Annotated in this window: 51 protein-coding genes, 2 pseudogenes and 1 riboswitch (1 of these 54 running past the window's edge); of the genes and pseudogenes, 30 read left to right on the top strand and 23 right to left on the bottom strand. The window is 60.4% G+C overall.

What is annotated here, in order from left to right; genetic code table 11:
* Positions 1–463: the 5' portion of an energy-coupling factor ABC transporter permease gene (locus tag OA90_RS24815; protein WP_068419280.1), read on the bottom strand. The gene continues 218 nt to the left of window position 1, outside the view; only the first 463 of its 681 coding nucleotides appear in the window; it begins with the start codon at positions 461–463; the stop codon falls past the left edge of the window.
* A 54-nt stretch (positions 464–517) separates the two neighbouring features.
* Positions 518–730: riboswitch (cobalamin riboswitch) on the bottom strand.
* 67 nt (positions 731–797) lie between these two features.
* Positions 798–2,225 (bottom strand): MFS transporter, encoded by a 1,428-nt coding sequence (locus OA90_RS24810; RefSeq protein WP_068419315.1) that lies wholly within the window; start codon positions 2,223–2,225, stop codon positions 798–800.
* A gap of 141 nt (positions 2,226–2,366) precedes the next feature.
* Between OA90_RS24810 and OA90_RS24805 the strand changes: the two genes are divergently transcribed.
* From OA90_RS24805 to OA90_RS24780, 6 genes are all read left to right on the top strand, one after another.
* Complete coding sequence (locus tag OA90_RS24805; RefSeq protein ID WP_068419277.1) at positions 2,367–2,837, top strand: Rrf2 family transcriptional regulator; 471 nt, start codon at positions 2,367–2,369, stop codon at positions 2,835–2,837.
* Between the two features lie 336 nt (positions 2,838–3,173).
* Positions 3,174–4,391 carry an NADP-dependent isocitrate dehydrogenase gene (locus OA90_RS24800; RefSeq protein ID WP_068419274.1) on the top strand — a complete coding sequence of 406 codons (1,218 nt, stop codon included), beginning with the start codon at positions 3,174–3,176 and terminating at the stop codon, positions 4,389–4,391.
* Positions 4,392–4,830: 439 nt separating this feature from the next.
* Entirely contained in the window at positions 4,831–5,109 is a 279-nt protein-coding gene (locus OA90_RS24795; RefSeq protein ID WP_068419312.1) for a GIY-YIG nuclease family protein, read from the top strand.
* A 617-nt stretch (positions 5,110–5,726) separates the two neighbouring features.
* The gene (locus OA90_RS24790) at positions 5,727–6,335 is read left to right on the top strand and encodes an ATP-binding cassette domain-containing protein (protein ID WP_082837264.1); all 609 of its coding nucleotides are present in this window, start codon (positions 5,727–5,729) and stop codon (positions 6,333–6,335) included.
* The gene (gene fetB / locus OA90_RS24785) at positions 6,332–7,132 is read left to right on the top strand and encodes an iron export ABC transporter permease subunit FetB (RefSeq protein ID WP_068419266.1); all 801 of its coding nucleotides are present in this window, start codon (positions 6,332–6,334) and stop codon (positions 7,130–7,132) included. Before OA90_RS24790 ends, fetB begins: the two co-directional genes overlap by 4 nt.
* On the top strand, positions 7,129–7,755 hold the full coding sequence (locus tag OA90_RS24780) for a glutathione S-transferase family protein (RefSeq protein WP_068419255.1): 627 nt from the start codon (positions 7,129–7,131) through the stop codon (positions 7,753–7,755). The genes fetB and OA90_RS24780 overlap by 4 nt, the downstream gene beginning before the upstream one ends.
* A gap of 10 nt (positions 7,756–7,765) precedes the next feature.
* Here OA90_RS24780 and OA90_RS24775 read toward each other — a convergent pair whose 3' ends face one another.
* A complete protein-coding gene (locus OA90_RS24775) occupies positions 7,766–8,461 on the bottom strand; it encodes an aspartate/glutamate racemase family protein (protein ID WP_068419250.1) in 696 nt (231 codons plus the stop codon).
* 48 nt (positions 8,462–8,509) lie between these two features.
* Here OA90_RS24775 and OA90_RS24770 point away from each other — a divergent pair, with 48 nt between their 5' ends.
* A complete protein-coding gene (locus OA90_RS24770; protein WP_068419246.1) occupies positions 8,510–8,983 on the top strand; it encodes a hypothetical protein in 474 nt (157 codons plus the stop codon).
* On the opposite strand, the gene OA90_RS24765 is transcribed toward OA90_RS24770, so the two are convergent.
* The 3 genes from OA90_RS24765 to recA all read right to left on the bottom strand — a co-directional run bounded on the left by OA90_RS24765 (position 8,977) and on the right by recA (position 14,524).
* Entirely contained in the window at positions 8,977–10,290 is a 1,314-nt protein-coding gene (locus OA90_RS24765) for a cyclic nucleotide-gated ion channel (RefSeq protein WP_068419245.1), read from the bottom strand. The two genes, OA90_RS24770 and OA90_RS24765, sit on opposite strands and share 7 nt — an antisense overlap.
* A gap of 192 nt (positions 10,291–10,482) precedes the next feature.
* Positions 10,483–13,140 (bottom strand): alanine--tRNA ligase, encoded by a 2,658-nt coding sequence (gene alaS / locus OA90_RS24760; RefSeq protein WP_068419242.1) that lies wholly within the window; start codon positions 13,138–13,140, stop codon positions 10,483–10,485.
* A 301-nt stretch (positions 13,141–13,441) separates the two neighbouring features.
* Entirely contained in the window at positions 13,442–14,524 is a 1,083-nt protein-coding gene (gene recA / locus OA90_RS24755) for a recombinase RecA (protein ID WP_068419239.1), read from the bottom strand.
* Between the two features lie 388 nt (positions 14,525–14,912).
* Between recA and OA90_RS24750 the strand changes: the two genes are divergently transcribed.
* Positions 14,913–15,848 carry a PfkB family carbohydrate kinase gene (locus tag OA90_RS24750; protein WP_208986300.1) on the top strand — a complete coding sequence of 312 codons (936 nt, stop codon included), beginning with the start codon at positions 14,913–14,915 and terminating at the stop codon, positions 15,846–15,848.
* 101 nt (positions 15,849–15,949) lie between these two features.
* Positions 15,950–16,879: a pseudouridine-5'-phosphate glycosidase gene (locus tag OA90_RS24745; protein ID WP_068419237.1), complete on the top strand. Its 930-nt coding sequence runs from the start codon at positions 15,950–15,952 to the stop codon at positions 16,877–16,879.
* Between the two features lie 24 nt (positions 16,880–16,903).
* Here OA90_RS24745 and OA90_RS24740 read toward each other — a convergent pair whose 3' ends face one another.
* A complete protein-coding gene (locus tag OA90_RS24740; RefSeq protein ID WP_208986299.1) occupies positions 16,904–19,270 on the bottom strand; it encodes a mechanosensitive ion channel domain-containing protein in 2,367 nt (788 codons plus the stop codon).
* Between the two features lie 417 nt (positions 19,271–19,687).
* Here OA90_RS24740 and OA90_RS24735 point away from each other — a divergent pair, with 417 nt between their 5' ends.
* The 4 genes from OA90_RS24735 to OA90_RS24720 all read left to right on the top strand — a co-directional run bounded on the left by OA90_RS24735 (position 19,688) and on the right by OA90_RS24720 (position 24,154).
* Positions 19,688–20,872: a cell surface protein gene (locus tag OA90_RS24735; protein ID WP_068419305.1), complete on the top strand. Its 1,185-nt coding sequence runs from the start codon at positions 19,688–19,690 to the stop codon at positions 20,870–20,872.
* A 96-nt stretch (positions 20,873–20,968) separates the two neighbouring features.
* Positions 20,969–21,895, top strand: coding sequence for a DUF6384 family protein (locus tag OA90_RS24730; RefSeq protein ID WP_068419234.1), 927 nt, complete (start codon positions 20,969–20,971; stop codon positions 21,893–21,895).
* Between the two features lie 40 nt (positions 21,896–21,935).
* Positions 21,936–23,396, top strand: a complete 1,461-nt coding sequence (locus tag OA90_RS24725) for a hypothetical protein (protein WP_068419231.1) — start codon at positions 21,936–21,938, stop codon at positions 23,394–23,396.
* 263 nt (positions 23,397–23,659) lie between these two features.
* Positions 23,660–24,154, top strand: a complete 495-nt coding sequence (locus OA90_RS24720; protein WP_068419302.1) for a hypothetical protein — start codon at positions 23,660–23,662, stop codon at positions 24,152–24,154.
* Positions 24,155–24,199: 45 nt separating this feature from the next.
* On the opposite strand, the gene OA90_RS24715 is transcribed toward OA90_RS24720, so the two are convergent.
* Both OA90_RS24715 and OA90_RS24710 read right to left on the bottom strand, forming a co-directional pair.
* Positions 24,200–24,931, bottom strand: coding sequence for a serine protease (locus OA90_RS24715; RefSeq protein ID WP_068419227.1), 732 nt, complete (start codon positions 24,929–24,931; stop codon positions 24,200–24,202).
* A gap of 255 nt (positions 24,932–25,186) precedes the next feature.
* Positions 25,187–26,029, bottom strand: a complete 843-nt coding sequence (locus OA90_RS24710; protein WP_156510630.1) for a hypothetical protein — start codon at positions 26,027–26,029, stop codon at positions 25,187–25,189.
* A gap of 274 nt (positions 26,030–26,303) precedes the next feature.
* Between OA90_RS24710 and OA90_RS24700 the strand changes: the two genes are divergently transcribed.
* The 4 genes from OA90_RS24700 to OA90_RS24685 all read left to right on the top strand — a co-directional run bounded on the left by OA90_RS24700 (position 26,304) and on the right by OA90_RS24685 (position 29,206).
* Positions 26,304–26,915 carry a CDP-alcohol phosphatidyltransferase family protein gene (locus OA90_RS24700; RefSeq protein WP_068419214.1) on the top strand — a complete coding sequence of 204 codons (612 nt, stop codon included), beginning with the start codon at positions 26,304–26,306 and terminating at the stop codon, positions 26,913–26,915.
* Positions 26,912–27,844, top strand: coding sequence for a phosphatidate cytidylyltransferase (locus tag OA90_RS24695; RefSeq protein WP_068419212.1), 933 nt, complete (start codon positions 26,912–26,914; stop codon positions 27,842–27,844). The genes OA90_RS24700 and OA90_RS24695 overlap by 4 nt, the downstream gene beginning before the upstream one ends.
* A 206-nt stretch (positions 27,845–28,050) precedes the next feature.
* Positions 28,051–28,689, top strand: a complete 639-nt coding sequence (locus tag OA90_RS24690) for a lysophospholipid acyltransferase family protein (RefSeq protein ID WP_068419299.1) — start codon at positions 28,051–28,053, stop codon at positions 28,687–28,689.
* Positions 28,673–29,206, top strand: coding sequence for a hypothetical protein (locus OA90_RS24685; protein ID WP_068419209.1), 534 nt, complete (start codon positions 28,673–28,675; stop codon positions 29,204–29,206). The genes OA90_RS24690 and OA90_RS24685 overlap by 17 nt, the downstream gene beginning before the upstream one ends.
* A 70-nt stretch (positions 29,207–29,276) precedes the next feature.
* Here the strand turns inward: OA90_RS24685 and OA90_RS24680 are convergent, their stop codons facing one another.
* From OA90_RS24680 to flgB, 7 genes are all read right to left on the bottom strand, one after another.
* Positions 29,277–31,829 (bottom strand): ATP-binding protein, encoded by a 2,553-nt coding sequence (locus tag OA90_RS24680; RefSeq protein ID WP_068419206.1) that lies wholly within the window; start codon positions 31,827–31,829, stop codon positions 29,277–29,279.
* A gap of 150 nt (positions 31,830–31,979) precedes the next feature.
* The gene (gene flhB, locus OA90_RS24675; protein ID WP_068419203.1) at positions 31,980–33,059 is read right to left on the bottom strand and encodes a flagellar biosynthesis protein FlhB; all 1,080 of its coding nucleotides are present in this window, start codon (positions 33,057–33,059) and stop codon (positions 31,980–31,982) included.
* Positions 33,060–33,068: 9 nt separating this feature from the next.
* Positions 33,069–33,842 carry a flagellar biosynthetic protein FliR gene (gene fliR / locus OA90_RS24670; protein ID WP_068419200.1) on the bottom strand — a complete coding sequence of 258 codons (774 nt, stop codon included), beginning with the start codon at positions 33,840–33,842 and terminating at the stop codon, positions 33,069–33,071.
* A 54-nt stretch (positions 33,843–33,896) separates the two neighbouring features.
* Positions 33,897–34,163: a flagellar biosynthesis protein FliQ gene (fliQ, locus tag OA90_RS24665; RefSeq protein WP_068419192.1), complete on the bottom strand. Its 267-nt coding sequence runs from the start codon at positions 34,161–34,163 to the stop codon at positions 33,897–33,899.
* Positions 34,164–34,248: 85 nt separating this feature from the next.
* A complete protein-coding gene (locus OA90_RS24660; protein WP_068419189.1) occupies positions 34,249–34,563 on the bottom strand; it encodes a flagellar hook-basal body complex protein FliE in 315 nt (104 codons plus the stop codon).
* Positions 34,564–34,589: 26 nt separating this feature from the next.
* Positions 34,590–35,000 (bottom strand): flagellar basal body rod protein FlgC, encoded by a 411-nt coding sequence (flgC, locus tag OA90_RS24655; RefSeq protein ID WP_068419185.1) that lies wholly within the window; start codon positions 34,998–35,000, stop codon positions 34,590–34,592.
* A gap of 78 nt (positions 35,001–35,078) precedes the next feature.
* A complete protein-coding gene (gene flgB, locus OA90_RS24650) occupies positions 35,079–35,483 on the bottom strand; it encodes a flagellar basal body rod protein FlgB (RefSeq protein WP_068419182.1) in 405 nt (134 codons plus the stop codon).
* A 421-nt stretch (positions 35,484–35,904) separates the two neighbouring features.
* On the opposite strand from flgB, the gene OA90_RS24645 reads away from it, so the two are divergent.
* From OA90_RS24645 to OA90_RS24635, 3 genes are all read left to right on the top strand, one after another.
* On the top strand, positions 35,905–37,536 hold the full coding sequence (locus tag OA90_RS24645; RefSeq protein WP_068419179.1) for a flagellar biosynthetic protein FliO: 1,632 nt from the start codon (positions 35,905–35,907) through the stop codon (positions 37,534–37,536).
* Positions 37,536–38,303, top strand: a complete 768-nt coding sequence (gene fliP, locus OA90_RS24640) for a flagellar type III secretion system pore protein FliP (RefSeq protein WP_156510629.1) — start codon at positions 37,536–37,538, stop codon at positions 38,301–38,303. Before OA90_RS24645 ends, fliP begins: the two co-directional genes overlap by 1 nt.
* Before the next feature lie 106 nt (positions 38,304–38,409).
* Positions 38,410–39,468, top strand: a complete 1,059-nt coding sequence (locus OA90_RS24635) for a DUF2336 domain-containing protein (protein WP_068419175.1) — start codon at positions 38,410–38,412, stop codon at positions 39,466–39,468.
* A gap of 154 nt (positions 39,469–39,622) precedes the next feature.
* Here OA90_RS24635 and OA90_RS24630 read toward each other — a convergent pair whose 3' ends face one another.
* From OA90_RS24630 to OA90_RS24610, 5 genes and pseudogenes are all read right to left on the bottom strand, one after another.
* Positions 39,623–43,885, bottom strand: a complete 4,263-nt coding sequence (locus tag OA90_RS24630) for a hypothetical protein (RefSeq protein WP_208986298.1) — start codon at positions 43,883–43,885, stop codon at positions 39,623–39,625.
* Between the two features lie 93 nt (positions 43,886–43,978).
* Positions 43,979–44,701 carry a hypothetical protein gene (locus tag OA90_RS24625; RefSeq protein ID WP_068419171.1) on the bottom strand — a complete coding sequence of 241 codons (723 nt, stop codon included), beginning with the start codon at positions 44,699–44,701 and terminating at the stop codon, positions 43,979–43,981.
* Entirely contained in the window at positions 44,698–45,273 is a 576-nt protein-coding gene (locus OA90_RS24620) for a DUF6468 domain-containing protein (RefSeq protein ID WP_199823830.1), read from the bottom strand. Before OA90_RS24620 ends, OA90_RS24625 begins: the two co-directional genes overlap by 4 nt.
* Positions 45,273–46,506, bottom strand: a pseudogene (fliM, locus tag OA90_RS24615) (flagellar motor switch protein FliM). Before fliM ends, OA90_RS24620 begins: the two are co-directional and overlap by 1 nt.
* Positions 46,507–46,512: 6 nt before the next feature.
* Positions 46,513–47,022 (bottom strand): flagellar basal body-associated FliL family protein, encoded by a 510-nt coding sequence (locus tag OA90_RS24610; RefSeq protein ID WP_068419166.1) that lies wholly within the window; start codon positions 47,020–47,022, stop codon positions 46,513–46,515.
* A gap of 292 nt (positions 47,023–47,314) precedes the next feature.
* Here OA90_RS24610 and flgF point away from each other — a divergent pair, with 292 nt between their 5' ends.
* The 5 genes from flgF to OA90_RS24585 all read left to right on the top strand — a co-directional run bounded on the left by flgF (position 47,315) and on the right by OA90_RS24585 (position 51,788).
* Positions 47,315–48,055, top strand: coding sequence for a flagellar basal-body rod protein FlgF (flgF, locus tag OA90_RS24605; protein ID WP_068419161.1), 741 nt, complete (start codon positions 47,315–47,317; stop codon positions 48,053–48,055).
* 21 nt (positions 48,056–48,076) lie between these two features.
* Entirely contained in the window at positions 48,077–48,859 is a 783-nt protein-coding gene (gene flgG, locus OA90_RS24600) for a flagellar basal-body rod protein FlgG (protein WP_068419158.1), read from the top strand.
* A 15-nt stretch (positions 48,860–48,874) separates the two neighbouring features.
* Entirely contained in the window at positions 48,875–49,858 is a 984-nt protein-coding gene (gene flgA, locus OA90_RS24595; RefSeq protein WP_068419151.1) for a flagellar basal body P-ring formation chaperone FlgA, read from the top strand.
* Positions 49,858–50,607: a flagellar basal body L-ring protein FlgH gene (gene flgH / locus OA90_RS24590; protein ID WP_068419149.1), complete on the top strand. Its 750-nt coding sequence runs from the start codon at positions 49,858–49,860 to the stop codon at positions 50,605–50,607. Before flgA ends, flgH begins: the two co-directional genes overlap by 1 nt.
* A gap of 374 nt (positions 50,608–50,981) precedes the next feature.
* A complete protein-coding gene (locus tag OA90_RS24585) occupies positions 50,982–51,788 on the top strand; it encodes a lytic murein transglycosylase (RefSeq protein ID WP_156510628.1) in 807 nt (268 codons plus the stop codon).
* A 127-nt stretch (positions 51,789–51,915) separates the two neighbouring features.
* On the opposite strand, the gene dksA is transcribed toward OA90_RS24585, so the two are convergent.
* Complete coding sequence (gene dksA, locus OA90_RS24580; RefSeq protein ID WP_068419137.1) at positions 51,916–52,332, bottom strand: RNA polymerase-binding protein DksA; 417 nt, start codon at positions 52,330–52,332, stop codon at positions 51,916–51,918.
* Between the two features lie 165 nt (positions 52,333–52,497).
* Positions 52,498–52,917, bottom strand: a complete 420-nt coding sequence (locus OA90_RS24575) for a flagellar assembly protein FliX (RefSeq protein ID WP_068419130.1) — start codon at positions 52,915–52,917, stop codon at positions 52,498–52,500.
* Positions 52,918–53,366: 449 nt separating this feature from the next.
* On the opposite strand from OA90_RS24575, the gene OA90_RS24570 reads away from it, so the two are divergent.
* From OA90_RS24570 to OA90_RS24550, 5 genes and pseudogenes are all read left to right on the top strand, one after another.
* Complete coding sequence (locus OA90_RS24570; protein WP_068419284.1) at positions 53,367–54,425, top strand: flagellar basal body P-ring protein FlgI; 1,059 nt, start codon at positions 53,367–53,369, stop codon at positions 54,423–54,425.
* Positions 54,425–54,736, top strand: coding sequence for a rod-binding protein (locus OA90_RS24565; RefSeq protein WP_068419127.1), 312 nt, complete (start codon positions 54,425–54,427; stop codon positions 54,734–54,736). Before OA90_RS24570 ends, OA90_RS24565 begins: the two co-directional genes overlap by 1 nt.
* Positions 54,733–55,227, top strand: coding sequence for a flagellar protein FlgN (locus tag OA90_RS24560; protein ID WP_082837261.1), 495 nt, complete (start codon positions 54,733–54,735; stop codon positions 55,225–55,227). The genes OA90_RS24565 and OA90_RS24560 overlap by 4 nt, the downstream gene beginning before the upstream one ends.
* A 380-nt stretch (positions 55,228–55,607) precedes the next feature.
* Positions 55,608–56,003 (top strand): flagellar protein FlaG, encoded by a 396-nt coding sequence (locus tag OA90_RS24555; RefSeq protein WP_068419122.1) that lies wholly within the window; start codon positions 55,608–55,610, stop codon positions 56,001–56,003.
* A gap of 457 nt (positions 56,004–56,460) precedes the next feature.
* A pseudogene (locus tag OA90_RS24550) lies at positions 56,461–57,260 on the top strand (ABC transporter substrate-binding protein); the annotation flags it as partial.

Here is a 57,260-nt window from a genome sequence, read left to right as displayed (position 1 = left end):
GATAGGTGGTGGAAAAGGCCAGTGCCTGGGCGTAGGTCACGTCCACATAGGCCGTCTTCTGCGCGATGAGCTTTTTCGCAACGACGCCCACGGCCCAGAGCGGCACGATCAGCGTGGTGACGTTCATGCCGTATTGCGGCAGGTCGAACGGTGCGAACAGCAGCCCCTGCAGCAGCAGACCCAAGGCAAGACCGATAGCTGCCGGTCCGGCTCCGAACATCAGGAACAGCGTCGAGCCGAGAACGAAGTGCACTTCCGAAACGCCGACCGGATAATGCGGCAGCAGTTCGAAGAAGGAGAACACCAGAAGTGTGGTGATGAGCGAGCGTACGGCAAGACTTGCCACACCGCTCTTGCGGATGGTGTCTAGCGCCAGTTTGCCCAGAAGGCCGAAGGACGCGGCAGCCGTGCCGTAGCTGAGAACGATTTTGGCGCCGTCAACGATGCCGGGTTCGATATGCATGTCTGTCTCCTTTGCGCACCCTCCGTGCGCGAACAGGGTTTCTGATTGGCTTTTCGCAAAAAACCGTCGGATGGCAGGTCTCCTGGCTCACGGGTCTCAGCTCCGCCCGCCTTCCCGGCCAAAAGGCCAGTGGCTGAAGGGCATCGCTCACCGCTTACAGTTGCGGGGGCAGCCACGGTATTGGTCCCTGTTGGGTACGCCGCACCGTGTTCCCATTTCATCCGCCGTCACGCTTGTTCAGGCAGAACCATCTCACAAGGTAGATTTGCAGCGATTGCCAAAGGACTGCAAGCGAATTCTCGTCGTTTGCTGTCGTGGGGTGACCGTCGTCCGATTATGTCAACCGGCCGGTCTGCGATTTCATCACAAGGACGGCGGTGAGCGTCAGAAGAAGGAAGATACCGGCCGGATAGAGCAACGCCGCCCGCGCCGCCGCTAGATAGGCGGACGGGGACGAGGACGCCCCGAGAACGTGAAAGAAAATCTGCCCCTGCAAGGCGATCCCGAGGGCAATGCCAATCTGCTGGAAGGCCTGCAGCACGCCCGACCCTGCCCCGGCATCCGGACCGGAAACGCGCGCGAGAATACTCTGGAACAGGGCAGCGATGGCCACTCCTGTGCCAAGTCCGACAGTCAACAGCGGCAGGAGAAAGTCCACCCCGGTCAGCAGCGTGCCAACGGTCGCAAGCCTTACGGACACCATGCCCAGGAACAGGATGAAAATGCCGATGGCGACCCGCTGACCGGTCGTGCGGCCGCCGAGCCGGGCGCTCAGGTAAGAGCCGATCATCACACCCACCGGATGCGGTGCAAGAGCTATCCCGGCCGCGAGAGGCGACAGGCCGAGGCCCGATTGCAGGAAGATCGCAAGAATGAAAAACACACCGGCCAGTCCCGAGAAGAAGGCGCAGACGGTCGCCAGCCCGTAAAGGAACTTCCGGTCCGACAGGAGAACGGTCGGCAAAAGCTGCGCCAGGCCGTTCGCTGATCGACATACCTGCAGCTTCAGGAACAGGCCTCCCAGACCCGCCGAAAGGGCCATCAGCGCAAAGCACCACAGTGGCCAGCCGAGCTGGCGTCCCTCGACCAGAGGGAAAACAAAACCGGTGATCGCCATAGCGAACAGGATCGTGCCGGCCCAGTCGGCCGTCACGCGCTCAGTTGCCCGGATTTTCGGGACGAAGCGCCAGGCGCCGTAAAGCGAGAATATGCCGACCGGTATATTCACCAGGAAAATCGGCCGCCAGCCGAGCCCGGCGATATCGGCCGAAACGATCACGCCGCCGACCAGCGGCCCCGCCACCGCTCCGAGCGCACTTATCGTTCCGAAAAGGCCGATGGCTTTGCCTCGCTCCTCTTCGGGAAAGATCACACGCACGATGGCAAGCACCTGCGGCACCATCATCGCGGCAGCCACTCCTTGGACGGCACGGCTGACGACGAGGCTACCGATATCCGGAGCAAGTCCGCAGGCAAGCGAACTCAGGCTGAAACCGGCAACGCCCCACATGAAAACCCGATCGCGGCCGATCACATCGCCGAACCGGCCAAAGGGCAGAAGCCCCGCAGCAAATGTCAGGACGTAGATAACGAGCACCCATTCCAGTTCGGTGGCTGATGCATGAAGCCCTTCCCGGATTGCGGGAAGCGCGAGATTGACGGCACTCACATCCAGAATGTTCATGAACATGGCAAGATAGAGCGCGGCCAGGGCCGCCCGGCGCCTCGGCATCCCCTCACCTTTTTTCACAACCGCTGGCATCGTTCCGGCGACTCCTTTATCGAAAATCAAAGCATTTCGTTACTTATAAAGTTACAAATTTTTATCTGTCAATCTTTTGTATCGCTGTTTGTAACGTGAGCGGACATACCTTATCCTCGCAGCAACAGCGGAGACCACAAAATGCGCACCGACAGCCGTCTGCCGCGCGTGCTTCACGTGCTTTTGCACCTGGAGCAAGCGGAAGAGCCGTTGACGTCAGAGCAGATCGGAAAGATGCTCAACACCAACCCGTCTCTGGTTCGCCGGACAATGGCAGGCCTGCGTGAGGCGGGTTTCGTCGGCTCCACCAGGGGGCATGGCGGCGGCTGGGTTCTGGAAAGGTCGCTGAACGAAATTGCCCTTGCCGATGTCTACGCCGCCCTCGGCTCCCCTGAGCTTTTCTCCCTCGGCCGCTCCGCTGACGCCCCCGCCTGCCTGCTGGAACGCGCAGCCAACCTGGCCACCGGCAAGGCCCTGGAGGCCGCGCGGGAAACCTTCCAGGCCGAGCTCGAACGGGTGACGGTCGCCGATCTGGTGAGGCCGCATGCGCAGAAGATCAGGGAGCATCAGGAGAAGAGAACCGGCAAGGTTCTCCAAAGGGGTGATCAATGAGAAATCCCATTCGCTCCTCTTCGTAAAACCGGACAAACCCAGCCCTTGCTGCACACAGGTCCGGAAGGATGTCGCAAAAGTTCGATGCTTCCGTGTTCAAATGCCGTTCAAGCAAATGCAGCAACCGGAGAAACTGCATGGTGGATAGAATTTCAAGCCTACGGAAGAATTCAGGCTTGATGCTCTCTGTTCACCGGGAAATCCGGCAGATCCACCCCTTGTCTACACAACCATAATTGTATACAAGCGCACACAATTATAATCTGCTAAAGCACCTCTTCAGAGACATGCGTCTGCACCTCCCCATCTTCTAGAAAAACGCGAGGCCGAGTTTCCATGGCAAAGATCAAAGTCGATAATCCGGTTGTCGAACTTGACGGCGACGAGATGACCCGGATCATCTGGCAGTTCATCAAGGACAAACTGATCCATCCCTATCTCGATATCGATCTGGAATATTACGATCTCTCGATCGAAAAGCGCGACGAGACCGACGACCAGATTACCGTCGATGCGGCCAACGCCATCAAGAAACACGGTGTCGGCATCAAGTGCGCCACCATCACGCCTGATGAGGCCCGGGTCGAGGAATTCGGCCTGAAACGCATGTACCGTTCGCCCAACGGCACGATCCGCAACATCCTCGGCGGGGTGATCTTCCGCGAGCCGATCATCATGCAGAACGTCCCCCGGCTGGTACCGGGCTGGACCCAGCCGATCATCGTCGGCCGGCACGCCTTCGGCGACCAGTACCGCGCCACCGACTTCCGTTTTCCGGGCAAGGGCAAACTGACCATGACCTTCACCGGCGAGGACGGTGAGGTCATCGAGCACGAGGTCTATGACGCGCCCTCCGCCGGCGTTGCCATGGCCATGTACAATCTTGACGACTCGATCCGCGACTTCGCCCGCGCTTCGCTGAACTACGCCCTGCTGCGCAAGGTGCCCTGCTATCTCTCCACCAAGAACACCATCCTGAAAGCCTATGACGGCCGCTTCAAGGATATCTTCGAGGAAGTCTACGAGGCCGACTTCAAGGACAAATACGCTGAAGCCGGCATCTGGTACGAGCATCGCCTGATCGACGACATGGTCGCCTCCGCGCTGAAGTGGTCCGGCGGCTACGTCTGGGCCTGCAAGAACTACGACGGCGACGTCCAGTCCGACACGGTCGCCCAGGGCTTCGGCTCGCTCGGCCTGATGACCTCGGTGCTGATGACCCCGGACGGCAAGACGGTGGAAGCGGAAGCCGCCCACGGCACGGTCACCCGCCACTACCGCCAGCACCAGCAGGGCGAAAGCACCTCCACAAACTCCATCGCCTCTATCTTCGCCTGGACCCGCGGCCTCGCCCACCGGGCCAAGCTCGACGGCAACGACAAGCTCGCCCGCTTCGCCAAGACCCTGGAAAGGGTCTGCATCAAGACGGTGGAAGCCGGCTACATGACCAAGGACCTCGCCCTTCTGGTCGGCCCGGACCAGTCCTGGATGACCACGACAGGCTTCCTCGACAAGATCGACGAAAACCTGGCAAAGGCAATGAGCGAGCTTTAAGGACGGCAGTTGCTGGCACCGGGAATCGAAGGACGGTTCCCGGTCCCAGCCGACCTGTAGCAGCCATCCCCCTCGGCTGTCATCATCTCTGTTGAGTGAACCAGGAAGCCAAGTTCCACCCTCGGCCGTCACCCCGGCCAAGCGCAGCGCCGAGCCGGGGCCCACTCATTCGCAGAGACTCTGTTGGGTGTCTCGAAAGCCGCTTCACACACCACCCCCAGGACAAACAATAAGGCGCGCAGGGCCCGGATGCGGGTCGCAACCGCCGACGGACAATCGCCTTTGCTTCGGCAACCGGCACCGCGAGTGGGCCCCGGGTCTTCGCTTCGCTGCGCCCGGGGTGACACCCGGAGGGGAGCCGCAGTGCCGCCGGAACTTGTGCTCTGCGTGCGTGAGCAGCTACAAATCCGGAATTGGTAAAAGCAACGCGATCAGCCGAGTGCCTTACTTCGTTTACATTCTCGCAAGCCGAAAGCACGGCACCCTCTACGTCGGCGTCACCAATGATCTCGCACGGCGGACAGAACAGCACCGTTCAGGAACGGCCACAGGCTTCACGCGCCAACATGCCGTCCACAGACTTGTCTACGCCGAGGAATTCGATCTGATCGACGAAGCCATCGCGGTGGAAAAGCGGCTGAAGAAATGGCGGCGCTCCTGGAAAATTCAACTCATCGAAAAAGCAAACCCGGACTGGCACGACCTCCTTGCGCCATGACCGAGGCTTTCATTCCACACAAGCCGCACGGAGAATTGTACCGGAGAGCGTTGCTGCCGCCGATGTAAAATCACCCTTGCTTCGACAAGCGGCACCGCGAGTAGACCCCGGAGCAAAGGAGCGTTGCCAAGGCAAAACCTGTCCGCCTGGATTTCCCCAAAGGGACGAAGAGCCTCCATCCGGATACCTCTGACCCGATTACAGAAGCCGCCCCAGCCACGTCATCAACTCTGATGGCTTAGCCAAGAGGCCAAATGCCCCCTCGGCTGTCACCCCGGCCAAGCGTAGCGCTGAGCCGGGGCCCACTCGTTCGAAGAGCCTCTGTTGGGTGTCTCCAAGTCCGCTTCGCACACCGCCCTACGACAGGAAAGATGGCACGCAGGCCCGGATGCGGATAGCAACCGCCGATGTAAAATCACCCTTGCTTCGGCAAGCGGCACCGCGAGTGGGCCCCGGGTCTCCGCTGGGCTGCGCCTGGCGTGACACCCGGTAAAGCTCCTTGGACGGCGCTTCATCTCGCCCGCTTGAGCAATGATCGCCTTTTCCGCATTCAAATAATTCCAACCGACTGCAGGTTGTTCTAGGCTCTTCACCAACCGCGACTGAGGAGACGCTTGGTGCTGACAATCGAGAAGCTGAGGACGTCGCTGGTCGGGCCCGTCGATCTTGCCCTGGCAAAAGGCAGTTTCACGGCGATCTCCGGTCCCTCCGGAGCTGGAAAGTCACTGCTCTTGCGCGCTATTGCGGATCTCGACCTGAGCCACGGCAGCCTGATGCTCGAAGGGACGGAGCGGGAGAAAATGCCGGCGCCCGTCTGGCGCAGGCAGGTTTCTTTTGTTCCAGCCGAAAGCGGCTGGTGGGCGGAGGATGTGCGCGATCATTTCACCGACGCGCCCGATCTCGAATCGCTGTTGGAGGCCGTCGGCCTGAAGGACGCCCTCTGCTGGCAGGTCTCGCGGCTTTCCACCGGAGAGCGCCAACGGCTCGCCCTGATCCGCGCGCTGCAGCTTGGCCCGAAGGTCCTGCTTCTGGACGAACCGACTTCGGCGCTCGATCCACCGTCGGTCGCCAGGGTCGAGATCCTGATGAAGGACTTTACGGCAAGCGGCTGCGCCATCCTGTTCGTCACCCACGATCCGGATCAGCCGGACCGTCTCGGCGCCCGTCACCTGTATATGGAAAAAGGCAGGTTATCTGCTTTCCCTTCCCGGGAACACACGCAATGAACGGATATCTGGCCCTCACCTATTGGGATCTGGCCGCCGCCTCGGTTTTCCTGATCCTGAACGCGATCTTCTCCATCGCCCTCAACCTTGGCCTCGCACGCACGCTCATCGTTTCCGCCCTGCGCATGACTGTGCAACTCGTTCTGGTCGGACTGATCCTGAAGGCAATCTTCTTTGCGGGCTCCCTTTGGTGGACCCTGCTTGCCGCCGCCGTGATGGCCGCCTTCGCGGCCCGCGAAATCCGGGCGCGTCAGAAGCGGCGTCTGGATGGGTTTTGGGGCGTTGGCCTTGGCGCCGGGGCGATGCTGCTCGCCGGCTCGCTGGTAACGCTCTACGCTCTTGCCGGGCTGATCCGTCCCGAGCCTGTCTGGCAGCCGCAATACGCCCTGCCGCTCTTCGGCATGATCCTCGGAAACACCATGACCGGGGTCAGCCTCGGTCTCGACACGCTGCACACGGCGCTTGCACAGGGAAAGCGTGAGGTGGAGGCCAGGCTGCTTCTGGGTGGAACCCGCTGGGAAGCGACACGCCCTGCCCTGCGCCAGGCGCTGCGGTCCGGCTTCACACCCATCATCAACGCCATGGCGGCAACCGGCGTCGTCTCGCTGCCGGGCATGATGACCGGCCAGATCCTCTCCGGCGTCGATCCACGCGAAGCCGTGAAATACCAGCTCATGATCATGTTCCTGCTCGGCGGCGCCACAGGCCTCGGCGTGCTGGGCGCGACTTTCGCCAGCATCTGGCGCCTCACCGACACACGCCACCGGCTGCGTCTCGACCGATTGGACAAACGATGATTGACCTATTCGGAGCCGATTATTCGGTCTATGTGCGCGCCGTCCGGCTGGCGCTGGAAGAAAAAGGGGTCGCCTATGTGCTTCACCCGGTCGATGTCTTCGCACCGGAAGGTCCGCCTCCCGGATATCTGGACTTGCATCCCTTCGGCAGGATTCCGGCGCTGAAGCAGGACGGTTTCACGCTCTACGAGACAATCGCCATTCTGCGCTACGTGGACGAGGCCTTCGACGGCCCGCCCCTGCAACCGGCAACGCCACTGGAGCGGGCCCGCATGACACAGATCCAGTCGATCCTGGATGCCCATGCCTATCGCACACTGGTCTGGGAGATCTATGTCGAGCGGGTGGTCAAGCCTCGTAAGGGCGGTGCGCCTGACGAGGTCGGGATCTCCTCCGCTCTCGGCCCGGCCCGCAGGATCGTATCAGCCCTGGAAGCTCTGGCATCGTCCGGCCCGTTTCTGCGCGGTGACCACCCGACCCTCGCCGATTGCCACGCCGCCCCCATGCTCGACCTTTTTCAGAAGGCAGAAGAAGGCGCCATGCTTCTCAAAGCTGCCCCCCGGCTCACCGCCTGGTTGGAAAGGTTCAGGGCAAGGGACAGCTTTCAGACTGTGATAGCCTAGGGTCCGCACCCTAGACATCAAGCGCGAAATCCAGCGCCGCCTTGGCATGCAGCGCGGTCGTATCGAAGGCGGGGATATCGAAATCCTCAGCCTTCACCAGAAGGCCGATTTCCGTGCAGCCGAAGATCACGCCATCCGCGCCACGCGCCTTTTCCCGGGCAACCGCCTCCAGATAGGTCTGCTTGGAATCCGCCCAGATTTCACCGCGGCAGAGCTCCTCGTAAATGATCCGGTGAATTTCCTCCCGGTCTTCCGCCTGCGGCACACGGACATCTATGGCGTGCCGGTCCTTCAGGTGGCCCTTGTAGAAATCCTGTTCCATCGTATAGGCCGTGGCCAGCAGCAACGGCGCCTTGCAGCCGGCTTCCCTGATCGCGGGTGCGGTCGCATCGGCGATGTGGATCAGCGGCATCGAAACCGCCTCCTGCACCTGCCCGGCCATCTTGTGCATCGTGTTGGTGCAAATCACCAGGCACTGCGCCCCGCCACGTTCCAGATTGCGGGCCGCCTCAACCATCAGCTCCGTCGCCTTGTCCCAGTCCCCGGCCGCCTGGGCCGCCTCGATCTCGGCAAAGTCGAAGGACCAGAGAAAACATTTGGCCGAATGCAGCCCGCCGAGCCGCTCCCGCGCCATTCGGTTGAGCATCTGATAGTAGGTGGCGGTACTCTCCCAGCTCATCCCGCCGAGCAGTCCGATAGTTTTCATGTTACGTTTTCCCTGCAATGGTCAAACAGGAATATCAGCAGGACCACGATGATTGAATCATTTTCTGAACCAAGACGCTTTTCTCTTTATTATCAAATCATTAGAGGACTTTTCTTAAGTTCGCTCCTTCTGCTTGCAGCAGGGTACGGCGTTCGCGCCCAGAGCATTCATGAACCGGCGCGCGGCACCCTCGAGCGTTCCGAACTGCTCAATGCGGTACGTCCGATGCTGGAGGCCAGGGTCGGCCCGCCGGTCGAATTCGTGGTCGACTGGATGCGATCCGGCAACGGCTGGGCCTTCGTCCAGCTCAGTCCCCAGCGGCCGGGCGGCGGCGTCATCGACCTCTCGCGGACCACTTTCGCCAGCAATGCAGAATATATGGACGGCCTGCTCACTATCGCGCTGCTGCGGCATCAGTACGGCCGCTGGAACCTGATCGATTTTGCCGTCGGCCCGACAGACGTCTTCTGGCATGGCGATCCACTCTATGCACAGTTGCCGCCCGGCCTCACACCCTATTGAGGCTTGGGATCCTCAGAAGGGGGCTTGTCGGTTGACGCTGCCTCGCCCTTCCCGTCTTCGCTGAAGAGCTCCGGTTCCTCACGCGCATCGTCCATCGATGCGAATACGCCCGCTTGCTGGAGTTCTTCTTCAGCAAGCTCGCCGAGGACTTTCTTGCCCTGGTGCGCCCGTTCCTTCGCCTCTTCCATGATTTTCTTGGCGAGTTCCTCATCCCGGTCCATGAGATGGTGCAGCGCTTCGGCTTCCAGCACGAGCAACTGGCAGTCCCTGTAGGCGATGATATTCGCGGTTCTTCGGGTCTGGTTGATCAGTGCCAGTTCGCCGAAGAAACTTCCCACGCCGAGATAAACCGTTTCATGCGGCAGCCTGATCTCCACCTCGCCGTCGGAAATGAAGAACATCCGGTCGGCCACGGCGCCTTTCTCGGCGATCGTGCTTCCCTTGCGCACACTCTGGGCCTGCAGAAGTTTGGCGACCTCGGCAATTTCCGTCGCCTTCAGGTCCTCGAACAGCGGCACACGCGCGACCATCGACCAGGTAACCACAAAATCCCGGCTGTGAATTTCCCGGGCGAAGGCCGATGCGATGATGCCCACCGGCAGTGCAATGAGGCCATAGCCCATGAACATGACCACGCTGGCGATCATTTTTCCCAGATTGCTGATCGGCACAACGTCACCATAACCGACCGTGGTCACGGTGGTGATCGCCCAGTACATGCCATGCGGAATGCTGCGGAACTTTTCCGGCTGATGGCTGTGTTCCACCAGATACATCACCGTGGCCGCGAGAAGCACCACGCCGAAGATGATCATGCTTGAGCCGAGCAGCGCTTTCCTCTCCCCGGCAACCGCCGAAATGAGCGAGCGCAAGGCCGGAGAATAGCGGGCCAGCTTGAGAAAGCGCAGCAGCCGCAGAATGACGACGACGGTCACCGCCTGGTTTGGCAGGAACAGCACGAAGAGCAGCGGCAGCGCGCCGATCAGGTCGACAATGGCATCGGGGTGCATCGCATAACGCACCCGCGACCAGAAGGGGCCGTAGCGGCGCAGCGGCGGATGCAGGTCGGCGACGTAGAGCCGCAGGATATATTCGACCAGAAACATGAGACCGCAGCCGAGCTGTATGAAACCCAGATAGGTGTTGAGGACCTGCCGGACTTCCGGAACCGTCTCCAGAACGGCCAGCACGATATTGCCGAGAATCAGAAAGACAAGAAACTGACGAAGCGTACGCGCCGCGACTTTCCGGTTTCCCGTATCCTCCAGCACTTCAAATAGCGCCCGTTTGACGTCCTGGCCGTGCACCGCGCGTCTCCGTCTCTCATGAGGTCCCGCATGAATAGCGGAAGAAAGCAAAAGGACAAAATGTCAGGCCGCGCCGCATACGGAAATCTTCAAATGCGATCAGGCTGTTCTCACGCGCATTCGCAGCAGCTCGGAAAGGCCGACCTCCGGTCCGGCTGGACAAGGCGTGCCCTCCGGCACGCCTCACCGGCGTTAAAGTCCGGCCAGATGCGCTTCGATGGCGGAAACCGCCGCATCGGCTTTTGAGCCGTCCGGACCGCCGGCCTGGGCCATGTCCGGCCGTCCGCCACCACCGCGCCCGCCAAGCGCCTCCGATCCGATCCGCACCAGATCCACGGCGCTGACTTCGCCGGTCAGGTCCTTGGTGACGGCCGTGACGATTGCCGCCTTGCCGTCGTCCGCCACGCTGATCAAGACGACAACGCCGGAGCCGAGCTGGGTCTTGGCCTCATCGGCCATGCCCTTCAGATCCTTGGGATTGATGCCTTCCACGGCGCGGGCCATCAGCTTGAACCGGCCAGCATCCTTCACCGGCGTGCCCTCGCCGCTTCCGCCGCCCATGGCGAGCTTCTTCCTGGCCTCGGCCAGTTCCTTTTCCAGCCGCCTGCGGTCTTCCATCAACTGGCTGACGCGGGTCGGAACCTCATCCGCACTGGTCTTCAGGATGCCGGCGATTTCGCGTATCCGCTTATCCTGTGCATCGAGATACGTCCGGGCCTCGGCCCCGGTGAGCGCCTCGATTCTGCGGACGCCCGCCGCAACCGCACTTTCCGACACGAGGGTCACGAGACCGATGTCGCCCGTGCGCTTCACATGGGTTCCGCCGCACAGTTCCAGCGAATAGGGTTTGCCTTCCTTGCCACCATGAAGAGCCGTGCCCATGGAGACAACACGAACTTCATCGCCGTATTTTTCGCCGAACAGGGCCATCGCGCCGGCTTCAATGGCATCGTCCACCGCCATCAGGCGGGTATCCACGGGCGCATTCTGGAGAACGATCTCGTTGGCGAAAGTCTCGACCGTGGCCAATTCCTCGTCGCTCATCGGCTTGGGATGAGAAAAATCGAAGCGCAGCCGATCCGGCGAAACAAGAGAGCCTTTCTGCGCCACATGGGTGCCGAGCACCTCGCGCAGGGCTTCATGCACCAGGTGGGTCGCCGAATGGTTGGACCGCACGGCGCCGCGCCTTGCATGATCCACCTTCAGCTCCAGCGCCGTCCCCGGAACCAACTCGCCTTCTTCGACAGTAACGGCGTGCACGAACAGGCCATCGGCTTTCTTTTGCGTATTGGTGACGCTGACCCTGACGCCGGCGCCCAGCATTTCACCGGTATCACCGACCTGACCACCGCTTTCGGCATAGAAAGGCGTCTGGTTGAGAATGACGTAGCCACTCTCGCCAGCGGACAGTTTTTCAATCTCCTTGTCGTCGGCGGCCAGCGCAGCGACAACACCCTCGGCGGTTTCTGTCTCATAGCCGAGGAAGTCCGTCGCCCCGTGCGTGTCCTTCAGCGCGAACCAGACTGCCTCCGTCGCCGCGCTGCCGGAACCGGACCAGGCTGCGCGCGCCTCGGCCTTTTGCCGCTCCATGGCGGCGTTGAAACCGTCCGTGTCAACGCTGATGTCGCGGGCGCGCAGCGCGTCTTGTGTCAGATCGAGCGGAAAGCCGAATGTGTCATAGAGCTTGAAAGCGGTTTCGCCGTCGAGCCGGCTGCCGGATGAAAGATCCCCGGTCGCGCTGTCGAGCAGTCCGAGACCGCGCTCCAGCGTCTTGCGGAAACGGGTTTCCTCCAGCTTAAGCGTCTCGGTGATCAGCGCCTCGGCGCGGATAAGCTCCGGATAGGCCCGGCCCATCTCCCGCACAAGTGTCGGCACCAGCCTGTGCATCAGCGGCTCGGCCGCGCCCAGCAGATGGGCGTGGCGCATGCCGCGACGCATGATCCGGCGCAACACATAGCCGCGTCCTTCATTGGACGGCAGCACGCCGTCGGCGATCAGAAAGCTCGTGGAGCGCAGGTGATCGGCGATCACCCGGTGGCTGGAAAGTGCCGCGCCGCTGGCATCCACGCCTGTCTCGTGTTCGGATGCGGAAATCAGCGCCCGGAAAAGATCAATATCGTAGTTGTTGTGGACTCCCTGCAACACGGTCGCCAGTCGCTCCAGACCCATGCCCGTATCAATCGACGGCCGCGGCAGGTCGAGACGCGCCTCCGGCGTCTGCTCGTATTGCATGAAGACAAGGTTCCAGATCTCGATGAACCGGTCACCGTCCTCATCGGCGGATCCTGGAGGGCCACCCCAGATATGCTCGCCGTGATCATAGAAGATTTCCGAACACGGACCGCACGGACCGGTATCGCCCATCGTCCAGAAATTGTCGGATGTCGGTATGCGGATAATCCGGTCCTCGCTCAGACCGGCGATCTTCTTCCAGTAATCGGCGGCCTCAGTGTCCTCGGAATAAACGGTGACCAGCAGCCTGTCCTCGGGCAGGCCGTATTCCCGGGTGATCAGGTTCCAGGCGAATTCGATCGCCTGATCCTTGAAATAGTCGCCGAAAGAAAAATTGCCGAGCATTTCAAAGAACGTATGGTGTCGGGCCGTGTAACCGACATTGTCCAGGTCATTGTGCTTGCCGCCGGCGCGAACCACCTTCTGCGCCGTGGTCGCACGCGAATAGGGGCGCTTTTCCAGACCGGTGAAAACATTCTTGAACTGGTTCATGCCCGCATTCGCGAACATCAGGGTCGGATCGTTGCGCGGGACCAGCGGTCCGGACTCGACCACTTCGTGATCGTTCTTCTTGAAATAGTCCAGAAAGGTCGATCGGATTTCATTAACGCCGGTCATTCGGATCTCGCATCGGTCCGGCCGCGTTCCGCGGGCCTGTTAACAGTCTTTCCCGGCTCGGTATCCTGATCTGGATGCGCGCCGGAACAGCCTTTTAACTTTGACCTCTAACCCTGTCCAGCGGTTGCACACCGGCAAGGTCGGGCAAACAGGCGGCAACGCCTTCAGATCAGCTTCGTCCGAGCCAGATCCTGAAAACCAAAGGCCCTCTTCCGGCGAACGGAAAAGGGCCCTTGAAAAATTCAAGACAGCTGGGCGGCCTGCCTCCAGAAGCAATCACCTGAAGGCAGGCAAAAGTCTCTTATTCCGCGGTATCTTCCGAATCGCCAGCCGCGACTGCATCCGGATCGATGATCGCTTCCGCGATGAGGCCGGCATTCTGCCGGATGGCAAGTTCGATCTCATCGGCGATTTCAGGGTTGTCTTTCAGGAACTGCTTGGAATTTTCACGCCCCTGCCCCAGACGCTGGCTGTTGTAGGAGAACCAGGCACCGGATTTTTCAACGATGTTGCCCTTCACGCCCAGGTCGATCAATTCACCCGTCTTGGAGATGCCTTCCCCGTAAATGATGTCGAATTCGATCTGACGGAAAGGAGGCGCGAGCTTGTTTTTCACCACCTTCACGCGGGTCTGGTTGCCGACCACCTCGTCCTTGTCCTTGATCGCACCGATGCGGCGGATATCGAGACGGACGGAAGCATAGAATTTCAGGGCGTTACCACCGGTCGTGGTTTCCGGCGAACCGAACATCACGCCGATCTTCATGCGGATCTGGTTGATAAAGATCACCATGCACTTCGATTTGGAAATCGAAGCGGTGAGCTTGCGCAGCGCCTGGCTCATCAGCCGTGCCTGCATGCCCGGCAGGCTGTCGCCCATCTCCCCTTCCAGCTCCGCCTTCGGGGTCAGGGCCGCCACGGAGTCGACGACCAGCACGTCGATGGCGCCGGATCGCACGAGCGTATCGGCGATCTCCAGGGCCTGTTCCCCGGTGTCTGGCTGCGAAATCAGCAGGTTGTCGATATCGACGCCCAGCTTGCGTGCATAAATCGGGTCCAGCGCATGTTCTGCGTCAATGAACGCGCAAATGCCGTCGGCCTTCTGGGCCTCGGCGACCACATGCAACGACAACGTGGTTTTACCGGAGGATTCCGGACCGTAGATCTCGACGACGCGGCCACGTGGCAACCCGCCGATCCCCAAACCGATATCCAGGCCCAGCGACCCGGTTGAAACCGACTGAACCTCAACGGCCTGACCCTGGCCCATCTTCATGATGGATCCCTTGCCGAAGGCTCTTTCGATCTGGCTGAGCGCTGCATCCAGCGCTTTTGTCTTATCCATCTGGGTGCTTTCTACGAGACGAAGTGTACTTTGCGACATGGCTCACGCTCCTTATTCCACGATGGACGCGGCGTTTCAATGAAAGCCTTTGTACACTCTTTGTTCTCATTTTGCAACCCGATAAAACCGATTGGTATATAAATGGAAATGACCGTTTGTTTCCAATATGTTCCTTCCAGTCAATTAAAAACTTACCCAGCGTAAGAAGAGAACGGGAACATGCCAGTGTTTGCGCCTCGGGCAGAATCAACGCCCGCACCCCGGGGAGAATCGTTTCCAGCTTGGAGAAGCGGTTGCCGCACGCGTAACGATCTGCTAGCCCGCTGGTGAACAGGTCCGGCCGGTCAACGGTCACCGGTCCCGCAACACCCGTGCACCCTTGTTTGTACTCGGAACGCGGGAGATTTCGGCGAGGATGTTTCCGACGATGTTTTCCAGTTCCGCCCGGCCCGTGATCGCGATTGGCGCAATCCACCTTGATACGATCGCCCATGCCGGAGAAACAATCCGCCGCGAAACCTCCACGCCGGCGATATTCAGCTCACGGCCCGGCGGCGTAGCCACCAATGTTGCCCGCGCCCTTTGCCGGCTTGGCGTCAAGACAAGCCTTGTCGGCGTACTCGGAGACGACAGCGCCGCGCAGATGCTCGCCGGCCAGCTTGGCGGCGAAGGGCTCAGGCTGGCCCATGCGACACGGCCCGGTATGTCGACCGGTCAATATCTGGCGCTGCACGATCCCGACGGTTCGCTTGCCGCGGCCTGCGTCGACGACCGGATCTTGTCCGAAGCCCCTGCCGAGCTTTTCGACCCGATCCTTGCCGAACTGATCACCCGTACATCAAGCAAAGCTCTCTGGTTTATCGACGCCAATCTGCCGGAACCGGTGCTGAAGAGCGTGACCGGCAGGCTGGCCGCCGGAGTGAACGGACCCCTGGTCATCGCCAATGCCGTCTCCGAGGCCAAGGCTCCCCGGCTGAAATCCGTTCTTGGACGCCTCGATTGCCTGTTCCTGAATCGCGGCGAGGCCGCCGCCCTGACCGGTCTTTCCCGGGACGCCTCGCAGGACGATCTTGCCCGTGCACTGGCAGGAACCGATCTTCGCAGTTTCGTTCTGACCGGTGGCAGGGGCGACGTTCTGGTCCGGGAGGACAACGAACTGACGCGGTTTTCTCCGCCTCAAGGCGATATCGTCGATGTGACCGGCGCCGGAGACGCCCTCGCTGCCGCAACGCTCGCGGCGCTTGCAAGGGGATATTCCCTCACCAAGGCCCTTCCCTTCGGCCTTTCCGCCGCCGCGCTGACGTTGCGCACGACCGGCGCACTCGCGGCAGACCTCTCCTGGGATGCGCTCAAGGTCATTTGACCGGATGGACAAATTCACCGCTTGGCGCTGTACCTTGCGGCGCCTATAAGACCGGCACTCTCCTGAAACGCCGATATGATCCGGCAGAAAGGCCCGTTCCCGTGACACATCCCGACACCGCCACCCTCAAGGACCTGATCGTCTACAATGACGAGGTGCGGGCCGCCCTGGCGGCGGACAAGCCAATCGTCGCGCTGGAATCCACCATCATTACCCACGGCATGCCGTTCCCGCAAAATGTCGAGACCGCCCGCCGGGTGGAAGCCGATATCCGCGCCGAGGGAGCCGTTCCGGCAACGATTGCCATAATGGACGGCCGGATCATGGTCGGCCTGAGCGATACCGATCTCGACCGCCTGGCGCAGGCGGATAATGTGATGAAGTGTTCGCGCGCGGACCTGACCTTCGCGCTTGCCTCCGGCCTCTACGGCGCCACGACGGTCGCGGCCACCATGATGGCGGCCGATGCGGCCGGCCTGAAGGTTTTCGCCACCGGCGGCATCGGCGGTGTCCACAAGGGAGCGGAGCTCAGCTTCGATATTTCCGCCGATCTCGACGAGCTTGCCCGCACGCCGGTCTGTGTCGTCTCCGCCGGCGCCAAGGCGCTTCTCGATATTCCCAAGACCCTGGAAGTGCTCGAAACCAAGGGCGTTCCTGTCATCGCCTACGGCACGAAGGAATTGCCGGCGTTCTGGTCCCGTTCCAGCGGCCTTCCGGCCCCCTACTCCCTGAATTCGGCTACGGAGATTGCCGCCCTTCTGAAGACCCGCGCCCTGTTTGCAGATCACGGCGGAATTCTGATCGCCAATCCCGTTCCGGAAACCGATGAAATCCCGCAGGACGAGATGGCCGGTTACATCGACACGGCGATCCGCAAGGCAGAAACGGAAAATATCAGGGGCAAGGAAGTCACGCCTTTCGTTCTCGGCGCGCTGTTTGATTTGACCGGCGGCCGCAGCCTTGAGACCAATATCGCGCTTGTGCGCAACAATGCCCGGCTCGCCGCCAGGATTGCGGCGGAGCTGGCCTGAGCCAGGACGCCCTTGCGGTAACGGTCAGTCCGGATCTCGCGCTTCGCTGCGCCGTTCGATGGCATCCGCCAGCCGGTCGATGTCCCTCAGGTGCAGGTCGCGTTGCGGGAACGGAATTTCGATCCCCGCCTTGCCAAGCTCGTTATAGACGGTGAAGTAGAGATCCGACCGGGTGGTGAGAATGGTTCCAACGTCTTTCAGGTAACATCGGAGCTCGAAATCAAGCGAACTGTCACCAAGCCCGGTGAACAGAACCGACGGCATCGGATAGCGCGTGATGGACGTATGCCCCCTGGCTGCGTCAAGAAGGATCGATTTCACTTTTTCCAGATCGCTGCCATAGGCCACCCCGACCGGCAGAATAAGGCGGCCGGTCTTGCTCGACAGTGTCATGTTCTTGACCGTTCCGGCGATCAGGTCCGAATTCGGGATGATGACGTCATGCCGGTCGAAAGTCTCGATCCGGGTCGATCTGACGGAGATCTTGCGCACATATCCGGATTGTCCCGAAACTTCGATCCAGTCGCCTTCCTTGATCGGCCGTTCGATCAGCAGGATGATCCCGGAGACGAAGTTGGACACGATGGTCTGCAGGCCGAAGCCGATGCCGACCGAAAGCGCACCGGCCACGACCGCAAGGCTGGAGAGATTCAGGCCCGCGGTGGAAACCGCAATCAGGACGGCCAGTGTCAGCCCCACATAGCTGACCCCCGTCAGCACCGCATTCCTGGCGCCGGCATCCATTCGTGTTTGCGGCAGAACCGATCTTCTCAGAAGATTCTGGAGCCATCTCGTGACGAGCATCCCCAGCCCGAACACCGCAATCAGTATGATGAAGGAATCCAGCGACAGCCGGATATCGCCGAACTGGACGCCATTATAGAGCAGCCGGCCGACTTCAACGATATCCGTCGGGCGCGCGCCCCAGGTCATGGCGATCAGCGGCGCAAAGACGAGCGTCAGGCCGCAGACCAGACTGATTGAAAGCGAAATGGGGACCGGCGCCGTGTCTTCCTTGTCGGTTACCGCATTAAAAATTTGCCGGGCGAGGTGGTAGAGCAGATAGCCCAGACCCAGTTGGGCCACGGTGACGATCATCGGGATGCTCGCCACCCGGGCAAGCTTGACATATCCGGCAAGAACGACGCCGACCGCCAGGAGGGCGGCCCCTCTCATCAACAGCGACAGAAACAGCAGAAACCCGGAATCTTTCAGATGGACATCGGTTTCATCGGGTTCTCCATCCTCACGCAGTTCGGACGGTTCCGTGGCGGCTTCATTTTTTCTGAGTGTCCCCGCCAGCAACCACAGCAGGCCTGCCGCCAGGAAAATCAGCGGCGCCGACAACACCGAAATTGCGGCCGGGCCGAACGCCTGATCGATTTCGAGCGTTTCCAGAAGCAGTTCCAGCATCAGGAAAACGCCCAGCGCCTGACATAACCGCAAGCCGCGCAGCGCTTCCGCGTCCGACAGATCGAGCATCCGCCAGCGCTGCGCTTCGGGAGCAAAAATCGTATGTCCCAGCCAATGGGCGATGATCATCACAATCGCCAGAACAGGCAAGGCGCTAACGGCCGTCCTGACGGCATTGGGGCGGATGTCCAGAATCGGAAGGATCGCGACAAGGGCCACCGCCCCGATCACGGGCAAAAGGATGAAGGTCGAATTGCTCGCCAGCGCAAGCAACAGTCCCCTGACCCCTCCGCGCCGGCGTTCGGCGTGACGCATCAGCCCCCGCGACAGGGGAAACTGCAAGAACACGAGAAAACCCAGGCCGAAAAGAGCAAGACCCAGCGCGATGGGGACTGTCCGGTTCAACTGCTTGGAAACGCTCGGCCGTGCCAGTTCACTCTGGATGTCCCGCCAGAGGCGCTGCCGGAATTCAGAAACTTCCTCCAGACCGTTTTGCCAGGTGGAGACCACCAGCGGTGTCGGATACCGCTCCACGACTTCCTGCAGTTTTCGCAGTCGCAGCTGCTTGTCCAATTCGCGAATGAGAACCTCGACATGCCGCAAGGTCTCGCCAGCCTGCCGGATGGGCGCATTCGCCTTCGCCAGCGCGTTCTCCAGTTCCAGACGGCGCGCCGCGACATCAGCCGCCTCCCCGGCTCCCTCGGCAGGCGCCGGACCCAGACTTTCGAGCTGCGCGGACAGCAGATCCGCTGCAAGATCATCACGCCGGACGATGGCTGCATTGGCGTCGCGCACTTCAGCAAGCTGCCCGCGCAACAGCTCAAGGGCTTGTACCGAAACCGTCTTTTCCTCGATTGCCCTGACCGCGCGTTCAAAAAGCGATTGCGAAGTCCCGCCCGCTTCCGCCACAGGAAGCTCTTGGTTTTCTTGCGCGTGGGCGGCTCCCACCGCCAGTCCCAGAAGCATCAGTGCCGTCATCAAAGCTGAACGGACGGCGGTTCCGGTCATCTGGAAACAATTGCAAGCATGCGGTTTTCGCGCAACCACGGCTGTCACGTTCGGTCTCTTTTCCAAAAACTCAAGTCTCCGCACCGGATGCATAACCGGTTTTGAATGGAAGCGCGAAAGAGCCTAGAGCACTTTCCGCCCTGCTTCGATACAGCCATGTCGTAAAATTCTCTTATGGGTAGCCGGAAAGGCGTGTACGCCTCGCCCGGCGACGCTGGCTTTTGTGTTCCAAACCGTTGACACGGCGGCGTAAGCCTGCCCTAACTTGCGGCTTGAATTTGTTAACGGGACGACGCGGCAAAGGTGCACAAGAGCGCCGGAAAAATCGCTGCCGTCCTTTCGAGGAGGTCGAATATGACAGACGCGGCAGATCCGCAAACCCCGGGCATGACAGCGGCTGCCCCGGCAGCGCCCGCAGGCGGCTTTTCCCCACTTCAGTATCTCGATCGCGCCCTCACCACGCTTCGCGACGCCGGCATCACCCCGGAGACGGAAACCGACGCGCCGATCAACGCGCTGCTGGAAAAGATCTCCGACCTGTCCCCGGACAAGGTCCTCGTCATCACGCGCACCCTCGGACAGGCTTCCAACTTCAACGAAGTGGTTCGCTCCCAGGTGCAGCAGATGGATATCGGCGAGCGTTATGAAGAGGTCACCAGGGCCTTCGATTCCATTCGCGATGACGCCAAGGCTCTGGTCGACCAACTGGCCGACGGCAGGGTTTCCTTCACCGAAAACCTGGCAAACACCTGGCGCAACATGCGCCGGGGCACGATTTCCGACCGCTTCACGGACATTCGCGACACCTATAAGGAAGTTGCCCGTGCGACCAAGGATCAGATCGAGCGCGAACAGACCATTCTGGAGGCCTACCGCGATTTTCGCGGCGCGCTGAAACAGGCCGAGGTCACCGCACTGGAACTCCTCAACATGGCGAAGGAGAAACTGGAGAGCGCCCAGGCGACGCTGAAAAGCGCTTCCGGGGACGTCGAGGCCTATACGGGCGACGACGCTGCCCAGAAAGCCCGGCTGGAACTTGCCCGGGACGAAAAGCTGCGCGAAATGCAGGACGAGGAAAAGCGCTACCAGATCGCCAAGGACCTCTCCGACAACCTGACCATCGGCTACAACACTTCCGAAGTGATCATGGCCCGGCTGGTGCAGACCACCAATGCCAAGGAACGGGTCTATGCGCAGTCGGTGAGCTTCTTCTCGACCAACGAATCCGTTCTGACCGCTCTCAATGCGTCCTTCACCGGCCTTCAGGGCCTGCATGAATCCACCGAGACGCTGAACGCCATGAAGGAAGGCATCAACAAGAGCCTGGAAACTCTGGCGGAGATTGGCGACGCGGTCCAGACGGAAGCCTTGAAGGCCGGCTACGGCCCGACGGTCGCCGCCGCCTCCGTGAAAAAGCTCGTCGATTCCGTTGTCAACTTCCAGGTCCAGTCCCGCGAGATCATTTCCGAAATGCGGGATATGTCGACGAAGAATTCCGAAGAGATCCGCAACGCGGTGGAAGACGGCAAGCGGCGGCTCGCCAAATTGACTGCTGAAGGCACCGCCCTCTAGGAGGTCACCCTTCCCCGCCGCGTAGACAGACTCTAGACTGCAGGGATTGACGGGCCGGACTTTCTCCGGCCCGCCCGATTTGAGAAGACTGCATTTATGGCTAGCAAGACCGACGCTCCTCTCGACGATCTGATGATGGCGATGGACGTGGTAGACACGCTGCGCCACGAAGAGGGTCAGGTCGCCCGGGAACTGAAGGCGGATGACCGCGACGCGGCGATGATCGAGCGTCTCCGCCAGGTTTATTCCGCGCAAGGTATCGAGGTTCCCGACCACCTCCTCAAGGCCGGCGTAGAGGACCTGAAACGCGACCGCTTTGTCTACTCACCGCCGGCCGCCGGCTTCCAGCGCACGCTGGCGATGGTGTATATTTCCCGTACTACCTGGTCGAAATGGCTGGCCGGGGCCGCCACCGTTCTCGTGATTGCAATCGCTGCCTGGTATTTTCTGGTCAGCCTGCCCGCGCAGAGGGCCGAGGCCGAGTTTCTGGCCCGGCTGCAGTCCCTGCCGGCCACCTATAGCGAACTCGTCGGCCGCATAGACACCCTGACGGAAAACGCCGAGGTGGAAGACCAGGCCCGGACGCTGGCCGATGACGGACGCCTTGCGCTTGCCGACGGCCGGAACGACGCTGCCTTCAAGGCGGAAGCCGACCTGCGCCAGCTCTCGGCGCAGCTTCAGGAAGTTTTCGAGGTCCGCATCATCGCCCGCGAAGGCGTCCCGACCGGCATCACCCGCATTCCAGATGCCAATCCGGACACCGAAAACTACTATATCGTGGTGGAGGCCATAGATCCGGACGGCAACATTCTCCAACGCAGCATCGCGTCGGAAGAGAACAGTGCTGCGGAAACCGTCGACAAATGGGGCCAGCGCGTATCGGAGACCATCTACAACGCGGTCCGACGCGACAAGATGGAAGACGGCATCGTGCAGAAAGGCATCCTTGGCCAGAAAAGGCGCGGCGAACTGGATATCAAATGGCGCGGCGGTGTTCAGGACGGAGCGATCACGAAATGGTAACAGCTCGGAACGAACGCCTCCCTAAAAGGAAAGCTAGCCCATGCTGACCGGACGCCAGACCCTCGGCACCATCGAACAGTCCCTTCAGGACCTGCGCCGCGAGGAAGCCGAACTCAGCAAGCGCATCGAGCGCTCGACCCGGGCGCTCACCGATCTGCAGGAACGCCAGAGCGAAGCCTATCGCGATCTTGCCCGGTTCCGCCTGGATTCCGATGCCGCAGGTGCGCTGAACACCCGCCTGGACAGCGCCGCACGCGAAGCCCGCCGGCTTCTGGACAAACGCAGCGCCGACTACAAGGTGCTGAGCGAACAGCTCCGTCAGTGCGAGAGCGAGCGTTTTCAGCTGCAGAAAAAACGCGGCGAACTGGACAGCGCCCGCGATGCTGCCGAAAACCAGATGGATGAGCTGATGGAGGCGGTCGACAGCCGTCTTGAGAACGACAGCGCCTATCAGGCCCAGAACCGGGCCACGGAAGCCGCGCTTGCGACGGCGGAAGCCGCCGCCGCCAAGGCGGAAACCTCTGCCCGGGACCGCGCCGAGAAGGGCAAGGCCTATGATGACGATCCCTTGTTCATCTATCTGTGGCAGCGCGGCTTTGGCACTCCGGAGTACGCGCACCGCGGCCTCATACGTTCTCTGGACGGCTGGGTTGCCGGTCTGATCCGCTTTCACGACGCACGCGCCAATTACGCCATGCTCACCGGCATTCCGGAGCGCATGGCCAGACATGCCGAACGCTGCGCGCAGATCGCCCGCCAGGAGCAGGCAAAGCTCGCCGAATTCAGCCGCAACGCCATGACGGATGCGGCCGGGACGGATCTTGTCGGTTCGATCGAGACTTACAGCGAGGAAATCGACAACATCGACGGGGATCTGGACAAGCTGGACCGGCGCATCGAGACGCTCTCCACCGCCCTTGCCGAATTTTCCGGCGGCGAAGACGCAGATTTCCTGAAGGCGGAGGAACACCTGTCCGTCTCCCTGCAGGCCGACGACCTGAACGACCTCTGGCGCGCGGCTCACGACACACCTTCCCCGGACGACGAAAAAATCGTCCAGCGGATCGAGGACCTGAAGGACCGCATCGAACAGGTGGCCCGCGAAATCCGCCAGGACCGCGAATTGCAACGCGATATCGGCCGTCGGCGCACCGAACTGGCGGATGTCATCAAGCGGTTCAGGTCCAGCGGCTACGGCAGTTGGGAATCCACCTTCTCCGACAACAAGCTCACCACGGTTCTTCTGGGTGAACTCGTGAAGGGTGCCATCACGGGGGCGGATTACTGGGCTCGCGCCGAACGCTCTCACAAACGGCGCAAACCGCGCGGTCGCAAGGTGGCCTTTCCGCACGGCACCGGCCTGCCGAAATCCATGGGCGGTTTCGGCGGATCCGGAGGACCGGGCGGCAATTTTCCAGGTAGCGGCGGGTTTGGTGGCGGAGGTTTCAAGACCGGCGGCGGGTTTGGCGGCGGCGGCTTCAAGACGGGCGGTCAATTTTAATCGCGCCACCAAACGCAAATGGCGCCCCGCTGCTGCCACAACGCTTCGTTAGGAGAGCTGTGGCAGGCTTCGGTTTGAAGAGCGGCAAGATATTTTGTTGCACTCCGGCACCGGACCGGACTGCTCATATGGAACTATTTGATTGCGGAGCGGTAGTTCAGTTTTAATGTGACAGAGCATCTTGCCCGTCTGAACATGGGCGCAGATAAATTGCTCCAGAATGCGGAAAGTGGTTTATGATCTATTCAAATTCGGGAAAGCAGATGCGGAACCTTCTAGTTATCGGCCTGAGCGCTCTCGCCCTGGCCGCCTGCCAGAGCGGCTCGAGCCGCCGCGCCGCCCTCCCCGATCAGCCGCAGCTGGATGTTCCGGCCGGCGCCCAAAGCGTCAACATTGCCGCTGCTCCGACCAATGTCCGCGCCGCGCTTGTTTCCAGCGCACAGGAACGCGGCACGGTCGTCTTGCAGGATGAGCCGAATATGGTCGTTCTGGAGAGACCGATGACGGGCGAAAATCCCGCTCTCGACTCCGAATTCGGCCCCTCGGACAACGGCCAGCGCGTCATCCGCATTCGCGTTCGCTTCACCGGAACGCCCTGCCAGACGCTGGCGGTTCAGGACCTCGCGGTGATCAACAATGTGCGCACCGCCCTGGAACAGAGCTTCGTGCTGCCGGGTAACCAGAACACCATGCAGAGCCTGCAGGGCCTGAAATCCCGCGCCGAACAGGGCAGCTCCTGCCCGCCGCTCTCTTCCTGATGTAGCCCTCTTTGAAAGAAAAGCCGGTCGCCGGATCGTTTCCGGTCAAGCCTCGGTGAGCGTCAGCAGGATATCCGCATACCAGGCGCAGTTCAGGCCCAGCGCTTCGTCGAGCTGCATGTCGCGTGTTCCCACGTCCAGGCGTGCGGAATGGACGCCGAGCAGTTTCCACGGCAGGTCGCCTTCCATGCCTTCCAGATCCGGAGCGCGCATCACCACGGGCGCGCCGCTTATGCCGCGGTGTGTCCGGCCGTCGGTCAGGAAATAACCCATGCCCTCGAAGCGGAAGCCGAACGAGGAGGCAACGACCGCGTGCCGCGCCACAGGCATGTGGTGCAGCGTGTCGTGAAAGCCGAGCGGGAACCCGATCACCAGGATCGACGATCCGACCTCGACCTGATCATGCGGGTCGACCAGATGTTCGGGTCCGAAGACCCGATAGAGCTGGTCTTCCGGCAGGGCGTCCCTTTCAAGCTCGATAACCGCGACATCGATCTCGCCGGCTGTATCGGTCCCCTGACGCCACAGGCTCGTTCCATCGCGGTAGAGCGGGATTGACAGCCCGATCGACTCGGCAAGGTTCTGCGGATTGTTATGCAGCTCGATCTCGATACGGGTCGGGAGGTGATCGCTTTCCTTGTCGATCATCACATGTCGGCTGGTCACCAGAAAAAGCCTGTCTTCCCGCCTGAAGAAGAAGCCGCTCGCATTGGTCAGATGCTGCTCCCCGTTGAAGGTGGAGACGCGCGGCGTGGTGAGCAGAATGGGATCGATCATCGAACAAGCCGCTCCCCGAACCGGAATCTCTCAAATTCATCTGCTGCCGGATGTCCCGAGGTCACTCTCTATCTCCTGTGGAAGCGCCTCGGTCCCGGGCGGATGCCATATCCGCCAGAGCATTCCGCAATTTTCGCATGTCGCGGTAGTGGACAGGCTCCGCAGCGGCGCTTTCGTTCCCTGACGATAACACGAGCCCGGCGCGCGATGGGGCACCGCCGGGCGGTTTGCAGAACTTCGTCCGGATCTCGTACTTTATTTCCGTTCCAGCCCAAGACAATGGTTGAACTTGTAGTACCCGGCCAAATGCCATTTCAGCGGCTTGTCCGAAGGTCCTTCCTTGATCGTCTTCAACGTGTAGGTCTTGGTGTTGAGACCGCCGAGGCTGGAGGCGGACTGGGTGATTGAAACCTGCGCGGAAGTCGCCTCCGAGTTGATTACGCCGGATACCGAGTTGATCATCGCGACGTGACGCGTCCCGCCGCCGCCTTCCCTGCTGAGAATATCGCCCGGCTTGATTTCGGCGATGCTCGCACGCTTTTTCAGCTTCCCGTCCAGATAATTGATGTGATCGCCGCCATCGATGCCGAGCGACGGATACTGCGTTTCCAGATAGGCCCCGGTGAACCCGTTACAATCGAGGCCAAGATAATATTTGGCATATTCCTCCAGGCTCATCACATAGTTCCAGTGAACATGGCTCAGACGTATGTCCGCCGTCCTGAGATAAAAGTCGATCACCTGCAGGATCCGCCGCATGCGTTCGGGCGTGCCCTTGCCGTAGAAGCCGAGCTGCAGATCCTTCCAGGTGATGTCGACCCAGAGCCAGGGTTTGAAATAGTCCGGTCCCATCAGGCCGAAGGCGCTCAGGCCGGACTTGTCGTCCCATGTGTGCCTGTCCGCCCCGTTCTGCCCGTTCTTGTACCTGTCTTTCTTGGTGAGAAACCTGCGCAGATCGTTCAGGGCGGCGCCATTGAATTGTTTCTTGCGCGGTTCGCCGGAAAGATAGGACTGAACATTGACGAATGCCGTCCCGCTCAGCGTATGAACGGTGATCGGCTTGTATTGCTTTTCGAATATTGATGGCTGCATAACCATTGAAATGTGCCTTTTCGGAAATGAAGTTCCCACAACGCCGGTCGGAGTCTACACCCGCGGTTTGACACACCAATAGCCGCCACATCACATTCCCTGCGTTTTCGGCCAGGCGTTTTCGGCGATGTGTATCGCTGTGGTGAAAGGCTTGGAATTCATCTTGTAAGTGCTTACTCTCGCGACGCGTGACATTCCGCCGGTCCGCTGCAAGGGGTGCATTCCGATACCTCGTTCCGGCGTTTTCAGAGTGCGTTTCTCAATACTTTCGGATTTTTGAATGCCAACCATCTATCAGCTCAAATCCCGCTTTCAGGATCTGCTCCGCCCGCTCTGCCGCAGCCTCGCGGCGGCAGGCATCACCGCCAATCAGGTGACGCTCGCGGCTTTGGGACTTTCGGTTCTGGAGGGCCTGGCGCTCTGGTTGTTCCCGGGGGCCTTTCTGCCGCTACTGCTGCTTCCGGCAGTCCTGTTCATCCGCATGGGTCTCAATGCCATCGACGGCATGCTGGCACGCGAGCATGACCAGAAGTCGGATCTGGGCGCGGTTCTCAACGAACTCGGCGATGTTGTGTCCGACGCCGCGCTCTACCTGCCCTTCGCGCTCCTGCCTTTTGTCTCCGGCCCGCTCGTCGTCGGGCTTGTGGTTCTTGCGCTTATTGGAGAGATGACCGGCGTCATCGGCGTTCAGATCGGCGCCAGCCGCCGCTATGACGGCCCCTTCGGCAAGAGCGACCGGGCGGTGCTCTTCGGCCTCTGCGGCCTTCTCATCGCCTTCGGACTGACCAGCCCCCTCCTCTATCAGATGCTCTTCGGCGCCGGGCTGGCGCTCTCGGCGCTCACCATCTTGAACCGTGCCCGCGCGGCCATCGAAGAGAAGAAATCCTCATGAACCTTCAGCTCCAGGCACTCCACTGGGCCCTGATCGGCATCTGGGGTCTCCTCGCCGTCGCAAGCGTGATCGTCTACGCGATTTCCAGACGCTCCTCGAAAGACATGAGCGAACTCGTCGAGCGCACCCGCAGCTGGTGGGTCATGGTGGCGATCTTCACGGTTTCGTTTCTGGTCAGCAACACGCTATCCATCGTCGTCTTCGCGCTGATCAGCTTCCTGGCGCTGAAGGAATATTTCTCGATGATCCCCACCCGCCGGGCTGACCGGCGCGTGCTCTTCTGGGCGTATCTCGCGGTCCCTGTCCAGTATTTCTGGGTTTATGACAACTACTACGGCATGTTCGCCGTGTTCATCCCGGTCTACATGTTCCTGTTTCTGCCCTTCGCCAGCTTGTTGACCCAGCAGACGGAGGGCTTCCTGAAGGCCGTCGGCACGCTCAACTGGGGTCTGATGCTCTGCGTCTTTTCCATCAGTCACGCGGCCTTTCTGCTGATCCTGCCAGCGACCTCAGAAAACAGCGCCGGCGGGCCCGGTCTGCTGCTGTTCCTGATCTTCCTGACCCAGTTCAACGATGTCGCCCAATATACCTGGGGCAAGCTGCTTGGCCGCCACAAGATTGTCCCGGGTGTCAGTCCGAACAAGACCTGGGAAGGTTTTCTGGGGGGCGTCGCCACCACCTTCGTGCTCGCGCTTCTGACAGCCCCGCTGGTCACCCCCTTCGACATGGTGCATGCGGCGGCGGCCGGTCTGCTCATTCCAGTTGCCGGTTTTGTCGGCGACGTCACCGTCTCAGCCCTCAAACGCGACCTCGGCGTCAAGGATACCGGCAGTCTGATCCCGGGCCACGGCGGCATTCTCGACCGCATCGACAGCCTCACCTATACCGCCCCGCTGTTCTTCCACTTCACCCGGTATTTCTATTACTAGGGAGTGGTTGAGATGAGAATGAACTCCTCCGGAACCGCATCGACTGCAAGTCCACAGTGCTGTACCGGACTTGATCCGGGACCTGCGGCTATGGGCCCGGGACAATGGCCCCGGCGCGAGGCCGGGGCGGCGACTCAGACCCCGGCAATCGGATTGTTGAACGGAATCATCCATCAATGCTGTTCCATGCCCAAGGTCGCCACCTGATGCTCCAGAAAGCCTTCTATATCGTCATCAGGGTCGCGGTCCTGTTTCTCCTCGGGCTGAACGTCCGCCGCAAGGAATTGTTGCCCGTGCAGGGGCCGGCGATCATCGTCGCCAACCACAACAGTCATCTGGACACCATGGTGCTGATGGCGCTGATGCCGCTGTCGAGACTGAAGGACATCAAGCCGGTAGCCGCAGCCGATTATTTCTTCTCCTCGCCGGCCAAGGCTTGGTTGTCGGAACATGTGCTCGGCATCATTCCGGTGGAACGCCAACGCAAGGATGGCAAGGAAAGATCGAAGGATCCGCTGCAGGGTTGTTACGATGCTCTTGGCGACGGCAAGGTCCTGATCCTCTTTCCGGAGGGCTCGCGCGGCGAACCGGAGCAGATGACCAACCTCAAGAAGGGAGTCTCCTATCTTGCCGAACGCTTTCCGCAGGCTCCCGTGGTGCCTGTCTTCACCCATGGACTGGGCAAGGCACTGCCAAGGGGCTCCTTCCTGCTTGTGCCGTTCTTCTGCGACATTTTCATAGGCGAACCAATCACCTGGGAGGGAAACCGGATTCAGTTCATGAACACGCTCCAGGACCGTTTCGCCGCACTCTCCGGGGAAAAGACCTTTGCGCCCTGGGAGTAGGACACTGGCCGCCCTGTGGGGTTTTGCCGAGGCGACGCTGTTCTTCGTCGTCCCGGATGTGCTGCTGACCAGCCTTGCACTGACCTCCCTCAAAAGAGCGCTTTTGGCCGCCCTCGCAGCTACCGTCGGCGGCGCCCTGATCTGGACCTGCGCGCACTATGCCCCCCAGGCAAGCCGTTCGGTTCTCCTCCATGTGCCCGGCATCTCGGAAAATACGTTCGCCACTGTCCGTCTCTATCTGGAAAGCGGCCTCTTTCAGGGCATGCTGCACGGCGCTTTTTCCGGCGTGCCCTACAAGATCTTCGCTGCCGAAACCGGAACGAACGGCACCGGCCTCGGTCTCTTCGCCCTGCTTTCGCCCATCGCCCGGTTGCCAAGGTTCGCGATGATGGCCGTGATTGCCTGGGGGCTCTCGCGGCTCCTGGCAGACAGACTGTCCAGGAGCGCCAAACTGGCGCTCGTCCTTGTTCTCTGGGGCGTGTTCTATGTCTTTTATTTCAGCATGACGGGCTGGTAACCCCGGCCTGCTTTTGTCGAAGACCGCCGTCTGCCGGTTCAACGGCTTCGCGCTGCAGGGGAAAAATCCCCTACCCGTTCAGAACATCCTTCACCGTCGTCGCCAGCTGTTTCAGCGTGAACGGCTTGGCCAGGAAGAAGAATTTTTCGCCCGGCGGCAGGTTTTCCTCAAACGCGTCTTCCGCATAGCCGGAGACGAAGATGATCTTCAGGTCCGGCTGGGTCTTGCGCAGCTCGACGAGCAGGGTCGGGCCATCCATTTCCGGCATCACCACATCGGAAACAACGAGATCGATCTTTCCGTCCGTCTCTTCCATTACCTCCAGCGCCTCATTGCCGGAAGCAGCCTCGTAGACGGTGTATCCGCGTGAGGCCAGTGCCCGGGCGCCGAAGGCACGCACCGCCTCCTCGTCCTCCACCAGAAGGATGGAGGCGGACCCGGTGAGGTCGGTGACCTTTTCCGGCTCTTTTTCCTTCGGTTCCGGCTTCTCTTCCTCTACGAACTGCGGAATGTGGCGTGGCAGGAACAGGCGGAAAGTCGTTCCGGCATCCACTTCCGACGAGCAGAAGACGAACCCTCCGGTCTGTTTGACAATGCCGTAAACGGTCGACAGGCCGAGTCCCGTGCCCTTGCCGACTTCCTTGGTGGAGAAGAACGGGTCGAAAATCTTCTCCATGATGTCAGGCGGCATACCGTGACCGGTGTCCTCAACCTCCACCAGCGTATATTCGCCCGGCGGCATGCCGCGGATGTTGTCGAACTGGGTGCTCTCGACCTCGGACACATTGCGCGTGCGGATGGTCAACCGGCCGCCATCCGCCATGGCATCGCCCGCGTTCACCGCCAGGTTGACGATCACCTGCTCAAGCTGGTTGAGATCCGCCATGACCGGCCACAGATCGCGGCCATGGATCACCTTCAGCTCAACCTTCTCGCCCAGCAGGCGGTCCAGCAGAATGGACAGATCCGCCAGAACGTCATTGAGCTCAAGCTGCTGCGGCCGAAGGGTCTGGCGGCGGGAGAAGGCCAGTAGCTGCCGCACGAGACCGGCGGCGCGATTGGCGTTCTGCTTGATGTTCATGATGTCCTGGAAGGACGGATCGGTCGGCCGGTGGCTGGCCAGCAGCAGGTCGGAAAATCCGATGATCGCGGTCAGGACGTTGTTGAAGTCGTGGGCGACACCGCCGGCCAGCTGACCGATAGCCTGCATCTTCTGGCTTTGCGCGAACTGGGCTTCAAGGGCGCGTTGCTGTGTGGTTTCCAGCGCGTAGACAATCGCCGCCTCCCCGTCGCCCTCGCCTTCCTGAACGGCGGAAACATAAAAGGTGGCGGAGCGCGGGTCGTTGCCTTCAACCAGCGGAATGTCGATCGGCGCAATCTCGCCGATCCCGTTGGAAGCGGCCGACAGGGCCCTGGCAAGATGCTCCCGGCCGTTTTCGGCCACATAGGCTTCCAGTTTCGGCGCCTCGTCACCTGTATCGACCGCGCCGAACAGTTTCAGGAACGGCGCGTTGGTCCTGAGAACCCTGCCTTCCTTGTCCAGCGAGGCAATCGCGATAGGCGTGTTGTTGAAGAACCGCGCGAAGCGGACTTCCGCGGCCCGGAGCGCTTCGGAGACTTCTTCGCCGCGTGAACGGTTGAGCACCAGTGTGCGGCTGTCGCCCGGATGGCCGTGTTCCCCGAAGGGGACCCTGTGCAGCAGGCGCACGGGCAGCCCGCGCCCGTTTCGCGTGACGAAATCGAGATCGAAGGTTTCGCTCTTGACCTCTCCGGCCTGCCCCTTGAGCGAGCGAATGAGCTCCGTGCCGTCGCCGCGCACGATGCTCGACAGATCAAGATCGCCGGCATCGAACTGCGCCAGATCATACCCCAGCCAGTCGGCAAGCGTCGCATTCAGGTAGACAAGGCGACCTTCTCCGTCACAGGAGAAGAAACCCGCCGGGGCATGGTCGAGAAAATTGATGACGCGCTGCAGTTCCTGAAAGGAATTTTCCTGCTCGGCGCGATCGCGGGTAATGTCGGCCAGTTGCCAGACAGCCATCGGCTTGCCGCCGCCGCGCTCCTTCGGCACCTGCAGCGGACGCACCGACACCCGGTACCAGCGGGCCACGCCTTCCGCACGCCCGAGCGGAACCGGCATGCGGATCTCTTCCTGCGCCCTTCGGCTCTCGCGCATGGCCTGGGACAGACGGAAGATAGCATCCGCCGCATCCGGGTCGGAAGAAAAGACACGTTCGACGACGCGAATGTCCGCGGCGGATTCCGCGCCGGTCAGATCCGCGTAGGATTTGTTGGCATAGACAAGACGCCCGTCCAGATCGGTGATCAGGGCGCCGTCTTCCAGAGTGTCGACGAAGGCGGAGGCAAGCGGATTGGCTTCGCCCGGACGTGCGGACAGGCGCAAAAAGCCTATCGCACCGGCGAACAGGCAAAACACCCCGACCACGGCCAGAATGCCGAGCAGCGCAAGAATGAACGGCTGTGCGACATCCCGGTCCATGACCGCGAAGGCAGCAGCCGCGCCGACGAGCAATAGCGCAAGACCTATCAACAGGCCAATATTCCCGGAACGCTCCGGCCGGCTGATCATCGGCCCGCTCGGCGTTCCGTCCATGTCACTCATTCGCCTTGTCTCCCCGGCCCGATTCGGTTTTGAACGGGCCGTCCCCAAGCATTCTGTGCTTGAGCGCCAAATTCAACTTATATGAAAGCAAGTCCTGTTGAAATTCACCTGTTTGCCCCGCTAATCAAACCGGCAGCTTCCCCAAAGGGACTAATTACTCCGCCAGGATGCCCGCCGGCGCATGCGGAAGACGAAGCCGATGACTTCCGCGACTGCCTTGTAGTGTTCCTCCGGCACGTCCTCATTGATGTCAACCGTGGCGTAAAGAGCCCGCGCCAGCGGTGGGTTTTCGATCACCGGAATCTCGTTATCCTTCGCCACTTCCCTGATCCGCAGCGCAACCGCGTCGGCTCCCTTGGCAAGGCAACGAGGCGCATCCATACCTTCCTCGTATTGCAGCGCCACCGCATAGTGGGTCGGGTTGGTGACGACCACTGTCGCCAAGGGCACCGAAGCCATCATGCGCTTGCGCGAGCGCTCCATGCGCAACTGCCGGATCTTGCCCTTGACGAGCGGATCGCCCTCGGTCTGCTTGTATTCGTCCTTGACCTCACGCAGCGACATCTTCTGCTTGTTGAACCATTTGTTGCGCTGGTAAACGAAATCGGCGCCCGCGACAACGGTCATTACCGCAAGAATGGCGGCCAGAAGCTGCAGGATCAGCACTCTTGCTTCCGGCAGGATCACCGACGGATCGGCAAAGATCATCACGTCGGCCTCGTCGCGGTGCGGCCACATGACCGCGACCATGACAGCGCCGACAACCGAGATCTTGATCATTCCCTTGGCGAAATTCACCAGACTGTCGGCCGAAAACAGCCGTTTGAATCCGGAGGCCGGTGAAATCTTCGACAGCTTGGGCTTGATCGTCTCGGCGGTGAACAGCGGCTGGTGCTGAATGAGATTTCCCGCGACCGCCATCACCACAAGCATGACCAGCGGCACGCCGACAATAAGCGCAACCGATTGTCCGGTATCGCGCCACAAGGCCTTCAGGGCGTAGCCGTCCACGGGCATCTGGTAGGAATGCTCCAGATAACCTTTCATCAGGCCGCCGAGCGAAGCCGCTGTCGAGGGCGCGAAAATGGCAATCATCAGGGTCGCACCGGCCAGGGTGAACCAGGTGCTGACTTCCTGCGATTTGGGAACGTCCCCCTTGTCATGCGCCTCTTTCAGGCGCTTTTGTGATGGGTCCTCTGTCTTTTCTGAGTCGTCGCTACCTTCTGCCATCGTGCAGCGCTACCCCAATATGAACTTGCCGAGCGACTGCTGAAAATGCTCCAGATAGAACATCATCATCGTCGTGAGCAGAACCATGAACATGAACAGCCCGATCGCGATATTCACGGGCATGGCGATAAAGAAGATCTGCATCTGCGGCATCAGCTTGTTGAGCAGGCCGAGACCGAAATAGAAGACGAGGCCGACAACCAGAAAAGGCGCGCTCACGCGCGCCGCGATCGAAAACACATGAGACACAGTGTCGGCCGCGTTTTTCGAAAAGTCGCCGACAGGCGGCGTTGTTCCCGGCGGAAAGATCTCAAAGCTGTCATAGAGCGCGGCAATCACCAGATAGTGGCTGTCGGTGACGAAGACCAGCGTGATGCCGAGGATCGACAGGAAGTTGCCGTAGAGTGCGCCCTGCTGGCCTTCATTGGCGATATCCGTTCCAAGGGCGAAAGCCATGCCGGATTGGTTCGCCACGATCACACCGGCGATCTGCAGAACGGAGGTGATCATCCTGGCGCAAAGACCGATAGCGAAGCCGATGGCGAGTTCTCCACCCAGCAGGAGAAGAAGGCGAAAGGGATCGGCGGTCAGTCCGGACGGATACTGCGACCCGATAACGGGATAAAGGACAAGGGTCAGCGCAAGGGCGATGGTCAGACGGAACCGCATCGGGATGGAACTTTCCCCGAGTGCCGGAAGCAGCATAACCATCGTGCCGAGACGCGCGAACATCAACATGAACACCGCGACGATATCCGGCAGGAAATTGAGCTGAACCGTCATATTCCCTCTCGGATCGCCTTTCCCGCAGTCCCGCGCAGGCAGGACGCTCTGCCTCTAGCTCGTCGCAAGGATCATCTCGGCCACACGAGCCATGAAAGCCTGCAACAACTGGCTCATGAAAGGCAGTGTGACAAGCATCGTCAGGAAAATCGCCAGGATCTTCGGGACGAAGACGAGTGTCATTTCCTGGATCTGCGTCAGCGCCTGAAACAGGGCGATAACGACACCGACAAGCAGACCGACGATCATGGTCGGCCCGGCCACCAGGATCATCGTCCAGACCGCTTCGCGGGCAAGATCGAGAACTTCACCGCCTGTCATCGCACACCTCTCCGGAGCATGCCGTCCGGACTCAACTGAACGCGAACAGGAAGCTCGGCCACCTCAAAATCTGATCCAGGCCGGGTCAAATCGGCATCCGCATGATTTCCTCGTAAGCGGAAATGACACGGTCCCTGACCGCCACCATCGTTTCCAGGGCAAGTTCGGTCTCTGCGATTGCCGTGACCACATCGACCACATCCGCCTTGCCTTCGATCATGCTGACGGCCTTGTCGTCCGCCTGTTGACCCTTTTCGACAACAGTCCCGACCGCCTCGCTTACCATCTTGCCGAAATCGACCATTTCCGCCTTCGGGGCGGCATCTTCCACACCGGGCATCTGCTGCTGCAGCCGGGCGGCCGTCTGGTAGGCATTGTTTGCAATTGACGCTGTGGACATAAGCTCCACTCCCATTGTTGCGAGGATCAGGCCCGCAGGATGTCGATGGTTCGCTGCAGCATGCGCCGCGTCGACTCTATGACGTTCAGGTTGGCCTCGTAGGACCGCTGCGCCTCACGCATGTCGGTGGTTTCGATCAGCGTGTTGACGTTCGGCTGCAGCACATAGCCCTTCTCGTCGGCCGCCGGGTGTCCCGGCATGTGAACCGACTTGAAATCGCTCTTGTCCTCGGCAATCGGACCCAGCTCCACCGTTTCGGCACCAAGCGCCTTGTCGAACTGTGTCTTGAACGTCGGGATCTTCCGCCGGTAAGGCTCTTCGTCAGGCGTTCTGGCGGTCGAATTCGCGTTGGCGATATTCTCCGCGATGATCCGCATGCGCCCGTTTTGCGCCTTCAGGCCGCTTGCCGAAACAAACAACGATTTTATCAGGTCCATATTGTCGGTCCTTTTGTCCCGTTTTCTTGCAGCACGCTCCCGGCAACACCGCACCAGACGGCGTGTGCGAAAGCCGACTTATGCGCTTTTCGACAACGCGGTCCGGATCAGGCCCATGCCCTTGGTGTAAAGGGTTGTCGCAGCCTGGTAATCCATCTGGTTCTCGGTGATCTTCATCATCTGCTCTTCCAGGTTGACGCTGTTGCCGCTGGGCGTGACCTCGAAGGCATCCATCTCCTTGACCTTGGCGTCCTTGGTGCCTGACATGTTTCCAGTGATATGACCGGCGCGCGTCGTGTCGGTGGACAACGCCAGCCCTGCCCGGCTCAAATGGTCCTCGAAACTGTAGGCCTTGACCTCTTTTGCCCCGTACCCCGGCGTATCCGCATTGGCGATGTTTTCGGCAAGCACACCTTGCCTCGCCTGATGCCACCGCATCTTCGATTTCAGCGCCTGAAACAGCGGCAGGTCCGTCACAGCCATTTAGTTCACCATTTGTTAACCAACCAGGCAATGATTGCCGGGTGAATGGTTAATGAAAGGTTAACGCGAACTTCGCGCATACAGGCGCTCCATTCAGAAACCCGTGGAAGAGAGCAATATTCCTTTGCATTTCGCAATTTGAACCCTGCACATGGCGGGCAAAATTTGCCTGCTTCTGTTAACGTCAAGACCTAGTGAGATTCGAAGCGGATCAGCAAGCGGGACAAACAGTCTTTGAGACAGAGCCGGTGCCTGAGCGGCAACGAAAAGCGAAAAAACAAAGAGGTTTGAGGCTCCGGGACGTTGCCGGTGCAAATTCCGGATTTACTGGGGATAAGCGTGACGCTCCCCAATTGAGGCAAAAAATCCGGCTAACCGGCAGTCGCGTGAATATCGCAAGCAGGGGCGGCATGAGGTCAATATGTACAACTGGATTGAAACGACTTTCAACGTGAGCGGAGGCATAACCCAGGTGGTCGCGGTGATACTGGCGCTTGCCGTCGTGCTGCTGCTGTTTGGTCTGTTCATTTTCATTCTCAAGCGGCTCACCGGCGTGAATGCTCCGCAAAGCAGGAACAGGCAGCCCCGGATTGCCGTCATGGACAGCGCACCGGTCGACACGAAGCGCCGTCTCGTTCTGATCCGGCGCGATAATATCGAGCACCTGATCCTCGTCGGCGGACCGAGTGATGTAGTGGTCGAGCAAAACATCATCCGCAACGCACCGCTGACCACGTCGCGCCCGGCAACGTTTCAGGGCATGGGACTTGCCGGACACGGTCAGATAAAATCGCCAATGGCGCCCGGCCCCGAAATTCCCTTCAGGCCGGACGAGCACCTGCCTGAAGAGGACGCCGGGACACTGGCCGCGCAGGCCACGCCCTTCAAGCCGCATGCCGATGTGGCAGAACCCGATCCTCTTTTCGAAGAAGATGCCGCTGCGCTCCCCGTCCCGGAACCAGCTTCGCCTGTCCCTGTCCCTGTCCCTGTCCCTGTCCCTGCCCCCGTTTCACGTGCTCCTGTCGCGCGCGCGCAAGTCGCGCCGGAAAGAGCGCCGATCCCCCCTGCCCCCCCAAGACCGGCGCAATCGAATATCGCCGCTACCGCTGCGGCCCGGCCGCTCAGGGCGGATCCAAAGAGCAACGCCGGTAACGGTTCGACGCGCGCGGCCGATCTTCTGCGGGCAGCCACCCAGAACGGCTTCAACCGGGCTCTCTCGAGAACGCCAGCTCTTCCGGTGGCGGCACCGGACACAGCCGCCTCGGACCGCAAGGCTCCGGAAGTGAAGACCGGCCCCGCCATGCCAGACGAGGGTGCAATGGCTTCCGCGGACAAACCGGCAGCCGACAACTCCTCATCCCGGGCTTTCCCGTCACGGGAGCGCCCCACCTACGCGGGCCATTCGATCACTCCCCCCGCATCCGGACCGGCAGCGCGCGCCAAAACCGCCCTGCTGAAGCCGGCCGAAACGCCACCGCAAAGGGTTGAACCTGCCCTCGCCCCGCAGGACGCAGGCACCAGCTCTCCGCCTCCCCGGATCTCCGCCGAAGCGGCACATACGGACGCGGAAGTTGAACCGGTTACTCCGGTGTTGGCCGCGGCCGTGGCAGAAGTGTCCACCGTCGGTGTCCAGGACTCCGATCCGGTCACAGGTGACCTGTCCGACGTAACTGCGCTTGCCTCGGATCCGGCACCTGACCGGGCACAGGAAGCGGTGCAGGTCCACCCCCAGGCAGAAGCCGATACGCCTGCCCAGACCACTCCGCCACAGGATCCCGGCCAGAGAGAGATCGTGCTCGATCTGGATCACCTTATTGCCGAGCCCGCCCGGGAGGTTTCTGCAGAAGCTTCCGCCGATTCCGCACCGGAAACCCCGGAGCCTCAGGATGCGGTTCAAACGGCCTCCCTGGAGGAAGAGCCCGCTCCAGAGAAGAAACTCAAGAACGACAACGTCAAGCCCGTCGCCAAACCGGCACCCGTCCGGAGCGACAAGAACCCGATTGAAGAGGAAATGGCGAAAATTCTGGATGAGCTGGGCGGGCAGCCCAACTGATGACCCGCGAGAGACGTTCATCGCGGCGATACGCGTGGGTGCCGTTTCTGGCGCTTGCGGCGGCACTGTTCGCTCTTCTGGCCGGACCTGCCGCAGCCCAGGAAATTTCCGTCGGCTTCGGAGACGATGCCAGCCTGACGGAGCGCGCGGTACAGCTCGTCATCCTCCTGACGGTCCTCTCGCTCGCCCCCTCGATTCTCGTGATGGTGACCAGCTTCACACGGATCGTTGTGGTTCTTTCGCTGCTCCGCTCCGCGATCGGTCTGCAGACGGCCCCTCCCAACATGGTCATGATCAGCCTGGCGCTGTTCCTCTCCGCCTTTATCATGATGCCGACACTGCAGGCAGCCTATGACGCCGGCGTCGAGCCGCTGGTCAATGGAGATATCGAGTTCGAACAGGCTTTCGAGCGGGCCTCGGACCCGTTCCGCACCTTCATGCTGTCGCAGGTACGCGAAAAGGACCTTGCCCTCTTCCAGGAACTGTCAGGCCAGGACGCGCCGGACGGCCCGGAAGATCTCTCGATGGCCACGCTGATTCCCGCATTCATGATTTCCGAACTCCGACGCGCCTTCGAAATCGGCTTTCTCCTGTATTTGCCGTTCCTCATCATCGATCTCGTGATCGCCTCGGTCCTGATGTCCATGGGCATGATGATGCTGCCGCCCGTTGTCATCTCCCTGCCCTTCAAACTGATCTTCTTCGTTCTCGTCGACGGCTGGAATCTGGTTGCCGGATCGCTGGTCAAGAGTTTTGGCGGAGGATAAAATTACGCATACATAAAGTGTAAAAGTAGAGGAAAATTAACAATAAGACGCCAAAATTATCACTCAATTCGAGGACTTCTCCTTCTGAAATCGCAGTGGTAAATCGGTGCTACAAGAACAGCTTGAACAACTCGCCAGGATCCGGGAACCGGAAGCAAGGTCAAAGCTCATCCGGACCCTTGTAGGGGAATATGCCCGTTCGGAAGAGCATGACCCCAGCGAGACGGAGCGGGAGCTTTTTTCCGGAATCGTTCTGAGTGTGTTCAATCAGCTTGACCGGGACGCCCGCTACGAACTGGTCGTTCGGCTGGCCAAGACCGATCGCATCGTGTCCGAACTTGCCGACAGGCTTGCCCAGGAAGACTACGAGCTCTCCGAACCGGTCATTGAATGTTCTCCCATGCTCAGCCAGGGCGGGCTGATGCAGATTGCCCAGGCAGGGGGAAACGACAAGCGGTTGTCCGTAGCCCGCCGGGCCGATCTGGACGAAAAAATATGCGACACGCTGATTGCCCGCAGCAGCCGGGACGTGGTTCACGCGCTGCTGGACAATCGGGATGCGCCGTTTTCCGTAAAGGGAACCCTGGCCCTGCTGATCTTTGCGAATACGGAGCCTGAAGTCCTTGCCTTGATCGCCAAACGTGCAATCAAGGACGAGCAATTCCTGAAGACCCAGATGGAAATTCTGGAAACCAATTGCCCGCTCATTCCAGCTCCGCTCAAAAAAGCTCTGGAAACGGGCGATCTGGAACGGCTGGCAAATTCGATCAAGGAATTGCCGCGCGACGGCGGCGTTGAACTGGACGGCGTGAAATACTCTCGCCATGAGGCCAGCATCCAGATTGCCAACGGTGAATTGTCCTTTGACGCCATCCTGCGCACCCTCTTCGAGCAGGACCGTATCGACGCCGCCATCTGGCTGATCAGCCGAAAGATCAATCTCGCCGATGAAGTCGTTTCCGATACGCTCAAATCGGATGCGGACGGCGCCATCATGCGCCTCATGCTGCAGACCGGCATCCACGAGAAGACCTATCGCGATTTTCTTAAAGCCCGCAGCGGATGGCTCGATCGCAGCACACGATCGATCCCCGAACTGGTCATGCGCTACAAGGCCGAACTCAGAAACCCGCGATACCACGGCCAGCAGCTTGCCGCTCATTAGAGCATGTCGCGTTTAAGCGGTTTCATGGGTTCAGGAAGATGCTCGCGGCGGTGTTTGCCTGACAAATGCGTTCGGGCGATTTCCTGAAGTCAATTCAACGCGGCATGCTTTCGCCCGGCTGAGAGCTGACCCGATCGGTTGAACGCGGGAATTTCTAACCGGCAGCATCGCCCGCTTGCGAAACCGCTGTGGACTGATCCGGGCTCCGGTCAGGCGACATGTACTGGCGGCGGTATTCCTTCAGGAACGTCTCCAGTGAATCGACATCCGCCAACCGGTTGGCGATTTCCAGGAATTCGACACCCTGGGTTTCGAACGGCCGGGTGACGATTTCAAAGGCCAGCGCTTCAGGGCTGTTGGACATTTTCGTCATATATTTGGTTTGCAACCGTTCCAGGCTCAAGCGGTCGCCCGCCAGCGAAAAAGCAATCCCGGCCCGAAGAATATCGCGGCGCTCCAGATCGTCGAGCGGAATATTGTCCGACCAGCGCGAACCGTGCATCGCCTCGAACTGTTCACCGGCTTCCCGCCAGCTTTCGGCAGCCCAGAACGTGTCCCCTCGAAGACGGTCGACATCGGAACCGCGCATGTTGCGCACCAGCTCAAGAGCCAGGTCCGGACGCCCGCTTTCGGTAAGCGCCCTGGCTTCGACGATGTTCCGCTGCCGCTCGAGGGTGGACGGCAGGCTCGCCTGCCGCGTACGGTTCAGCACACGCAAAGCTTCGTCCGCCTTGCGGTCCATCAGATATATGGCAGCAAGATCTGCTGCAATCTGGGCTCGGGCCGCGCCTTTCAGCCGGTTGTCGACCTGATGCCGCAACAGGTCGGTCGCCTGCCCCAGCAGGTCGACCTGCACCAGCCTCTCGGCCAGCAGACGCACCATCTCGTCGCCGCGCCGGCCGATTGGCGTCATCTCGCGGAAATCGTAATAGAGCGCCAACGCCTTGATTGTCGGCATTTCATCGACCTTGCCGTCCAGGAACAGGGAATTGAACAATCCGTTCATTTCTTCCTGCAGCAGGCGTGTGGTATCGGCATCCGGCTCTGCCTGAACCGCGGACTTCATGGCCTCGAACGCTTCGCGGTAGTTGCCTCGTTCGGCGTAAAGCTGCGCCAGGAAGCGCAACGTTTTCAGCTCTATCTCATCCCCGCGCCAGGACGTGGCCAGTCCGGCCAGCCGGTCGATGGCCTCATCTATCCCGAGCTCGCCATCCCGATAGCGGATTCTCAGTGCCCGGTATTCCGCTTCCGCTGCACGCGGTCTGTCTACGGAACGCGTCACCAGATCGAACACGGTCAACGCTTCCTGTGACCGGCCGGATGCATCGGCGACCCGGCCACGCAGGATGTCGTAGCGCGCGGCCTGTGTGCGGGTGACCTCACTCGGTTCGATCTCGGCCAGGATACCGTTGGCGACACCGAAATCGTTGACTTCCACGGAAGCCTGGGCAGCGGCAAGCTTGAATTCGGTCTGAATGGCCGAAGGATAATTGCCGATCACCGCCCGACCGCGCGGCATTGCGATGCGCGCGGGTGTCCAGTGTCCCAGCTTGACATCGACAATCGTCTGCCAGATGGCTGCATCCGGACTGTTTTTCAGTTCTGGCCGGTTCAGATTGGCATAGGCCTCTTCAGGCCTGTTGGCCATCGTCTGGGCGGCGCCCATCATCAGGTTGAAGGAACTGTCCTCCGCCATTGCCGGCTCTTCCTCAAGCGCCAGCTTCATCAGGCCTTGCGCTTCCTGGGCGAACTGATGCGCCAGATAAAACCGGGCCAGCGCCATCAGCGATTGCCGACGTTTGCCGGGCGGCGATTGCGCCAGACGATCCTGCAGCTCCTGAAGCCGTGAGCGGTAGGCACCCGGCCCTTCCGTGCTGAGAGACACGAATTCGATATAATTGCTCTCCGCAGGATCGATGATCCTGTTGAAAGCCCCGGTTCCACCTCGCAGATGCTCGCTGGACAGGGAAAGACCACCATCCTTTTCGATAATCACATCGTCGCCGAGAATCTGCATCTTCACGCCATCGGACTTCGGCGCAATGGCGATGCCCTGCGCCGAGCTCAGCGCATTCAGGTCGACGAAGTTTTGTGGTTTCAACACCCCCCTTGGCGGACCGAATCCGGTCACCAGAGATATCTTGTCGCCCACGAACGGATCTTCAACCTGGCGGATATTCTGGGGTTCCTGATAAAGCACCCGCAGCGCCGAGCCGCCGTCACCACGGATGTTGCGTTCCAGTTTAAGCGGAATGGACGGCTCCAGGATCATGTCTCCGATCACCAGCGACCAGGCATTGCCGTCCACACCCACCGTCGCCAGCACGGGATCGTTCATGTCCATGCGCAGGATCTGATAATCCTCGAATTGATCCACATCGATGGTTTCAGCGGTTTCAGCCAGCGCCGAGACCATGCCCCTCGTATCGATGGTGGCGTCGGTGTCGAACACCATCCAGATGCTGTCATTGCGGCGGAAAACGGCGCTCGAGACCGGTTCGGAAAAGGGAAAAACCACGCGCACGGTGTTACCGATCCTGCGAGCCTCAGCCGATACGAAGTTGCGAACCTCCTCGGCAAACTCGGCCGGAGGCGTCTCCGGAGAAGCCGGCGTCTGCGTCAGGTCCTGCCCGCCCGTTGCCCGCCAGACATCCGGCACGGCAGTCTGCTGACGACTGGGCAACTGAATAGCCGCAGGCACATCCGACCCGCCCAGGTTCTGGGGGGGCTCCATCTGCACGGCATCCTGAGGCGAAGGCATTGCCTCCTCGGCCGAGCCACCGGCGGTTTCGCCCGGCTGCACGGTCTGAACATTTTCAGTATCGCCCTGCGCCACCGCCTGATCCTGTTCCTGAACCTGGTTCTGGGGCGCATCGATCTGCTGCGAGGAAAGATCGAGCATCGGTGCCTGACGCGTGAATTCTTCTTCCTGTGCATCTTCGGGTGCCGAACCGGACAAGGGCATAGCCCCGGGCGCGACCTGCGCGGTTACGATCGGTGCCGCTCCCGGTTGATCCGCCTCTGGCTTTCCACCGTCCGGATCGGGAATTGCAGAAGTGATCAGGCTGTCCGACGGGTGAACGTCACTCGCACCGTCCGGGGAAAGCACGGAAGCGACAAGCTCCGGTGCCCGAAGTGTTTCGACCGCTGTCGCGGTCGTGTTGGTTTCGGCTTCAGCGGAGTGAACCGGCTTGGATCTGGGCACCATCGCCAGCCGGGGTTCCCCGGGTATCTCGGGTGCGGCTGCAATCGAAGGATCGGGGGGAGTTCCCGGCGGTTGCCCGGCATCCGGCAACTTCGCCCCCTCATCGGCCTTCGCGGGTGCAAGCGGAACCACTGTATAGGCCGGGGAATCGTCAGCCTCCGATTCCTTCATGGCGTTGCCCCCTGCGGAGACAGCCGGACCGGACGACGGCAGACCACGCGGATCCTTCACTTCGCGCGTATCCCTCAGGCCGGGAGCGGTGATCATGTTTTTGCGGTTTTCGTTGTCCTCGACAGACAGTTCCCTGTTGATCATGGCGTTCGCCGGATCGTTCGCGGTCATGTTCTCGGGCGTAACGTCGATGACATAGGTCTGCTCTTCGCGGAAGGCGCGAATATCAACCGACGGTTCGATACGCATCAGGAACTTGAGCTTGCCCTGGTCCAGGAACGAGGTGGCATCGATGACCCCTTGGGGGAGATGCGCACGCAGATGGGAAATATCCAGCTGCGCCGGATGATTGAACGTCAACTTGATGATGTCGTTCTCGCGGACGAAGGCGGTATCGAACTTGATGGACCAATCGAAGACAAGCCGGGTAAAGGTCGGGTGTTCGCCCACATAAAGCTCGACCTCCGGACCTTCCTGCGCCTTCAGCCGCGCCTGTTCCAGTGCACGAACCTTGCGCATGGCGGCTTCGGCACGTTTGGCCAACTCCCGCACCACATCGTCGGGCAGACCGGGTGGCAGGCCCTGCCAGTCGAGCGGCAGGATATCGACAAAGAGTTTTTCACCCGCTTCCAGCGTGTTGATCTTGAACTGGTTCTTCAGGGCGAAGCGGATGGCGCTGCCGTCCGGGTCGCGGCGGGCGATGGCGACGTAATCCTTGAGGTCCAGCGGCACGTCGTCGACATTGATATCGATCGGCTCTTCGAAGGAAATCCGCAACACGCCGCCGGTGATCAGGGCATCGTAGATCGGTAGCAGCGTCCGGTCCTTGAAGGTCAGGACGATCCGGCCGTATCCGTCTTTCTGGGAGACGTCCACATCCACCGGTTCAAGCGACTGCGCCCTGAGCGGGGCAAGACCGGCACTCAGCGACAGGACCAGGATCGACCACACGGCAGCCGCGGCCAGACGCGAAAGCGCCCGCCGTCCGCCCGAAATGGCGGCATAGTAGCTTTTACCAGTGGTCAGGAACGGTCCCTGCAAGTTGTTCTGTCCTTGGATAACACCAACACACCATTATTAGTTTTCTGTTCTTAACGTGCCCTTACGCGGCACGCCTAAATCCGCGTGTTTCGCTCAGTTAGACGGGATTTTAGGCAAGTTATCCTGAACAGGCGGCTGGGCCGGCATCGGCTTGGCGACTTTTGTGGCCCCGTCCGGGTCTCCGGCGATGGCGACGGTCAGTTTTTCAGCGGACTCGCCTGACATCCGCGCCAGAATATCCGCCATTTTTCTCGGCTTCATCTGGCGGACCACCTTGAGGAGGATCGGAAGGCTAAGCCTGTCGAAAATGCGAGCGGCATCCTTGGGCTTCATGCTTTCATACATGGTCACAAGCCCGGCGATCTCCTCGCGCTCCTGCTTCTCTTTTTCGCCGACAGCAGCTTCTATCCGCTGTTCCAGTTGCTTGAGTTCGTCCACCTGCTTCTGAATGCGCTCTTCGGTTGCCTGCAGGAGTTTTTCCCGCAAATCGAGCTGTCCCTCCTGCTGCTGAAGGCTTTCCCGGCGCTTTCCGAGACTTTCCAGCACGGCCCGCTCGGCAGCGGATCCACCGATTTCAAGACTATCCGGCAAGACCGGCTGGTCGGGCACACCATCTCCGGGCGGTGGCGGCGGTGGCGCTCCCTCGGGCATATCGGGCGGGGCTTCACCGGCATTGTCGCTGGCCGCGGTCTCCTGGGCGACTGCCCCATTGATCGGAAGATTGCCGCTTTCGGGCCCGAGCACGAGCCCAAGCACCTTCAGCGCAAGCAGGGCGCTTGCCGAAATCCCCAGCAATGGAAGCAGTCTCAAGTTCATGCCGCCGCGCCCTTGCGCCTGCGAAACTCTTCCAGACGGGCCGTCGCTTCCGCTGCCGCGCTGCGTATGTCGCTGGTGCGGCTGCGCTTGCGCTCCGCCGCCGGTTCAGGAGCCGAGACCCCACCATAGTGAGGAGCGGCAGGCGCATGGACCTGCTCCTGCGGAGAATGGGTCGCAGCGAGAGGAGGTTGCACCGCGTAGGCGTCGCCGCGTGGCGCGCTTTCCCTTTGCGGCATGGCCGAGCGGGCGGCTTCGGCGATCTGGGTGATGCGGTTGAACACCTTCTCGCCTTCTCCCAGTTGGTCGGCCAGATTGTGCGACATGGTTTCCGCCTGCTTGAGCCGGGTGCCGAGAGTCTTGTCCGCGTCCGCGGCGGTGGTCTTCAGCCCCAGAATCGCCCGTTCGGCGATTTCCGTTGCCGTCATTAGCTCCGAAATGGTTGCCCGCAGCACTTGCTCGTCGGCGCGCAGCCGCTGCAGACGCCTGTTCAGCATCCAGCAGTAGCCGATTGTAATCAGCAGCAGAACAGCGACCATACCTTCGATAATCATCCCGAGTGGCAAGGTGGTCATTAATTCTCCATTTCGCTTTGCATGGCTCGCTCGAACGCGGCCAGGGTCATTTTCGGCTTTCGCAAATTCTGTGCGACTCGGATGGAAATGGAATCGTCCACTTTACCGAGCGTCCCCTCCGTCAACGGAACATTGCCGCATTTGATCAGCACGGGATCGGTCGGGTCCACATCGAACACCAGCGTCTGGCCGACGCCCAGGCTCAGAATCCGCCCGAGCGGCAGGTAGGTTTCGTAAAGGACCGCATCGACCTCGACCTCCGCCGCGTGGATCTCGGAGGCCAGATGGCCTTCCCAGATCGGATCGCGGCCGAATTTCTCGCCCATGAACATCTGCAGAAGCAGATCGCGGATCGGCTCCAGCGTCGCATAGGGCATCATGATCTCGACCGACCCCCCCCCGGTCTTCCATGTCGATCCGGAGCTCTACGAGGATGGCCGCGTTGGCGGGGCGGGAGATCGCTGCGAAGCGCGGGTTGGTCTCAAGCCGTTCAAGATTGAAGTGGACCGGTGACAACGGCGCGAATGCCTGCTCCGCATCCTGCAGAATGAGCGACACCATCTGCTGGACCAGGCCCGTTTCGATGGTCGTGTAGGGGCGGCCTTCCACGCGGACGGCCGAAGTCCCCCGGCCGCCGCCGAGCAGCACGTCGATGATGGAGTAGATCAGGCTGGACTCAACCGTGATCAGCCCGAAGCCGTCCCACTCCTCGGCCTTGAACACACCGAGAATGGCCGGCAGGGGAATCGAGTTCAGATAATCGCCGAAACGCACCGAACTGATGGAATCCAGTGACACTTCGACGTTGTCGGAGGTGAAATTGCGCAAGGAGGTGGTCGTCAACCGCACCAGCCGGTCGAACACGATTTCGAGCATCGGCAGACGCTCGTAGGAAACCATCGCCGAGTTGATGAGCGCCCGAATGCCGCTCTGGTCGCCCGCGATCGTATCCTCGATATTGAAGCCCAGAAGGTTGTCGATTTCCTCCTGATTGAGGACCCGGTCAGCGCCTCGTGTGGCGTTTTCCAGATCCGGCTCGCTGTCGTCGATCATCGCGGCCCATTGGGCCGCCATATCGTCGGAGCCCCCGGCTCCCTGCTCTTCGAGCGCGGCACCCCAGGCCGCGGCCAGATCGTCGTCTTCGTCGCCGCCGGCACCCTGCTCGGCCAGGGCAGCGCCCCAGGCATCGGCCATGTCCTCTTCGGACAGGTCTTCTTCGTCGGTATCAGCCATAAAACCCTACTGAACAAGAATTTCCTTGAACAGTACCCCTTCAACCTTTGCCGGATAGACCGACAGATTGATCCGCCTGAGCAATTCTTCCTTCAGACGGAACAGACCGGCAGACCCTTCCAGGTCCGCTGGGCGCAGCTCGCGCAGGTAAATCTGGAACGCATCCAGTATACGCGGCAAAAACGGTTGGATCTGGTCGATCATTCCGCGGTTTTCGACTTCCAGCGCGATCCGGACCTTGAGATAGGTGGAGCGCCCTTCCGTCGCCAGATTCACGGTCATTTCCGGCAGGTCGTAAAACACCACCGGCTTTTGCACTTCCTGCGCCTGATCCCCGTCTCCCGACGCCGGCGCCGGGCTGTCCGAGCCCATCAGGAAGAAATAGGCACCGCCACCGACGGCAAGCAGAACCACAAGCCCGATGCCTCCGAACAGGATCAGTTTCTTCTTGCCACCGCCTCCACCGCCTTCAGCGGCGTCTTCGTCTTCTTCGCCCGCGGCATTTTCGTCCGCCATTCCGCACTCCGCTTCAGCTGGCGCTCGCGCGCGCTAATTTATTACTAAAGAGTTAATGGTTAACGAGTGGTTAACGATTGGATCCGCTCCACTGACGCGAGTCACCGGGCAAATATTGCCAACTGGTTAAGTTTTGCCGGAATCTCTTGCCGCATGCATCCGCCCCGTTAAGCTTTTACCCAGATTTCCCAACGATTTAAAAATTGGCACGCCGCGTGCATTAACCTTAACGAGCCAGCGGATCTGGGGAGGTCGGCCGGCTTTTCGGGGAGCATGAAGGGAACCGTTCGTTATGGAGAACGCTCAACTAGTTGCCTTGTCGAGGCAATCGATCTTGAGACACAAGCTGGATGTGGTCGCCAACAACATGGCGAACATCAACACAACGGGTTTCAAGTCGCAAAACCTGCATTTTGTCGAGTATCTGATGCCGGTGGCAGACGGGACCGCCTTTCTGCCACAGGACCGCAAGATTTCCTATACGGACATGTTCACCACGCGGACCAACTTCGAGCACGGCTCGGTCAAGTTGACCGGCAATGAATTCGATCTCGCACTGACCGGCGACGGTTTCTTCGCCGTCCAGATGGAAGATGGCACGGAAGCCTACACCCGCAGCGGCGCCTTCGGTCTTGATGCGAACGGTCAGCTCGTTTCCGGCAGCGGACATCCCGTCATGACCGACGCCGGGCCAGTGACCTTTTCGGTAGAGGACGGCCTGGTGGAGATTGCCAAGGACGGCACGATCGCGACCGAGCAGGGCATACGGGGCAGGATCAAGGTCGTCGATTTTGAAGACGTCCGGACTCTGGAGAAAATCGGTGACACGCTTTTCGCCGGAGAAAACGCCATCCCTGCCGCTGACGTGCGCATGGTTCAGGGCGCCACCGAAGGCTCGAATGTTTACGGCATCACCGAAGTAACCCGGCTTATCGAGGTGACCCGCGCCTATGACGCGACATCCAAGGTCGTGAAGGATCTGGATGAGCTGCGCCGGCAGGCCATCGGAACCCTTGGAAAATTTCAGGCCTAAGCGGCATCGAGGAATAAGAAAATGAAAGCACTCCATATCGCCGCGACGGGCATGAAGGCCCAGGAACTGAATGTCGAAGTCATTTCGAACAACGTGGCCAACATGCGCACGACCGGCTTCAAGAAGCAGCGTGCGGATTTCCAGGATCTTCTCTACCAGAACCTGCGCCGGATGGGCACGGAGACGTCCGACGCCGGAACGATTGTCCCGACCGGTATCCAGATCGGGTCCGGCGTCAAGCTGGCCTCCACCACCCGCATCATGTCTCAAGGCTCGCTGGAACAGACCGGCAAGCAGCTCGACATGGCAATCCGCGGTGAAGGTTTCTTCCAGATCGACATGCCGGACGGCACAACGGTCTACACCCGGGACGGCTCGTTCGAGCGGGACGCGGACGGCCAGTTGGTGACCGTTGACGGCTACACCGTCAACCCGGGCATCAACATTCCCGAAACCACCCTGGACATCACCGTTTCCAACACCGGTGAGGTTCAGGGCGTCGATCAGGCAGGCAACACCGTCCAGCTCGGCCAGGTCCAATTGGTCAGGTTCGTCAACACGGCGGGCCTTGAGGCCATCGGCGACAACCTCTTTCGGGAAACGGATGCCAGCGGCGCCCCTGAAACCGGCGACCCCGGTGACAACGGCTTCGGCAGCGTCGCGCAGTACTTCCTGGAAATGGCCAATGTGGATGCGGTGACGGAAATCGCCGACCTCATTTCGGCTCAGCGCGCCTATGAGATGAATTCGCAAATCATCCAGGCTGCCGACGAGATGTACTCCACGACCACCAACCTGCGCTAAGACTGGAAGGCTGAGATGATGAAACACCTTCTGAAGACCGCGACCGCCCTCTTGCTGGCGGCCCTCGCCAGCGGAGTGTCGGTTGCGGAAGAGCGCCCCATTCTGCGCTCCCAGGTTCTGACCCTGTCCGATATCGTGACAGTCGGAGACTTCTATTCGAATGCCGGACTGCTGGCGCCCAAACCCCTCTTCCGCTCACCGGATATGGGAACATCAGGCAATGTGTCCGCGGATGTGGTCGCCCAGCGCGCCCGGGCAGCGGGTCTGGAACTCGCCGGCACCGACGGATTGCGCTCGGTCGTTGTCCACCGGGGTGCCACCAGGTTCGACCGGGGGCGTCTTGAAGGACTGGTCCGCACGGCTCTTGCCGAACGCAATGCCGGCGTGGACGCCGACAATCTCAATGTGAGACTGGTCCAGGCTCCCGAACAGATCCTGGCGGATCCGAAAGTGACGGACCCGGTGCGGATCGATCGTGTCGACTGGCAGCAGTCCAACGGACGCTTCACCATCTTCGCCACCGTGGCGGTCGAACACGGCACCCAGGCTGTCACGCTGAGCGGCTCCGCCGTGGAAATGATCGAGGTTGTGACCCTGTCCCAGCCGCTCCGCCGCGGCGATATTCTCAGTGAAGACGAACTCGCCGTTATCCGGCTCCCGCGCAGCAAGGTGCCGGCGGGCGCCATCGTCGATGCTGAGGAAATTACCGGCAAGGAAGCGCGCACCAGCCTGCGCGCCAACGCACCGCTCGCCCGCCACGATTTCCGTCATCCGGTGCTTGTCGGCCGGGGTGAAAAGGTCACCGTCACCTTTGAACTGGCGGGCATGAAACTGACATCTCGTGCCCAGGCCATGGATGACGGCGCCAAGGGCGATGTCATCGATGTCATGAACCTTCAGTCCCGGCGCATCGTCCCGGCAACTGTTGCCTCCCGCGGTCAAGTACGCGTCCAAACCGCCAATCCTGTTGTTGCAAGCTTGAACAGCGAGACCAAATAATGCTGACCTCCCTTCCCAGAAGCCTGCTGGCGAGCATCGCGCTGAGCGCTCTCGCAGCAGGATGCGGCACCGCCGACAAGCTCGCCAATGTCGGCCAGCAACCGGTGCTGAACGCCATCCAGGATCCGACAACGACACCGGGCTACCGCCCTGTTCAGATGCCCATGCCGGAACCGCAGCAGGCGCATTACAATCCGAATTCGCTCTGGCAGTCAGGAAGCCGCGCCTTCTTCAAGGACCAGCGCGCCAGCCAGGTCGGTGACATCCTGACCGTTGTCGTCACCATCGACGATCAGGCCGAAATCGAGAACAAGACCGAACGCAGCCGTTCGGAAACCAGCGGAGCCGGCGTCGGCGGTGCGCTCGGCACGGCTATCGACACGATCTTCATGCCGGCCAGTGTCGCGGCCAGCGACATCGCAAGCACCAACAGCAATTCCAGTTTCGAGGGAGACGGAAGCGTCGACCGCAACGAAACGCTGCAGACGACGGTGGCCGCCGTTGTGACCCAGGTCCTGCCAAACGGCAACCTGGTGATCGAAGGCCGTCAGGAAGTGCGCGTCAACTTCGAAGTCCGCGAAATGATTGTTGCCGGTATCGTCCGTCCGGAAGACATCACCGCGAACAACCGCATTGCCAGCGAACAGATCGCGGAAGCCCGTATCGGCTATGGCGGCCGCGGCCAGATATCCGATGTCCAGCAGCCGCGCGTCGGCAACCAGGTCCTGGATATCCTCCTGCCGTTCTGACCCGGCCCCCTATCAGATCACGGACCCGGTCGGTTTTCGATCACGGGCCCGTGGTCTCACGTCCCCCCGGCCGGCCGCCGTTGGCGTGTTCTAGAAGCGTCTGCGGCTCCGGCTGACGACGGGCATGGTGTCTCGCTCCCCGAGCGCCATGCCCGTTCTCTTAACCGCGGCCTCTCAAAAAGGGGTCTGCCTCGGGATCGGTATACGGTTCCATTGATACGGCACCAGCCGCAGTGCCCCGCCGCCGCCCCTTACCTGAAAGCGTCGAACAGTGTCAGGCAGGTGCAGTTTCGAGACGCTGCCAATGCCAGGATGACGTTGGGTCGTTTTGAGCTAGAATGACTACAGGTCAATTTCGATTCAGTGAGGATTTGATGGTCCGGTTACTCGTTTGTTTTTTAGGATTGGGTCTTTTCGCGGTCACGCCGGCTCTGAGCGCCAGCTGCGGCAACGGCCCGGCAGGCTTTGAAGCCTGGAAACAATCCTTCATCGCCGATGCCTCCCGCCATGGCCTTAAACAGAGGATCGTGCAGCGGTCCCTGCAGAATGTCAGTTACAATCCCAAGGTCATCCGGCTGGACCGCGGCCAGAAATCCTTCAAGCTGAGCTTCGATCAGTTCTACGCCAAGCGGGTCAACAACGCGATGATCCGGCGCGGTCAAAAACTCGGCCAGACCTACGCGCGCATCTTCAGAGGCATTGAAAAGAAGTACGGCGTTCCGGCGCCGGTCATTCTGGCGATCTGGGGTCTGGAAACCAACTACGGCAGTTTTTCCGGCAACATGCCGGTGCTTCAGTCTCTTGCCACCCTCGCCTATGATTGCCGTCGCTCGGCATTTTTTACCAACGAACTGGTTGCCGCCCTGATCATCGTTCAGCGCCGCGACATGTCACCGGAAGAGATGAAGGGCGCCTGGGCGGGCGAACTCGGCCAGACCCAGTTTCTGGCATCCTCCTATGTCAAATACGCCGTCGACTATGACCGCAACGGCCGCCGCGACCTGGTCCGCTCGATCCCCGACGTTCTCGCTTCAACGGCCAATTATCTGGCTAAGCACGGCTGGCGCCGCGGTCGGAGTTGGGGCCCGGGAACGGCCAACTACAGAGTTCTGCAGAAATGGAACAAGGCGAGCGTTTACGTCCAGACGATTTCGGTGATGGCGGACAAGATCGCCGGCTGATCATGACGGAGTCACGTTACAAGCCTTTGCCGACGCCGGCCTGAACGCAGCCGCTTCACAAAAAAACCTTCCCGCAAGGGGAAGGTTTGAAATCACGTCATGCGGCAACACCGCCGGTCATGAAAAGTCAGTCGTCGCGATAAACCTTTTCGCGGCGTTCATGTGCTTCCTGGGCTTCAATCGACAAGGTGGCGATCGGCCGGGCTTCAAGGCGCCGCAGCGAAATTGGTTCGCCCGTCTCCTCGCAATAGCCGTAGCTCCCGTCGACAATACGTTCCAGCGCATCGTCGATCTTTGAAATCAGCTTCCGTTGCCGGTCACGCGCGCGCAACTCGATCGAACGATCCGATTCAGACGACGCACGGTCTGCAAAGTCGGGATGATTCTGGCTTTCTTCCTGAAGATTGGTGAGCGTTTCCTTGCTCTCCCTCAGGATGTCCTCTTTCCAGGACAGCAGCTTGTTACGGAAGTACTCCCGCTGCCTGTCATTCATGAACGGCTCGTCTTCCGAGGGTCGGTAGTCAGACTCTATTTCAACCGTCATCGATAGCTCCGGATTACCGTTAGGCCGGGCGCAATATATAACCGCATCCTCCAACCGACAACGGTCCATTTGAAAAAAATGAAAACTGGGAAATACCAGAAGTTTCAAAACGTTGCGTAAATTCAACCCGCTTCTGACGCATATTCGGCTCGTCTGCTCGACGCCTTAATCCATGAATCTGCCGAGCTTCGCCAATTCGACTTTGACACGCAATTCGATCTCTTCCATCACCGAATCCACATCGGGATCGCCACTGGCATGACGTTTGGAAACTTCCTGCGCGAGCATCTCCAGCCGGTCTTCGGAAACATGCCCGGCGAGCAGATCCGCGCGCACGGCCTCCAGCGAGTCGAGCATGGAGTGCCCGCGTCTGGCTGCCCTGGACCGGCGCTCGGCAACCTCGTCGACCTCCTGCAGGGCCAGAAGCGCATCCATCCCCTGGATGGAAGCGCCACCGGCCGTCTGCGCGGACGGCGATGCCTCCGTGCCCATATCGGGCGCGAACTGGTCCGCCCCGGACGGGCTGCGTTTCTTAGCGCCTTTCCCCTGGACGCCAGTGATCGGTTTATTGCCAGTGATACGCATTTTCTCTTCCGGTCCATCTGTGGCTTGGAGCGCGTCTCATTAATGTGGGTCCATTTGACCGAGACAATTTGGTGTCTCGCCGGTGAAATAGGTTGCCTGCCCGTCAGATTCTGCCGCCAAGGGTAAATGAGTCCTTGTGGGTTGGGCAATATTTGCCGCCCGGCAAACGCATTTTCTTTACCCAGATCGGCGATATTGCGCGGATATGCTTGCGATTGTACCAGCAATTCACCCAAAATCCGGGCAAATTATTGGAAAGAACAGCAGGCACTGTGAAAGTGGCACGTCTCTCGCATTACGCAATGCCAGAATGTGTGACCCGGCAGGTTTCGCCGGATCGGGAAAACGGGCCAGAACCAGCAATGCAAAAATTGGGTGAAAAGATTTTCGGATTGACCGCGCGGATCTCGCGCGTTGCAGCCGCCCTGATCATCGGGACGGCTGTTTTGATGACGCCCGCGTCTGCCGCCTCCCGCATCAAGGACATTGCCGATTTCGAGGGGATCCGGGAAAACCAGCTGATCGGCTACGGTCTTGTCGTCGGCCTGAATGGCACGGGCGATTCACTCAACAACTCTCCCTTCACCCAGCAGAGCCTGCAGGCGATGCTGGAACGTCTCGGCGTCAACACCCGGAATGTCGATCTGAACACCGATACGGTGGCCGCGGTGATGGTCACGGCGAACCTGCCGCCCTTTTCCACTCAGGGCACGCGGATCGATGTGAACGTCAGCGCCCTCGGGGATTCGGAATCGCTGCAGGGCGGCACCCTTCTGGTCACTCCTCTGGTCGGCGCCGATGGCGAGGTTTATGCCATCGCTCAGGGTTCCGTGGCGATCGGCGGCTTCTCTGCCCAGGCGGACGCCGCTTCCGTCGTACGCGGCGTTCCTACGTCCGGGCGCATTGCCAACGGTGCCCTGGTCGAGCGTGAACTGGACTTCCAGCTCGCTTCCCTGACCACCCTGCGGCTCGCATTGCGCAATCCGGACCTGACCACCGCACGTCGGGTCGCACTCTCCATCAACGAGTTGATCGGCCTTCCGACCGCTGAACCGCTCGACCCCGCCACGGTGCGTCTCGATCTGCCGCAACGCTATGACGGCAACATTGTCGATCTGCTGACGGACATCGAGCAGTTGATCGTCGAACCGGACCTCGCAGCCCGCGTCGTCATCGACGAAAACTCCGGCATCATCGTCATGGGACAGGACGTCAAGGTCTCCATGGTCGCCGTCGCCCAGGGGAACCTGACGGTAACGATCGCCGAGACGCCCCAGGTTGCCCAGCCACTGCCCTTTGCCAACGGAGAGACCGTCGTGGTGCCGCGTTCGGAGGTTTCCGTGAACGAGGACGGCGCGACGAAGCTTGCGATCGTTCCGGAGACAGTCACGCTGAAACAGCTGGTCGACGGACTGAACGCTCTGGGCATTGGCCCCCGCGACATGATCTCCATCCTGCAGGCCATCAAGGCATCCGGCGCACTGCAGGCAGAAATCGAGGTACTGTGATGTTTGAGGCGATAACACCTCCCACCGGCCAGCAGAACCCGATGGATTCAATCCGGGGAGTTGACCGTAACGACAAGACCTCGGCCCGCAAGGCGGCTCAGGAATTCGAAGCGGTGTTTTTGAACACCATGCTTCAGAGCATGTTTACCGGATTGGAGGAAGGTGGCACCTGGGGCAGCGGTCACGGCGCGGATGCCTGGCAGAGCCTATTGATCGACGAATATGCACGCACCATCGCCGATAACGGCGGCATCGGACTTGCCGATAGCGTGGAACGCGAATTGCTTTCTTTGCAGGAGGGGGCCAGATGACAGCTCAACCAGATACGACGACGTTTCCGTTTTCCCTTGACCGGCCGACGAGCCACCAGGATGCGGAAGTATTCTGCAACGCCCTGTCCGGCACCATGGAAGCGCTTTTGTCCGTCATTGAAATGGAAACCGAACTCGTGCGGGCCGGCAAGTTGCAGAAGGCCGGCGATCTCCAGCCGGACAAGGCCCGTCTTATCCATGAATACACGCGCGGCATGATCACCGCCAAGGAACATGCGGTGGCGCTCGGCAACCTTGCACCGGCGTCGACGCAGGCCCTGCGCCGTCAACACGGCGAGTTTCAGCCTGTCCTGCGGATCAACCTGGCCGTCCTCTCCACCGCGCGCGATGTGGCAGGCAGTATTGTCGCCACGGTCGCCAAGGTGGCGGGCGCCAAGAACGCGGCCGCGCCAACGACGTATGGACGTAACGGTTCGGCACCGACAGCACCGCAGATGGCGCACGGGATAGCTATCAATCAATCCCTTTGAAGCATGTCGGGTTAAATTGAATTCGGGCAATCGCCCGAACGCATTTGTGATGCAAACACTACCTCGAGCGTCTTCCTGACCTCATAAACCTGCTTAAACGCGACAGGCTCCAAGTCCCCGACGCAGGGACGAGCATGAATCGGCATGAGACCGATCACTTCCTGAAGGCTCCCGGAGACGGGAGCTTTTGTGCATTTCCCGGCACGTGAATCGCCAGAATACGCCGCGAAATTGGGGCTTTTCCTGTTGCGAATCAGAGAGAGCCGAATCAGCGCCGGAACCGACCCGTCAAATCGTATCTATTCCGTTCATAAATTTTTCATGCCCTTACGTTATTTTGCAACGGCTAGGGTATATGTATGAAGTAACCCGGAGAGAAGATGATGGACACGGGACTGGCCCGGCCGCCATCGCCGACGTACACGGCGATCACGCCGGTTACGCGGGCTCCAGAACGGAACGCGCCCGCGGCAAAAACTGAACTGCCGGCAGAAGCCACGGTTAAACCCTCCGAAGAGGGCAGTGGCGGCCAAAGGGCTGCGAACAACGCTCGCGACCAGCAAATGCAGCAGGATCCGATTACTCCGCGCCTTGAGCGCCGAAACGTTCTGGATCCGGACAGCGAGAGCATGGTCTACGTTGCAACCAACACCGATACCGGTCAGGTTGTGCGTCAAATTCCGAGCGAAACCCTGCTGCGCCTCAGGGCTTACTCGAAGACGATGGAAGATCATCAGTCCAACCAGACGCCGAAACCGGTTCAACTGGTGGTCTGACACTTCAGCCGCCCTTCGAGGCAGGCTCCATGACGCCCCGCATCGTCCGCCTTCGAAAGCTCTGGCCGTTTCTCTTTGACCCGGGCCCGGCTTCCAGGCAATCCAACGTGGACTTCAGCGGAAGCCGGCGATCATTCATCCTGCCTCTATCTCCTTCGCTTTAGCGGACGGACCGGCAGTCGGATACGGCATTTTGAAGCAGCGCCGCCCGAGCCTGGCGCTGCGATCATATATTGCCCTCTCCTTCCTCCCCACAGTCTTTAAAGCTCGATTTAAGCCACTCTGGATCGGCACTTCAGAAACAAGGACTGCAAATACTTCGGCATGCTGTTTACGCTGCATTAAGGTTAACAGGCGCTAACCACGTTTGTTTAGATTTTCTTACGTCCCCCAGTCGTTTTATGTCGCCGGGCCCAGGAAGGGTCTCTGTATCTTGTATTCCTAGAAAGGACATACCATGAGTGACGTAACGCTCTCCAGCGCAGTTCGCGCCAACCTCTCTTCACTTCAGTCTACCGCTGATATGATGTCCAGCGTCCAGAACAAACTGGCCACTGGTAAGAAGGTGAACTCCGCGCTGGACAACCCGAACAGCTTCTTCACCGCTTCTGGCCTGACGTCCCGTGCGAATGACTTGTCCACCTTGCTGGACGACATGGGTCAGTCCGTTCAGACGCTGAAGGCAGCCGATGAAGGTATCTCCAGCATCACCAATCTGGTGGAATCTGCAAAGGCGAAAGCCAACCAGGCTCTGCAGACACAGAGTCAGTATGAGCGTAAGCAGTTCACGGCTCAGTACAACGAGTTGCTCACCCAGATTGAAGATCTGGCGAAAGACTCCGGTTACAAGGGCAAGAACCTGCTTGCCGGCGATGGCAACGACCTCACCACGATCTTCAACGAAGACTCCACGTCCAAGCTGAACATCGAAGCTGTCGACTACACAGACACCAGCCTCTCCACCGGCCTGAACCTTTCGGACCTGGCAGAAGGCGAAGGCAGTGCGACATCCTTCCAGCTGGAAGGCGGCAAGAACACCTTCACTCTTACGGACGGAGACGGTCAGGCGCTGAACTCCAGCTCCCTGCTCTCTTCCGCGACCGGAATTTCGACAACCAACACCCTGACGCTGAACGACGGTTCTTCCACAACTGCTGTTATTTCCGGCTCCACGCTGGCAGTCACGGCTGGTACCACCGTTCAGGACCTTCTCGATACCATCGAGGGCGTTGCGGGCGTTCGTGCGGAATTCGATGA

This window comes from Labrenzia sp. OB1 (genome assembly GCF_001624695.1).
Classification (GTDB): Bacteria; Pseudomonadota; Alphaproteobacteria; order Rhizobiales; family Stappiaceae; genus Roseibium.
This window is presented reverse-complemented; position numbering and strand designations above follow the sequence as displayed.

Excerpts from the sequence above, each read along its gene's own strand:
- OA90_RS24805 (WP_068419277.1), top strand. The coding sequence starts at position 2,367 with ATGCGCACCGACAGCCGTCTGCCGCGCGTGCTTCACGTGCTTTTGCAC.
- OA90_RS24620 (WP_199823830.1), bottom strand. The coding sequence starts at position 45,273 with ATGACCACCTTGCCACTCGGGATGATTATCGAAGGTATGGTCGCTGTT.
- OA90_RS24625 (WP_068419171.1), bottom strand. The coding sequence starts at position 44,701 with ATGAACTTGAGACTGCTTCCATTGCTGGGGATTTCGGCAAGCGCCCTG.
- OA90_RS24735 (WP_068419305.1), top strand. The coding sequence starts at position 19,688 with ATGACAGCGGCTGCCCCGGCAGCGCCCGCAGGCGGCTTTTCCCCACTT.
- flgB (WP_068419182.1), bottom strand. The coding sequence starts at position 35,483 with ATGGCTGTGACGGACCTGCCGCTGTTTCAGGCGCTGAAATCGAAGATG.
- OA90_RS24695 (WP_068419212.1), top strand. The coding sequence starts at position 26,912 with ATGAACCTTCAGCTCCAGGCACTCCACTGGGCCCTGATCGGCATCTGG.
- OA90_RS24780 (WP_068419255.1), top strand. The coding sequence starts at position 7,129 with ATGATTGACCTATTCGGAGCCGATTATTCGGTCTATGTGCGCGCCGTC.
- flgC (WP_068419185.1), bottom strand. The coding sequence starts at position 35,000 with ATGGACCTGATAAAATCGTTGTTTGTTTCGGCAAGCGGCCTGAAGGCG.
- fliP (WP_156510629.1), top strand. The coding sequence starts at position 37,536 with ATGACCCGCGAGAGACGTTCATCGCGGCGATACGCGTGGGTGCCGTTT.
- OA90_RS24750 (WP_208986300.1), top strand. The coding sequence starts at position 14,913 with ATGTTTTCCAGTTCCGCCCGGCCCGTGATCGCGATTGGCGCAATCCAC.
- OA90_RS24720 (WP_068419302.1), top strand. The coding sequence starts at position 23,660 with ATGCGGAACCTTCTAGTTATCGGCCTGAGCGCTCTCGCCCTGGCCGCC.
- alaS (WP_068419242.1), bottom strand. The coding sequence starts at position 13,140 with ATGACCGGCGTTAATGAAATCCGATCGACCTTTCTGGACTATTTCAAG.
- dksA (WP_068419137.1), bottom strand. The coding sequence starts at position 52,332 with ATGACGGTTGAAATAGAGTCTGACTACCGACCCTCGGAAGACGAGCCG.
- OA90_RS24565 (WP_068419127.1), top strand. The coding sequence starts at position 54,425 with ATGTTTGAGGCGATAACACCTCCCACCGGCCAGCAGAACCCGATGGAT.
- OA90_RS24560 (WP_082837261.1), top strand. The coding sequence starts at position 54,733 with ATGACAGCTCAACCAGATACGACGACGTTTCCGTTTTCCCTTGACCGG.
- fliR (WP_068419200.1), bottom strand. The coding sequence starts at position 33,842 with ATGACGGTTCAGCTCAATTTCCTGCCGGATATCGTCGCGGTGTTCATG.
- OA90_RS24575 (WP_068419130.1), bottom strand. The coding sequence starts at position 52,917 with ATGCGTATCACTGGCAATAAACCGATCACTGGCGTCCAGGGGAAAGGC.
- recA (WP_068419239.1), bottom strand. The coding sequence starts at position 14,524 with ATGTCGCAAAGTACACTTCGTCTCGTAGAAAGCACCCAGATGGATAAG.
- fetB (WP_068419266.1), top strand. The coding sequence starts at position 6,332 with ATGAACGGATATCTGGCCCTCACCTATTGGGATCTGGCCGCCGCCTCG.
- OA90_RS24710 (WP_156510630.1), bottom strand. The coding sequence starts at position 26,029 with ATGGTTATGCAGCCATCAATATTCGAAAAGCAATACAAGCCGATCACC.
- OA90_RS24660 (WP_068419189.1), bottom strand. The coding sequence starts at position 34,563 with ATGTCCACAGCGTCAATTGCAAACAATGCCTACCAGACGGCCGCCCGG.
- flgA (WP_068419151.1), top strand. The coding sequence starts at position 48,875 with ATGATGAAACACCTTCTGAAGACCGCGACCGCCCTCTTGCTGGCGGCC.
- OA90_RS24730 (WP_068419234.1), top strand. The coding sequence starts at position 20,969 with ATGGCTAGCAAGACCGACGCTCCTCTCGACGATCTGATGATGGCGATG.
- OA90_RS24740 (WP_208986299.1), bottom strand. The coding sequence starts at position 19,270 with ATGACGGCACTGATGCTTCTGGGACTGGCGGTGGGAGCCGCCCACGCG.
- OA90_RS24690 (WP_068419299.1), top strand. The coding sequence starts at position 28,051 with ATGCTCCAGAAAGCCTTCTATATCGTCATCAGGGTCGCGGTCCTGTTT.
- OA90_RS24555 (WP_068419122.1), top strand. The coding sequence starts at position 55,608 with ATGATGGACACGGGACTGGCCCGGCCGCCATCGCCGACGTACACGGCG.
- OA90_RS24810 (WP_068419315.1), bottom strand. The coding sequence starts at position 2,225 with ATGCCAGCGGTTGTGAAAAAAGGTGAGGGGATGCCGAGGCGCCGGGCG.
- OA90_RS24645 (WP_068419179.1), top strand. The coding sequence starts at position 35,905 with ATGTACAACTGGATTGAAACGACTTTCAACGTGAGCGGAGGCATAACC.
- OA90_RS24770 (WP_068419246.1), top strand. The coding sequence starts at position 8,510 with ATGATTGAATCATTTTCTGAACCAAGACGCTTTTCTCTTTATTATCAA.
- OA90_RS24775 (WP_068419250.1), bottom strand. The coding sequence starts at position 8,461 with ATGAAAACTATCGGACTGCTCGGCGGGATGAGCTGGGAGAGTACCGCC.
- OA90_RS24715 (WP_068419227.1), bottom strand. The coding sequence starts at position 24,931 with ATGATCGATCCCATTCTGCTCACCACGCCGCGCGTCTCCACCTTCAAC.
- OA90_RS24680 (WP_068419206.1), bottom strand. The coding sequence starts at position 31,829 with ATGAGTGACATGGACGGAACGCCGAGCGGGCCGATGATCAGCCGGCCG.
- flhB (WP_068419203.1), bottom strand. The coding sequence starts at position 33,059 with ATGGCAGAAGGTAGCGACGACTCAGAAAAGACAGAGGACCCATCACAA.
- OA90_RS24570 (WP_068419284.1), top strand. The coding sequence starts at position 53,367 with ATGACGCCCGCGTCTGCCGCCTCCCGCATCAAGGACATTGCCGATTTC.
- flgG (WP_068419158.1), top strand. The coding sequence starts at position 48,077 with ATGAAAGCACTCCATATCGCCGCGACGGGCATGAAGGCCCAGGAACTG.
- OA90_RS24700 (WP_068419214.1), top strand. The coding sequence starts at position 26,304 with ATGCCAACCATCTATCAGCTCAAATCCCGCTTTCAGGATCTGCTCCGC.
- fliQ (WP_068419192.1), bottom strand. The coding sequence starts at position 34,163 with ATGACAGGCGGTGAAGTTCTCGATCTTGCCCGCGAAGCGGTCTGGACG.
- OA90_RS24585 (WP_156510628.1), top strand. The coding sequence starts at position 50,982 with ATGGTCCGGTTACTCGTTTGTTTTTTAGGATTGGGTCTTTTCGCGGTC.
- OA90_RS24725 (WP_068419231.1), top strand. The coding sequence starts at position 21,936 with ATGCTGACCGGACGCCAGACCCTCGGCACCATCGAACAGTCCCTTCAG.
- OA90_RS24610 (WP_068419166.1), bottom strand. The coding sequence starts at position 47,022 with ATGGCGGACGAAAATGCCGCGGGCGAAGAAGACGAAGACGCCGCTGAA.
- flgH (WP_068419149.1), top strand. The coding sequence starts at position 49,858 with ATGCTGACCTCCCTTCCCAGAAGCCTGCTGGCGAGCATCGCGCTGAGC.
- OA90_RS24800 (WP_068419274.1), top strand. The coding sequence starts at position 3,174 with ATGGCAAAGATCAAAGTCGATAATCCGGTTGTCGAACTTGACGGCGAC.
- flgF (WP_068419161.1), top strand. The coding sequence starts at position 47,315 with ATGGAGAACGCTCAACTAGTTGCCTTGTCGAGGCAATCGATCTTGAGA.